This is a genomic window from Ancylothrix sp. D3o (assembly GCF_025370775.1).
In the GTDB taxonomy this organism is placed as follows: domain Bacteria; phylum Cyanobacteriota; class Cyanobacteriia; order Cyanobacteriales; family Oscillatoriaceae; genus Ancylothrix.
Window position 1 is genome coordinate 1 of sequence record NZ_JAMXEX010000025.1, and the last position, 40550, is coordinate 40550.

18 protein-coding genes and 4 pseudogenes are annotated in these 40550 nt (G+C 39.4%); 7 read left to right on the top strand and 15 right to left on the bottom strand.

Features of this window, described 5'->3' with window-relative positions:
• Positions 1-90: 90 nt before the first annotated feature.
• A pseudogene (locus tag NG798_RS28250) lies at positions 91-324 on the top strand (LysE family transporter); the annotation flags it as partial.
• A gap of 780 nt (positions 325-1104) precedes the next feature.
• On the opposite strand, the gene NG798_RS23485 reads toward NG798_RS28250, so the two are convergent.
• Positions 1105-1799, bottom strand: a protein-coding gene (locus NG798_RS23485; RefSeq protein ID WP_261226146.1) for an IS1 family transposase whose coding sequence is annotated in 2 segments (ribosomal slippage) — positions 1105-1559 and positions 1559-1799 — 696 coding nt in all. Because the reading frame shifts where the segments join, the coding sequence is not laid out codon by codon here.
• Positions 1800-1981: 182 nt separating this feature from the next.
• On the opposite strand from NG798_RS23485, the pseudogene NG798_RS28255 reads away from it, so the two are divergent.
• The 6 genes and pseudogenes from NG798_RS28255 to NG798_RS23510 all read left to right on the top strand — a co-directional run.
• Positions 1982-2107: pseudogene (locus NG798_RS28255) on the top strand (transposase family protein); the annotation flags it as partial.
• 709 nt (positions 2108-2816) lie between these two features.
• The gene (locus NG798_RS23490) at positions 2817-3422 is read left to right on the top strand and encodes a hypothetical protein (protein ID WP_261226147.1); all 606 of its coding nucleotides are present in this window, start codon (positions 2817-2819) and stop codon (positions 3420-3422) included.
• A 99-nt stretch (positions 3423-3521) separates the two neighbouring features.
• A pseudogene (locus NG798_RS23495) lies at positions 3522-4800 on the top strand (IS701 family transposase).
• A 457-nt stretch (positions 4801-5257) separates the two neighbouring features.
• Positions 5258-6391, top strand: a complete 1134-nt coding sequence (locus NG798_RS23500) for a calcium-binding protein (RefSeq protein ID WP_261226148.1) — start codon at positions 5258-5260, stop codon at positions 6389-6391.
• 220 nt (positions 6392-6611) lie between these two features.
• Entirely contained in the window at positions 6612-12842 is a 6231-nt protein-coding gene (locus NG798_RS23505; RefSeq protein WP_261226149.1) for a tetratricopeptide repeat protein, read from the top strand.
• 32 nt (positions 12843-12874) lie between these two features.
• A complete protein-coding gene (locus tag NG798_RS23510) occupies positions 12875-15202 on the top strand; it encodes a tetratricopeptide repeat protein (RefSeq protein ID WP_261226150.1) in 2328 nt (775 codons plus the stop codon).
• Between the two features lie 112 nt (positions 15203-15314).
• On the opposite strand, the gene NG798_RS23515 is transcribed toward NG798_RS23510, so the two are convergent.
• From NG798_RS23515 to NG798_RS23575, 14 genes and pseudogenes are all read right to left on the bottom strand, one after another.
• Positions 15315-17312 (bottom strand): glycosyltransferase, encoded by a 1998-nt coding sequence (locus tag NG798_RS23515; RefSeq protein WP_261226151.1) that lies wholly within the window; start codon positions 17310-17312, stop codon positions 15315-15317.
• 57 nt (positions 17313-17369) lie between these two features.
• Complete coding sequence (locus NG798_RS23520) at positions 17370-19313, bottom strand: glycosyltransferase (RefSeq protein WP_261226152.1); 1944 nt, start codon at positions 19311-19313, stop codon at positions 17370-17372.
• A 148-nt stretch (positions 19314-19461) separates the two neighbouring features.
• A complete protein-coding gene (locus NG798_RS23525) occupies positions 19462-20532 on the bottom strand; it encodes a sulfotransferase family protein (protein ID WP_261226153.1) in 1071 nt (356 codons plus the stop codon).
• A gap of 210 nt (positions 20533-20742) precedes the next feature.
• Positions 20743-21651, bottom strand: coding sequence for a DUF6270 domain-containing protein (locus tag NG798_RS23530; protein ID WP_261226154.1), 909 nt, complete (start codon positions 21649-21651; stop codon positions 20743-20745).
• A gap of 182 nt (positions 21652-21833) precedes the next feature.
• Positions 21834-26291, bottom strand: a complete 4458-nt coding sequence (locus NG798_RS23535; protein ID WP_261226155.1) for an amino acid adenylation domain-containing protein — start codon at positions 26289-26291, stop codon at positions 21834-21836.
• Positions 26292-26452: 161 nt separating this feature from the next.
• A complete protein-coding gene (locus NG798_RS23540) occupies positions 26453-28366 on the bottom strand; it encodes an AMP-binding protein (RefSeq protein WP_261226156.1) in 1914 nt (637 codons plus the stop codon).
• 43 nt (positions 28367-28409) lie between these two features.
• Complete coding sequence (locus NG798_RS23545) at positions 28410-31256, bottom strand: glycosyltransferase family 25 protein (RefSeq protein ID WP_261226157.1); 2847 nt, start codon at positions 31254-31256, stop codon at positions 28410-28412.
• Positions 31257-31473: 217 nt separating this feature from the next.
• Positions 31474-34317, bottom strand: a complete 2844-nt coding sequence (locus NG798_RS23550; protein WP_261226158.1) for an AMP-binding protein — start codon at positions 34315-34317, stop codon at positions 31474-31476.
• Positions 34310-35773: an acyl-CoA-binding protein gene (locus tag NG798_RS23555; protein WP_261226159.1), complete on the bottom strand. Its 1464-nt coding sequence runs from the start codon at positions 35771-35773 to the stop codon at positions 34310-34312. The genes NG798_RS23550 and NG798_RS23555 overlap by 8 nt, the downstream gene beginning before the upstream one ends.
• A gap of 27 nt (positions 35774-35800) precedes the next feature.
• Positions 35801-37570, bottom strand: a complete 1770-nt coding sequence (locus NG798_RS23560) for a fatty acyl-AMP ligase (protein ID WP_261226160.1) — start codon at positions 37568-37570, stop codon at positions 35801-35803.
• A gap of 20 nt (positions 37571-37590) precedes the next feature.
• Entirely contained in the window at positions 37591-38661 is a 1071-nt protein-coding gene (locus tag NG798_RS23565; protein ID WP_261226161.1) for an endo-1,4-beta-xylanase, read from the bottom strand.
• 47 nt (positions 38662-38708) lie between these two features.
• Entirely contained in the window at positions 38709-39713 is a 1005-nt protein-coding gene (locus NG798_RS23570) for a glycosyltransferase family 2 protein (RefSeq protein WP_261226162.1), read from the bottom strand.
• A 449-nt stretch (positions 39714-40162) separates the two neighbouring features.
• Entirely contained in the window at positions 40163-40354 is a 192-nt protein-coding gene (locus tag NG798_RS28260; protein WP_375338997.1) for a tyrosine-type recombinase/integrase, read from the bottom strand.
• Positions 40263-40550: pseudogene (locus NG798_RS23575) on the bottom strand (hypothetical protein); the annotation flags it as partial. The gene NG798_RS28260 and the pseudogene NG798_RS23575, both read right to left, overlap by 92 nt.

Sequence of the window (40550 nt, forward strand, 5' to 3'; positions counted from 1 at the left end):
CTACCTAATTATCAACAAGGAATAAGAGCTATGAGGCTTATTCTATCAGCGTTATAAGCGACTTGTCACCCCGACAGTCAAAAAGCTACTTTATTTTATCTGGGGTTTCTTCCAGCTTTTGTAGATATTAATCAAATATCTTATTTAGATATTGTTATTATTATAATAATTACTATCTTGACCGTAGGCGGTGTAAAACTTTGTTATGCGTTTATGGCTGATAGAGCTAGGTTTTCTATTAGTTCCAAAATAACAAAAAGAATAAATTTGGCGGTTGGCTGTGTAATGATTTCTGTTGGTTTTTTTTTATTAACACAACTTTAATCAGATGACCCGCGTTGAGTATAGCTAATAAATTACTGTACCGGAACACTGCAATATGAGAGAGAGGTCGGTAGTTGGATGTCCACATCGGGCTTGAGGGTCGGTGGAGGATGGCATTTTATTGGGGAGTTAATTGGGGGGCTGGTGGTGTGCGGCCTGAACTGGTCGTTTGGTAAGTAGGGCCGGCCAAACGCCGGGGAGTCACACCACGAGCCCTCACGGAAAGTACCAGAAATGGTATGGCCACGCCCAAGTAGGTAACGCTCACAGGCGGAATGCAGGCCCCAAACGTAGCCGTTAGCGTAAGCGTCGCGTAGCGATAGCCAGCAGCCTAAGTTGGTTAGGAGCAACAGGGATTCTTGAGGGCGGTGAACACGAGTGAACTGTCGTTTAAACTGCGTAATAACGCAACGGGCCAAATAAGGCTGACAGGCCCGAACCAACAAAGTAGGTGGGTGGTTTTGTTTATCAACTATCAGCAAAGCGTGTGAACGAACTCCCTCCGCAGAATAGACAGCACAAAGCCGAGAAAACGGACAACCAAACGATACAACAGGGTAAATCCTACAGAGTCTATGGGAAGGTCGAATCCTGTAGTAGGCAGACCGTAAGGAAAGCAGAACTCTAGCTTTGGGTAGAGGATGAGGCAAAAAGCGAAAGCCTTCCTGTAACGGGGAGGATAGGGGTTCAAAATTTGCCCCTGACAGAAAGGGATAGCAGACTTGCCTTGGGTCATACCAGAAAGGGTAGTGCTGCATAGTCAGGATATTACGACTGGTATCAACAACTTAAGGATGCGTTGTAATGATGAATAAAATACCAGATAGCGCCAATATGATTAGATAATTTTTTAGAAAACGAGAGAACTTTTCTCCCTAAACGGGCTATTCTTTGTCGCATCGTATTATTAAACCTTTCTATGTAATTTGTTAAGCCACTGTTTTTTGCTACTGCTTTGTGTCTTTTGGTCGGAAAAATGGTCGAATAGGCTTGCCAAAAATCTGTGTAAAGACGTTCGGCCCTAACGTCTCTACGAGCACATTGACGATAAACAGGTGGTAAAGAATCCCATAATCCTTTAGCTCCCAATAAATCTCTGCTGCCAATAAACACTCCAACAATTTCTTTGGTTCTAGTATCTATGGCCAGCCGACATATCCACTGTTTATTACCTTTCGAGCCTACAAATGACCACATCTCATCACATTGAAGTGTTAGTTTACCCTTTTTTTTGAAGTGACATTCACAACTCTAAGAACTAATGCTAATTTTTTATTGACGTAATACTGTAACCACCTCGGAGACACCCCGGTTGCTCGGACTATTCCAGCTAATGATATCTTTTCTAATAAAAGTTTATCTATAATTTTTTTCTCTTGGGATTGGGGTTGATGTCTGGGAACAAGTACAAATTGTCTACCACACTCCTTGCATTTAAAGTTTTGCTTCCCACTAGAAGTCCGGCCATTTTTCATAACATTTTTAGAAGCGCATCGGGGACAATTCCTAGGAAAGCAAGTTATTGTTGTACTAAATAATTATATCCTATTTTCCTGACTATGCACCACTACCCAAGAACAGGAAAAATCTAAAAAAAAAGTGGCCGACCTTCCAAATGTAGAGACGAACTGCGGCGAACGGCTGTACTTTAGAAAACAAACTTTTAATGAGGCTAGAATATTTGAGAGAATACCGGACTCCGTTTCATATAGGGCAAGGTTGGGGGTTAAATGAATCCAATGTTTATCGTATAATCACGCCTGGTAGAAAAATGTTTAATTGAAGCTAGATTGTTTATAATGTCTGAAAAAAAACGCCCTGTTAAATCAAGAGTTAGAGTGGGAAGTCGTAGTAGTTGATGTCACCGAAACTCCCATTGAACGTCCAAAAAAACAAAATTTTACAGCGGCAAGAAAAAGAAGCATACATTAAAATCTCTAAGAGTAGTAAAGCAAAAAACCAAGTTAATTGTCTTACTGTGCCAAGGGAAAAGAACATAATTTTAAAATTTCTTAAATCACCAAAATAAGATAACCAAAAATATAAAATGTCTAGCCTATAAAGTATATTAAGAAAATATAAAATTTCATATAAAAAGTTAAACTTCTCACAAAAAGAAAACAGTCAACATTTATCTGAAGAGCAAAAAATAGGAAAATAAAATTTTTTATTAAGAATTGTTATTGAACACGTTAATCCTGATCTGAAGATTTTTAAAATAATTTCATCTCGCTATAAAAATAGAAAATTTTTTTTGGTGCGCTTAAAATTGATAGCAGGTATTTATAATTATGAGCTTTGTTTGCCTAAGATTTGTTAATGATGGGGACTTTCGCTCATAGGTCTAATATGCTCCATCCATTCAAAGTTTTTGGGGAGAGCCTGCTAGTTGATGTTACAATTTATGATGAAAGCAATCAGCTTTATCGTGCCTCATTGGTGCTAAAAAATCTTCTGGCCACGACACAGAGCGTCATACTGGTTCAAACCCCATGTCATATAGCGATTTTAATACCATCGGAAAAGTAAAACAAGCATTTGGATTAACCACTGTTGAAAATGTCCGCTTTTTCCCTTCTATTGACCCAATTGTTCCCAGTGATACGCTAATAGCTTTTTTACAAGAAAGTGTGCCGCTTGCTACTGCTACTGGTAGTGAGAAGGCTCGCTCTGAATTGATTATTAGCCCTATTCTCCTAGAGGTTCGTAAATATAAGAACCGGAAAATCAGCCTTTTTTCTGGCGAAGAGTTTTCGGTAGATCCGAGTGTCGGTTTGAATGGCGTTTGTGATTTTTTGATTAGTCGTTCGCCTGAATTACTGGAAATTGAAGCGCCGGTGGTTGTAATTCTGGAAGCAAAAAAAGCTGACTTGAAGATTGGTATAGGTCAATGTATTGCAGAAATGGTAGCTGCCCAGAAATTTAATGAGTTAAAAGGCAATCAAATTTCTGCTATTTATGGCTGTATTAGTAGTGGGACTCAGTGGCGATTCTTAAAGCTAAAAGGCCAAACTGTGACCATTGATTTGAATGATTATTCACTTTTTCCTGTAGAACAAATACTGGCATTTTTGGTATGGATGGTCGAACAAAGTTGATAGACTAGCAAAACTAATTAGCGGGACTTCAACAAAAAAAAACGAGCTAAATAAGCTATAATGCTTGAATAGCAGAGAAATAACTTTAAATCAGAAACGATGAAAGAGACCCCCCCTGCTGCGATGCCCCCCTGTTTTGAGAGATGGTGTCAAAGATTTGACGATATCTTTGGTCATAATGCCCAAAAAAGGGAGTGAATGAACTATTTAGGCGGATTATTGGGCGAAAGTGAGCGAAAAAGCCTTTCCCAAATGGCGGCAAACAGCCTAGGAGTGACTTACCACAAGTTACATCATTTTTTAACGGAGGCACCAAGGTGAGCAATGGAACTGAATCAACGCCGTCTTTTGGTAATGAATCAGTGTAGGCAAACCAAAATTAATCGAGGCTTTAGCCTAATTATTGATGATTCTGGACACCGAAAAGGTGGTAATTTTACAGAGGTAGTAGGACGGCAATACATAGGATAAATTGGAAAAACAGACAACGGGGTAGTTGCAGTTACTAGCCATCTATATGATGGCATCAAAAGTTCACCCTTAGATATAGAATTATATCAAAAAGCCGACTCATTACCCAAAGGAAACGCCGACCCAGAATTTAAAAAGAAACCCGAACTAGCCCTATACTTAATAAACAAAAGTTTAGCTAGAGGATATCAACCAGGAATAGTCTTAATTGATGGGGGGTATGGAAATAATACCAGTTTTTTACAATAATTAGAGAAAAGAAACTTAAAATACATGGTCGCAATTGCCAAAAACCGTAAAGTAATAATTGAAAAAGCCGAGGGTGAAAAAGAGGAAATCAGAGTCTCAGAGTTGGCTTCATCGTTGCCTGACGAAGCTTTCACGAAGATTCAACTATCAAGATAAAAATCGAGAACCGTGTGGGTAGCAACAAGAGAAATTGAGTTATCAAAGTATCAAGGCAAGAAAGTAATCGCTATTGTTATGAATGCAGAGACTTTCGAGAAAGCTACTGAAATTGATTATTTAATCACCAATATAGGTTCATCAATCGCCACAGAGGAGTGGATAGGAAAAAGCTATTCACAAAGAAATTGGGTGGAAGTTTTCTACCCTTGAATCCAAGGGATGGTTAGGGCTAAAATAATATCAAGTCCGAGATAAACGCAGCCTAAAAAGGCATTTAATTTTGGTGTTTTGTGCTTACATTTTCATCCTCTGGCATACCTTAACGGGGGGATTAAGACGTAGATGGGCTTGGAAATCTTTAAACACTTTTACAGAAGCTCTTGAAGCATTTCGTCCAGCCGTATCATTTCGGTTTGTCTTATGGTTGAACGAAAACTGGAAAGTATTTGCCGCTTATAAAGCTAGTTCGATGCTCTGTTTGGGCTTAAAATTTGTTTAAGTCCCCATAAATGTAGTTGTGGGTTGGTGCTGTGTCGAGATACGAATGCCGCACTTAATTTTTTTACAAAAGCATTAAGTACGTTAGGGCATACCAGAGCTTAGGGGCGAGACGCTCTAAACGCGCAGGCGTGAGTTGTCGCTTATCTAAACTCTGCAATGACTTTAGGCAAGGACTTTTATACTGCAATAAGAATCCCTCTATTTCTAATCGGGGGATGGTCAATTCGCTAATCTGTGAATTTGCTATATTTGTCCCTGCGAGTGAAAAAAATTGACATCCTCTCCCTCTTTAGATATACTTATAAAAGTAGAGAAACTTAAAACAGTAAGCTGGCTACAAGCAAACTCATCAGGGCATTACGTTAACAATTCCCTCAACCCTTAAAAACTTTAAGTCAGAAGTAATTACTCCCACAGCGCCACCCATAACAGCAGTTGATGATTGCGGTTGTGGGATGGATATCCAAGGTCTTGACACACTGGCACCAATATCTGAGGAGCCGCAAACCCCTAACCCGGTTTCTGCAAATATCAGCCTTGCACAGCTTCAAGAGTTGACAAGGCGTTTTAATGCGGCGAATTTTTCCCTAGGTCAAGCCATTACTGAGACCCTAACCGGCACCCCAACCAACGATATCATCGCTGCGAACGCAGGTGATGATGTAGTCATTGCCTACGAAGGTGATGATGTTGTAGTCGGTGGAGATGGCAACGACAACATTTTTGGCAACAGCGGCAATGATTTATTATTTGGCAATTCTGGAGCCGATACAATAAATGGCGGCGTTGGCAACGATACCGCTTTTGGCGGTAGAGGCAATGACTTGATGCTTGGAGGTGCCGATGCCGATATTCTGTTGGGTGACAGCGGCAGTGACACTTTAAACGGCGGCGATGGTGACGATAAAGTATTTGGCGGCAAAGGAAATGACTCTGTTTCCGGTGATGCTGGTAACGATACCCTTCACGGTGGCCAAGGAAATGATGTAATGCGCGGCGGTGTCGGCAATGATATTGTTTCGGGTGATATCGGCAACGATACCATCTGCGGTGATGAAGGTGACGATAAAGCTTATGGTGGCACAGGAAACGATTGCGTCGGCGGCGATGCCGGTAACGATACGCTTTTTGGCGGCCAAGGAAATGATGTAGTCAGTGGCGGTGCCGGCAATGATTATATTTCTGGTGATCTGGGTAACGATACATTAACAGGTGGTGAGGGAGCAGATACCTTCGGCTTCCGCTATTTTGCTCACGCAGGCCAATCAACACCGAATGCCAGCGTCCCTAACGGTAATGTTTTCGGCTTAGATACCTTGACCGATTTTACTCCTGGTCAAGATAAAATTCAATTGGATAACAGCGTCCTAACTCAATTGCCAGAGGGTACTTTAGCAACAAACCTTTTTGCTGTAACTACTAACTTTATGCCTAATACTGATGGTGTGGGTACAGCTAAGGTTGTTTATGACAAAACAAGCGGTCTGGTTTACTATAACCCTAATGTTGCTGTAGGCGATGAATTACCATTAATGCAGCTACAAGCTAATTTCAATAATCTCACTTCTAGTGATTTTGAAATTATCTAAATCGGTACTGAGGCAAAAGCCGATTTTTTATTTACAAAGCTTTCTAAACTTTGCTAGTAAAAAAAATCGGTTTTTTCCCATAAATTAAATTCCCTCTACAGAACTTAGGTAAAAGTGCCAAGTTGTAGGAGTTTGTAGGGGCGGCTTCAGGAGTACGGCCTTTATTTAGTAGGAGTGTCTACTTTCTACTTCTGTTAAATTTCCAACTTTTTACTCAAAGATGCCTTCTCAACTCAATGATGCTATTTCTTATTATAACCTCGCAGTTATTTTTGACCAAAAGGGATTACTAAAAGAAGCTGAAACCAGCTACCGTCGCGCTATTTCTCTTAAACCGGATTATCTTAAAGCTTATAGTAACTTGGGTTGTATTCTCGTCAAGCTTGATAAACTTGAAGAAGCAGTTAAAGTGTACCAAACAGCCCTCGCCATCAGTCCAAACTGGGCAACTTTACACAATAATTTAGGTCAAGCTTTACAGGCACAAGGAAAAGCTGGTGATGCTTTATCGGCTTATTTAACTGCCATTGCTTTGCAGCCAAATATGGTTTTAGCTCATTATAACGCGGGTAAAGTTTGGCAACTCGAAGGTGAGCATTTGCAGGCAGGCCGGTGTTTTCAGCGCGTAATTGAACTGGCACCAGATAATGTTTCAGCTTACAGTGATTGGGGCTATTCTCTGATGGCTTCTGGCAAACTAGATGCCGCAATGGAGTGTTTTCAAAAAGCAATTTCTCATCAACCGGCTTTTGTTGAAGCGTATTGCCAACAGTTTCTTCAACCAGAAGAACAAAAAAAACAAGAAATTGACGAACTACAGCAAGCAAAAATTGCCTGTGCGAGATTTTTGGATGCCTTGCAAAAGCCATTTATCTCTACCGAAATTTATGCCTATCTCTGGCAAACTTATGTACATTTAGGAAATGTTTTATTTGAGTATGGCAGCTATCGACAGGCGGAGAATTATTATCACCAAGCTTTACAAATTGAACCAAAAAATCCAGAAATTTATTTGAAATTGAGTCAATGTTTGGGGAAACAAAAACGGCAAAATGCAGCCTTACTGGTGAGCTTTTTGGCAAAAATGAGTCCCTCAGCAGCAAGGTTTGCAAAAAATAACCAGTCGTCATTAACTACTTCTCCCCAAGGTGTTTATTTATCAGCGAAAGAATGGGTTACTGCTACTGAATTAAAAGGCGCGGAATATGTGGAAGTTTGTTTAGAAGATGAAAAAGGCAGTCAAGAAAGCGGGTTTGTTTACGAAGATACTAAATTTGAGCAGCAAACACGGGAAAAAGACCCTTTTCGACCGATATCTGAGGAGAATTTAACTTTGAATAAATTGCCTGATTCTGAAACTTTAGAAAAAGAATGTGGAGGGTTAAATTGTGCGCCATGTCTGAAGCGAATTTATCAACAACTTTCACCTATTTACGAAGAAAGCGGTATTCAAGTTTTTGATAATAATCGTTCACAGCTTTGTTTTAATTCTCCCAACACTTTTGTAACAGTAATTCCAGAGGGACGCGCTTGGGTTGTACCTCAAAAAAATTACTGGATGATTTGTAATGCTATTGGTATTATTAGCCCTGATAATTATTTGTTAGCAGATATGTCGCGGGAGTATCCGGGTTCTTTGCCAGGATGTCACCGGCATGATCCTAATAAACACCGCATTTTTAATATAGAAGAATTGCCGCCGATAGAGAAAATAGACGCTTCGGTGGCTGTCTTATCTGGACTTTCGGGAAATGTCTATTTTCATTGGATGGTAGATATTCTTCCCAGACTCAATATTTTGCGGCAAAGTAAAATAGAATTCTCAAAAATAGATAAGTTTTTAATTAATAGTATTACTCAACCTTTCCAAAGAGAAACGCTGTCGCTGTTGGGAATTCCTAGTTCAAAAATTATTGAGAGTGATCTTCACCCTCACATTCAAGCAAAAAAGCTCATCGTTCCTTCTTTTGCGGGACATTTGGGGTGGGTAGAACCGGCCTCTCTTAAGTTTCTCCGTCAGGAGCTTTTGAAACAAATTTCTTTACAAAATTTAACTTATCCAGAGCGGATTTATATTAGTCGAGGAAAGGCAAGATACCGGCGCGTTTTGAATGAAGAAGAACTCATCAATTACTTGGAAAAGTTCGGTTTTCAAAGTGTGACATTAGAAGAAATAGCGGTTGCCGAACAAATTACCCTGTTTTATCATGCTAAAATAATTGTGGCTCCACACGGCAGTGGGTTAACTAATATTATCTTTTGCCAGACGGGGACAAAAATTATTGAATTAACTTCACCGCATTATGTTAGACATTATTATCCGGTCATCAGTCAACTTTTAGGGTTACAACATTACTACTTAATAGGGGAGGCATTTGCTTGTTATCCTCTACGAGAGTTGATGTATCAAAATCCTCTAACAGAAGATATTAAACTAACTAAAAGCCAATTAGAAGCTATGATAAAAATTATAGGTTTAAATAATTACCCCACATCTGAAAACACAGCAAATTCTATGGAAACTATTGTCAATTCTCAATTGAACGCCGTTAAGTTAAATGAGCAAGCTGAAGCTTACTTGAAACAAGGCAAATTAAAGGAAGCAGAAACAATTTGTCGGCAAGTTTTAGCAGTTCAACCGCAGTCTGCACCGGCTTTCAAAACCCTGGGCAATGTTTTGCAGGCTACGGGAAAAATAGAAGAGGCAAAAGAGTGTTATAAAAAATCTTTGATTATTGAGCCAAATTATGCAGCAGTTTATGCCAATTTAGGCAGTTTGGCGGCGCAGCAGAAAGAATGGGAAGCGGCGATATCTTATTATCAAAAAGCGATTCAGTTAGATCCGAAATTGGGTGCGGCTTATCGGAATTTGGCGAAGGTTTGGACGCAATTAAATAAGCCGGTGGAAGCGGCAGAGTGTTGGTATGGTGCTTTTAGTTTAGAACCCGATAAATTTACTGTTCAAGAATGCGTTAATTTAGGTAATACTTTGGTAAGTCAGGAGAAGATAGAGGAGGGAATTTTATGTTACCGGCACGCTTTGAAGTTTAATCCTAATTTACTTGGTGTATATCAAAATTTGGGAGAAGCCCTGAAGCGACAAGGTAAGCTAGAAGAAGCAAAAGTTTATTATAGAAAGGCTGAAGAAGTGGAAAGAAAAGCAGGCAATAAGTTGGAGTTAACAAAGGCTAATAATGGGGCAATTAGCAGCCAAAAATCTATAAATTCAGTGGGATTAGCGGATGCTGAGGCGTGTATTGCTTTAGCAGAATTTTACAGTAAAAAGGGCAAATGGTTAGAAGCTATTGCGGCTTGTCAGCAAGCAATTTCACTTCAACCGGCATCTGCTGACGCTTACAAAATATTGGGTAAAGGGCTACAATTTAGTGGTCAGTTGGAGACGGCGAAACAATGTTATTTAAAAGCTTTAGAAATTCAGCCGAATTTAGCAGAAGTTTATGCTAATTTGGGGAGTTTGGCGGCACAGCAAGAAAGCTGGCAAGAAGCAATTTTATATTCTCAAAAAGCGCTGCAAATAAATCCTCAATTAGTGCCGGTTTATCGGAATTTGGCGAAAGTTTTTGATCGCATGGGGTTGCCGGCAGAATCGGCACTTTGGAGTTATAATGCACAGAGGTTAGAACAGAGCCTAGAACCGGCTTCGGGAACGGCAGAGAAATATTTACTTTTGGGAAATAAACAGTTGTTAGAGGGAAACGTTGATGAAGCGGTTAAATGTTACCAGCAGGCTATTACATTAAATTCTAATATGTCGCCGGCTTATCATAATCTTGGGGAAATTTTAAGTACAAAACAGCAATGGGATGAAGCAATTAAAGCTTACCGAGAAGCGATTAAGGTAAAGCCAGATAATGCCGGTTCTCATTATGGTTTGGCAAAAGCATTGTCTGCACAAAAAAACTGGCAAGAAGCGGTGGTAGCCTACCGGCAGGCAATTAGTTTTAACCCAAATTCAGCGGCAATTTATCATCAATTGGGAGATGCACTGAGTCAACTGCAACAGTGGGAAGAAGCTGTCAAGGCTTATTATCAAGCTATTGAGTTAAATCAGGATAATTCGTGGTCGTATAATAATTTAGGAGACGCGCTGATTAAACTGGAAAGGTGGGAGGAAGCCGTCACTGTTTATCGCCGCGCCATTGAGTTAAACCCAGATTTCTTTTGGTCACATCAGAATTTAGGAGATACGCTGATAAAATTGCAACGGTGGGATGAGGCTGTTGCAGCATATCGAAAGGCAATTACCTTAAACTCTGAGTCGGCTCAAACTTATTACAGCTTAGCAGATGCGTTAGTAAAACTGGGTGAGTGCGATGAAGCGGTGGCTTGTTATGAAAAAATCCTCCAACTGCAACCAGAAACAGCAGGAATTCAGCAAAAAATACACGAAATTAAGCATCAAATAGACAAGCAAATAAACACACAGGAAAAAACAGAAGCAACTTCGGGTTTTACACAATATCCCCACTCAATAGTTTTAACAGGTTCCGAAAAGCCGTTCAGTTTAGAGCGCAAAGATAGCAAAACTATTAAAATTGCCGAGCAAGACATTTTATGTTTTATGGTAGTCAGAAATGAATCGCTGCGCTTGCCTTATTGTCTCTCCTATTATCGGCAACAAGGAGTAGCGAAGTTTTTTGTAGTTGATAATGATTCCACTGATGAGACTCTTTCCTATTTACTGAAACAGCGAGATGTCTATGTTTGGCATACCAAAGATGCTTTCAGTCAATCCAGATGTGGTACAAACTGGACTGAACTCTTACTCAAAACTTATGGCGAAAAACACTGGTGTTTAATTGTCGATCCCGATGAAATTCTTTATTACCAAAACTGCGAAGACAGAAGCCTTTCGGAGTTGTGTGAAGAATTAGATCGGCAAGGAAAGAAAGGACTCACGGCAATTTTGCTGGATATGTACTCAGATAAGCCGATTAAAGAAACTCATTACAGTGCCGGTCAAGATCCGCTAGAGATTTGTCCATTTTTCGACCGAAAGTTTTATCACTATAAGACAGACAATTTTTACGGACGCACGCATCAGACTAGCTACTTTGGAGGAGTTAGACAAAGAGTTTTTGGAAATGAATCCATAGATGGGCAGGAAAATATTTTTTATTGCCTCAATAAAGTCCCGCTCATTAAATACGATTCTAGCATTGAAATCGAGCCAAACTTTCACTGGACAAGCTGTATAGAATTAGCCGAAGAAACGGGATGTTTACTACATTTTAAATATTTTTCCAATTTTGCCCAATATGTGCAGGAAGAAGAACAAAGAAAAGAACATTGGAACGAAGGAATTCAGTATGCCCAATATGCCAAATCCCTTCGACAAAATGAACAGATAAACCTTTACGATCCCAAGCATTCAGTGAGATTCCGAAATAGTCAACAATTAATAAATTTAGGCATCATGCAAGGAGTAAGCAGCTTAAATGAAGATTCTGCCATAGGTTCTGAAGAAAACTATAATTTAGGTCAAGAAAAAGAAAAAAATCAAGAATGGGAAGAAGCTATTTTTTATTATGAAAAAGTCCTCAGTCACAACCCCCAACACCCCTGGGCGCATAACAACTTAGGTTTGTGCTTGCTGCGGCTAAAACGGTGGGAAGAAGCAATTAGTGCCTACCGCTGTGCCATCAATATTAAGCCTGATTTTGCTTGGTCTCATTATAATTTAGCATCCGCTTTCAAGGAGTTAGGACAGTGGCAAGAAGCGGTGGATCATTATCGTCAAGCATTACAGCTAAACCAAGATTTACCATACATTTACCAGCAATTGGGAGAGGCTTTGCAAAAAGTAGCTAAATCCTATTTAAATGAAGCAATGGAGTGCTTCCGTCAGGGGATAAAAGCTCAACCAGATAACGTAGAAATTTACCACAAAGCATTAGAAATTCAGCCCAATGAGTCTCAACTTTATGTAGAGTTAGCAAATGCGTTAGTAAGAAAAAATGAATTTAATCAAGCGATTGGATTTTATCATGTTGCCCTTCAAATTAACCCGAATTTGGCTGAAGCGCATTGTCAGTTAGGCAAAGTCGCTGAAAAACAAGGAGACGTCAAACGAGCAATTGCTTCCTACCGGCAAGCTATTGATTGCAACTCCAATGCAGGACGCTACTATTTTTATTTGGGGAAAGTTTTGCAAAAACAAGGAAAAAGCGAAGAAGCGATTATCTATTATCAAAAAGCTACTCAGTTCGATTTAGATTCGGATATTGCTTATGAAGAGTTAGCAAAGTTTTGGATACAGAACCAAAACTGGGAAGCCTCACTGGCGGCTGTTCGCAAATCAATCCAACTCAATCCAAATTCCGCTATTTGTCACAAAAATTTAGGAGATATTCTGGCAAAACAACGTAAAATTCAAGAAGCGAGTGCGGCTTATAGTAAGGCCATTCAACTTGGGTTTTCACCTTATTAGTTAGCGATGAAAAAAAAGTAGGAGTTATAAACATGAAGGCTGAAACAGATATGACCTATTTTCAAAAGGGCAAACAACTGGAGGCGGAAGGCAAGCTGAATGAGGCGCTCAGTGCCTACAGTCAGGCAATTAAGTTGAATCCTAACAATGCTCTATTTTATCAATGGATGGGAAATGCTTTAACTTTAAACAATCAGCTTGAAGAAGCACTTGCTTCCCATCGGAAAGTTAGCCAAATGAGAGGGTGGGATCAGCACGCCTTAAGAGGTTATGAATTTCCTAAAGATTTTTTTACAAACCATATTTCCAACTGGAAGAAATATCTGAACTTATTTGCAGAAAAACCCGGCATTAAGGCTTTAGAAATTGGCAGCTTTCAGGGAATGTCTAGTTGTTGGCTGCTGGACAATATTTTGACTCATCCTTCAGCGACAATTACCTGTATTGATCCATTTTGGCCATCATACGAGCATTGTTTTGATGCTAACATTGCTAAAACAAATGCCTCATCAAAAGTTATTAAGCTGAAAGGTATATCGGAAAACGTTTTAAGTTCATTGCAACCCAATTTTTATGATTTTATTTATATTGATGGCAATTATGCAAGTGATGCAGCGTTATACGATGCTGTTTTCTCATGGAAATTATTAAAAGTAGGTGGGATAATTATTTTTGATGATTATCTGCTTTCTGAGAAGATAGATAACACTAAAACGGGAATAGATTTATTTCTATCATGGTATGAATCGACACTTGAAGTTATTTATAAAGATTATCAAGTTTTTGTTAAGAAAAGACTAGATGAAAATTTAGATGTAAACTTTAATAGCTTTTTCAAAAAAGCAAATGAATTATATCGGCAAGGTCAACTAGAAGAGGCTACTGTTGCCTACAAATTTTATCAGAAGTTAAACCCCAACTTTTATGCCATTTACCATAACTTAGGAGAAGTCCTAGCCGAACAAGGACGTTTAGATGAAGCTGTGACAGCATACCGACGTGCTGTTGAACTGAACCCTAACTCCGCTTGGTCGCATCATAACTTAAAAGAAGTTTTGACTAAACAAGGAGACTCGCAAGCAGCAGTCATTTCCTATCCTCCTCCAATTGAACAGAAGTCCTATTTGTCTGATGTATCCGAAAACCCAGAAAAAACAGTTGCCAAAATAAATCAACAAAATCCCGTTATTGAAATAGATGTTCGCTCTTATGAAGAATACATCGATTTGGCAAAAGAGTTAAAAAAACAAGGAAAGCTTGAGGAAGCGCTCAACTGCTACTTTAAAGCCATTCTACTGAAACCTGACTTTTGGAAGGCACACAACAATCTATATTTTAATATAATAGAGTTGACAGACAAACCGTCATTTTTTAATGGGGTAATATCTCATAAAGGTGATTTAGAAAAGTTGTGGGAAAAAATCAGACAATTTTATGTGGAGAGCATCGATAGGTTCCCGCGAATTCATCATCTAGCCTACCTAAATTTAGGTGATGTATTAACTTTGCAAGGAAACCCAGATGAGACTATCGAGATTTATCTGAAAGGAAATTATCAGCAAATTTTATTTTTAAAACCGGATTATATCAAAAAACACTGGAATCTTGCCAACTCAAAAAAACCACAATTCTTAATGATTGGATGTACTAAATGTGGAACCACTTCTTTATATAATTACTTAATTCAACATCCGAAAATTTTGCCATCTCTAGTCAAAGAAATTCAATATTTTTATCCAGATAGTAGATATGATTTGGGCGATAAGTGGTACTTGGCTCATTTCCCTCCTGTGGAAACTAGCCAAGGGTTTATGACAGGTGAAGCTACTATTTATTATATTTATTGCTTAAAAACTATTCAAAGAATTTATGATTTTTGTCCTACGTTGAAATTGATTGTGATGCTGAGAAATCCAACCGCAAGAGCGATTTCCAATTTTTATATGAATGTCGCATTAGGATCGGAAAAAAGAGGGGATATAGAAGCAGTAATGATGTCCGAGCTAGAAATTCTTACAGGAAAGACAACAATAACCGAGGAAACCCTCAAACAATTGCCCAGCCGTTATCTGGCAGAGGGAGTATATGTCGATTTCCTAAAACATTGGATGAATGTTTTTCCTAAACAGCAGTTTTTAATTTTGCAAACAGAAGAGTTGGCCAAAAATCCAGAAGGTACAATGAAGCAGGTGTTTAATTTCTTAGGAGTTTCTGAGTATCGTCTTCCCAGTTATGAAAGACTTAATGAAGGCTCTTACTCCCAAAGGAGTGATTCACTTCGTCAAAAGTTAGCTGAGTTTTTCAAGCCCCACAATCAACGGCTTGAGGAGTTTCTAGGAAGAAAATTTAACTGGGATTGACTTTCTATCAAAGCTGACACAGGAGAGTTCAAAAATCTGGTTTCCAAGGAAGTAATAAGGAAGCAATCCACGATTTTTAAGAAAAATTAAATTTGTTGCCTAAATCCTATTTCTATTGACAGTTTGTTGGGGGAACTGCCATCATCGCTCTAAGTTGTGGTGGCATTTTAAAAACAACAGAGCGTACCAACTGCTTCCATTCTGGCAAATTACAAAGAGAAGCGGTATTAATATTGTAGATACCGCGTTCCTCATAAAAATTAGTGAAGTCGTTCATCCAACTCGCCATCGTTTCTGTTGTCGAGCAAGAAGAATATTGCAATGATTTTTTTAAAAATTCAGCCATGAGAGCAAAATTGCCGGTGTCATACAAATTCCACGCTTGCCATACAAACGTAGAATAACGCACTTGTTTTTCTAATTGAGTAACACTAGGCGGTAAATTGGGTGACGCAAAGAAATTTTCCAAAATTTCGTTAATTAATAAAGCTTTTTTTTCAGATTTAATAGAAGCGCTTGCCTCATGCTGACGATAGGCTACTGTAACTTTTTTTAGCCAGTAAGATTGGCAGCCTATGCTCGTTAATCGCAGCACTAAATCGACATCTTCTGAGTGAGAAAAGCGAGTGTTAAATCCTCCGGCTCGGTGCAACCATTCTCGACGAAACATCATGGCACTGGGAAGGACGGGTTGCCACATTAACCAAGTTTCTAAGTCTAAGTTCGGCGCTTTTTTCCACATTTCGACATCGGCAATCTTTTCACCGGCAAAATTAACTTTTCGCCAACCGCTATGAACAATTCCTAAAGAAGAATCTCTCTCAAAACAAGCAACTTGTTCTTCAAGTTTAGTGGGTAAAAAGAAAAAGTCATCGGCATCCAAAAATGCAATAAATTCGCCACTTGCTTCTTGAATTCCCCGATTACGAGCGCTTGATACTCCTTCATTGTTTTGGTAAATATAGCGTATCCGATTAAAAAACGGCTCTAATACCGAGCGCGTGTTGTCTTTTGAGCCATCGTCAATTACAATTATTTCACAGTTTTTGTAAGTTTGGTTGAAAACGCTTTCGAGAGCTTCTTGGATAAAGCGAGCACCGTTATAAACCGGCATTACTACGCTTACTCGTGGAGAGTTTACAGTTTTAAATTCCTGAACACTTTTCAGATAGGGTTCTAATTCATTTTCTGTCTCCTTTAGTTTGGGCTGGATTTTATTTGGGAAATTTGCAGCTTTTAGGTGATGGTGATAATGCTCAAAAAGCGACTTGAGATCAGGCCGGTTTTCAAATGTGAAATCCGTATTATGTTTTGTAATAAAATCTGGGCGTTCTGTAGAATATCCGCTAAAATGAAAAAAATTCAAGGGCATCCCATTGACTTTATACCGCCCATTTTCGTGTTCAATATAGCGCTGATGCAAATTCCAAAAGCCCACATTTAAACCTGGATGTCGATTAATGCAAACATTTAAACCAAAGCTGGGTACAAAATCTAGCCACGCTTGATCACAATTCATTCCCTCTTCTAATTTGTAGTATCCAAAATTGACCAGCCGACTTTTCCACCAATGCAAAAATTTTTGAGCATCGGGATGTCGGGACACTCCCATAAAGCCACCATTATAAATTCCTCGTTGTCTAATAGCTAACTCAACCCAATATAGTTTGTCTCCTGTAAGCAAACTGTTTTCTGGCAGTTCGTGCTCGTGAGGAGTTAAGACAATTGCAAACTCATCCAGTTTGTCCCAAACTTCTTGATTTAACGAGTCATAAATATAGATATCACCATCAAAATAGCAGAGTTTTTCATAGTCATAAGTTTTCCACAAATATTCCAGCAAAAATGGTTTGAGAGCGTTACATAGTTCAAATAAGTTGTAGCGAGCAACCATTGAGTTAATCTCTGGCTCTCCAAGTGCTTCTAACTCAATAGTCGTGAACCCCTCTTTTTGCAACATTAATTCTAGTCCGACTTCTGGCTTATCAATCAACAAAAGGAAGACTTTTCCCTCTGGATGATGTTTTAAAAACGAATCTTTTAAACACCGAACTTGAGGTAAATAAAGAGTATTAGCAATGGTGCAAATAACGGGAGTAGTGATAGACATTTTGCTTAGATTATCTTCGTATATGATTGCGCTGAAAATTTACGATGGCTCTCAAAACTAACTATGAGCCTGTTGTGCTACCTGCATCCAAGCTTGCACTTGAGACTCTAGGCAAGATTTGTTTTCTTGCAATTGAGCCTGTGTTTTCAGTGCCGTCTCCATCCATGCCTGAGATTGTGCTTCTAGCCAGTCTCGTTCCTCTTGTACTTGCTTTAGCTTTAAAGCTAATTGTACTAATTCTTCCTGACCCTGATAGAGGTGAGAATTGAACTGCTGCACCTCCTTTTGACTTTGCTGTAGTTGATTTCGAGACTCTTCTAGCTCGGCATTCTTTTGGTGTAATTGTACCTGAGATTGCTCTAGTTCCTCCTGAGTTTGATGTAGTTGCGATTGATACTTTTGGGCCTTGTTTTGACTTTGCTTTAGCTGCTCGACCGATTCTTCTAAAACTTTTTCGGTTTCGTGCAACTGAGACTGCGATTGTTCTAAAACTTCTTCAGTTTGATGTAGCAAAGACCGGCACTCTTCTAATTCTGCATTTTTTTGGCGCAATTGAGATTGAGATTTTTCCAACTCTGCCTGAGTTTGATGTAGTTGCGACTGGAACTGTTCCGCTTTTTCTCGATTTTCGTGCAGTTGAGATTGAGACTGTTGTAATACTTTCTCCGTCTCATGTAACTGAGACTGAGATTGTTCTAAAACTTCCTTAGTTTCATGTAGTAAAGACCAGCACTCTTCTACTTCTGCATTCTTTTGGCGCAGTTCTTCTTGAGTTTGCTCTAAATTTTGTGTTTGCTGATCTAATTGCAACTGGCATTTCTGCAACTCTTCTTGTGCTGTGTGGTATTGCTCTTGATATTGCTTAACCTCTGCCTGATTTTGGCATAACTGAGCTTGAGTTTCTTGAAGTTCGCCTTGCACTTTTTCCAACTCTTGCTGAGTTTGGTTTAATTGTCCCTGAGATTTTTCTAATTCAGCCATTGTTTGATAAAGATGACGCATATAATAAGAATCTGCCATTTCATTATTTCCTTCTAAAGTTTCCAGCATTTTCAGGATTTCTTGAGTTTGCGCTCTTGCCGTAGTTATATCGCCTTCCATTAGTTTTTCCCTAGCAGTATATAACGCATGATTTGCATAAGTTTCCAGGGCCATACTAGATGATTTAGCCGAAACTTTATCTGGAAACTCCTCACGAGACTTTTGAATCGAACGTTGCTGATCGGCTAAATTAGCACCAAATTTCATAATTTTAGAACTCATCGAACCTAAATGCCAACGATACCATGCTAAACATTGCGGTTCATACCAAATTGGATATCGTGCTGCAATTCGCTTCCACATATCCCAATCGCTACAATAGGGATATTGCCAATCAAAACCTCCAATTTCTTCATACACTTTTCTTCGCACTAAAATACTTGCAAACTGAATTCGATTTTCTGCTGCCTCCAGTTCAACAAAATTCCTAACAATCCCTGCCGTTTCTCTCTCTAAAGGCGACATCCATAAAGGTTTTCCCCATTCATTAACACACACATGGCGAGAATAGGCAGCACCGATTTCTAAATTTTGCTGACAAGGTGCGCGTAGACTGTTGTAAAACCCCGGTAATACTTTATCATCTTGATGTAATATTTGCACCCATTGTCCGGTTGCTCTTTCAATACAAGTATTCCAGTTTGCCACCATTCCCACATTTTGTGGTTGTTGGAAAAATTCTATGCGGCCTTTTCCAACTTCTGCAACAATTGCTTTTACTTCTATTTCTGTTGAACCATCATCTACAACCTGAATTTGCATTTCTTCTGGCCCGGCATCTTGGTCTAGGACACTTTGAAGCGCCTCAATTAAATAGTTTTTTGCCCCATTATATGTCGGAATCATAACCGACCACAAGGGTCTGTTTACCCCCTCAGCCACCGGCACGATTTTGGGTAGTTTTTTTGGTAGGTATTCTTGCCTTTTTTTTGGGCTCTCCGTCGGGTAGGCATCAGACATGAATAATTTTAACTCCAGATGAGTTCACCATGATTTTAAAATTTGGCTCTATTGTACTAGAGATAGGTGAAAATTGCTAGATTTTTTTATTTTTTTCTTCAAACTTTCATCAAAAATTAATTTTTCAAAAACTCTCAATTTTTCTTTTCTACGGGGACAAGCGGCTTTTTGCAGCTAATAAAGCTTGAATATTGGCCAGTCTTTGCCTCGAAGCATCTAAATCGATGTTAATTTTATGTAGTTTTGGATAATTAGATAAGGGCAAAATTTCTTTGTTTGAGGAAGGTTTTTGCTGAGCTTCTAATTGTTCGGTAATTTGAGGAATATTAAATTGATACTCTTTTAACTGTGCTTTAAGCTGTTGGTTTTCTTTTTCCAGCCGGCGCACAGTCATCCAATCTTGAAACCCCCCTATTTTAAAATCAGATGCAGGCGGTAGACTTTTGGACAAAATAGGCGTTTCCAGAAAATGCCACGCCCTAGATTCCAATTCTTGGTAGGTAGAAATAGCTTGCGGAAAGCACTCTTCAATTAAAGCACGTCGATGATAATATTCGGCTTCAGTCTTTAAACCAGAGGGATCGTAAAGCTTTAAGTCGGGTGAGGAGAATTCTACTTTGAATTTTTTGGTAATTGCTGCGATATAATCTTTGGGAGATTGGATTATTTCTTGAATGTTGGCGAATAGGCAGCGCTTGGGAAAGCAAGCAGCAAAATTCAAAATAATTTGGTTATAATGTAGCCAAAATTTTATAGCTAACTCTGGTTGACGTTGAAAAATATTGTCCCCACGCCGATATAACGAATCTACCACTTCCCAAGGACAGCGATAAACAAATAAAAAATTAGCCTGTGGCAGAAAATCTGCCCAAAACGATAAAAATAAAGTTGTGCGTGGCTCTTTCCATCCCCAAACCGAACCCAGAGCATTCTGAGCTACAATTTGATGAGCAAGTTGTTTCTCATGTTCTTGTAAATTAATTGTACTCTCAAATGTCCACCCATCTTTATCAAGTTGGTGAGCGTTGAGAATTCTGCGATGAAATTCAAAAAAATCTAAATTTTCAAAATAGCCTTTCGGATTTCCATCATTAGGTGATAGCAAACGATTTCCTATATGCAAACCGGCACTCTGAAGCAACGAAGCTGTTAAAGAAGTTCCAGACCGGTGCATTCCGGTGATAATTAGAATTGAAGGCTCTGTCTGGGATTTGTCCATCACTAACTCCTAGAATCATATTTATTTTAGAGATTATTGTTCACTGCGGTTCCTAGCTTCATTTGAGCCTAATAACCCCAGAACACCCGGCGCCCCCAGCCAAAAGAGAAAAAAAGTCCTCAATAAAGCGGATTGGGAATAACTACGTTAATTTGTCGGAACTTAATTGCTGCCACCGGCACTTTTCTAAAATTTATGTATTGAATTTTACTATAAAGACTCCTTAGTTTGAGAAAGCCGCGAACGCGAGATATCTAAACGTTTTTTAATCACATCTAGCTTCAAGCGTAATTGCGTTATACTTGTGCTAATGTTCTCCTCCCGAGTAATTAATTCAATGGGGGGAGTCTCTGGCTCGCATTTTCCATTTTTTTTGCTTCGGCAAAAATCTTCTATTTGATGCCAACATTCTTCATAATAAGTGTCCGTATAATGATAGCGGCCCTTGCCCCATACATGATAAGGATTAGCTATTATTTTTGATTTTTCTAATTCTATAACATAGCCTGGTTGAACAATATCTTGAAAATAATTATAGCAGAAACTTAAATAATCGTTGTCACTAATTATGAGTTCTTTATTCTCTGTATAAGGATAAATACGATTGTCTTTTTCAAGAATATATTGGGCTTTAAATGCTTTATGAAGTATGCAATTGTCTCTATTTTTTTTTGGAATAATTGAGCGAAATTCTTTGCAAGCTTCAATCCAAAGTTCTAAACGTTTTTCATTTCTGATGCCGATAGTCTCATCTATATATAAATGTTTTTTGAAAGAAGCTTTATTGAAAAGATAGCTACCGGTTATATAAGTAGAGCCAATTTTTAATACAGGATACATTTCAGCTACCAAATCTATAATAATTATGCTCTCTAACATTTTCTTTAAATCGATTCCTGTTTTCTCAAAATCTATTTTTATCGATTTTTTTTCAAAATTGGTAAAATTTGGCGATAAAAGAGAATCATACTTCCATTCTAGCGGAGGATATGAAAGTTGGCTGATTAAGGAAGAATGATATATATAGGAATTAACCATTTCGTTTTTTTGGGCAATTCTAAAAATGTCCCTACTAACGCAAGAGCCAAGAATGTAAAATTTTTGATTGAAGTTAATCATGTTACTCCTAGATTACTCGTTTAATCTTAATGTTTGATTTATTCGGTAAAATTTTGTTGAAGAATTAGATCAAGGGGAAAGGGCTTATTTTTTAACAGAAAATGACTGTGAATAGCCCTCGCTTCAGGGGGTGTGTTTAATACATCATGGCAATTGAATAGATGCGTAAAAAGTTTTGATTTCTACAAATCAGCTTTTATTTGGGAAAGAAGGGAACGAGAACGCGCCAAATCCGCTTTTACTTTTTCCAATCGAGAAACTGAAAGACTGGAAACTGGTTGATTGGACACTTTAACATTAATCCGTGTTGTTTTGGAACCTTTTTTGTGAAACCAAATCACCCCTTCCTCCACCAAATCCAACTCCAAAATATAGTCACCCACTGCCTCTGGCACCTTGACTGATAACGACAACACTACCTCTGCATTTGGTGGCAAATCTTCGGGTAAAGCAACTCTACCATCAGACCGACAAACTACATTTCCTTTATTATCCAACCAATGGTTTCCCAGAGCAATCCCACTTTGCTTTGAATCAGGCCAAACAACGGGGCTAATATTCTTCACTGTCACCTTAACATCCATCACTTCACCTGGTTGAGCAAACAGGGAATTGGGAGCAATAAGTTGGGCAAAATAGGCCGCATCAGGCAATAAAGCATAAGTAATTTGATGTGGTAAAACCGGCCCAGGAGTTGGAAGAGTTTGTGCTGCTTGAATACGAGTTTGTAACTTTTCTGCCACTATCTCAGCGTATGCTTCACTCCTAAAATAAAAGTGATCCCCCGGAATCAAATCCAAAGAAAATCCACCTGGGTAGAACTTGCGCCAACCCCACTCAGGCCACCGAAAATCTTGATAGGGGTTTAAGTGACTATCACACCCAAAAAACAGGGCAACGCGACCAGGATAGGGCTTCGGTTTAGGGCGTAGTGCTGGGGTCTCTAACAGCGCCAGCAGAGTAATAACTTTTCCGCAGTGGTGTAGCTGCTGGGCAATTTCAACAGCAATCCGACTTCCCGCACAGTAGCCGCCGATCAAGTAGGGGCCTTTGGGTTGGACGGTGAGAATTTCTTGGGCATGGTGACAGGCTAAAGCCGTAATATTTTCTTGGGTGAATTCCATCACTTTATAACCGGATGGCATACCATATAAGGGTTGGTTGATACCCAAATATTTAGCTAGTTGTTGTATTTCGCCAAAGCCATTGACGCACCAAAACAGAGGTTGAGATAAACCCTCAGTATTTAAACCAACCATTAAGGAATTAGGAGCAATTCTTTTGCCTTGCCAGCCGGCGGTATAAGCTAAAAGTTGATGATAAATTTCTGGGTCTAGGGATGGAGGCGGAAGCAACGGGATAGATATTTCCTGAACTGCATTTTCTGTAGTTTTCTCGGCTTCCAAAAGAGTAGCTAGTTCGGCAATGGTGCTGAGTTGAAATAAGGCAGCAATCGGGAGTTTTTGATGGAAAACTTTTTCGATTTCGGCGACGAGACGCACCGAAAGCAGAGAATGACCGCCCAAGTCAAAGAAATTGTCATGGATGCCGATTTTATGATCTAGCCTAAGCACTTTTTCCCAAATTTCAGCTAGTTTTTTTTCAACGGCAGTTTGAGGGGCAACGTTGGTATTTTCTGAGCTTTGTTCCAGTTGATTTGGTGTTGGCAAGGCGTGGCGATCAATTTTTCCATTAGGGGTAAGGGGAAACGATTCTAAGATTACAAAAGATGCCGGCATCATGTAGTTCGGCAGTTTTTGCTTTAGGAAATGACGCAGTATTTCAAGGGTTGGAATTTTCTCTTGAGTGGGGACTATATAGGCGACTAAACGTTTGTCTCCTGAAATGTCTTTATCGGCTAAAACAAGGCTTTCTAAGATATTGGGATGTTGATTGAGTACAGCTTCAATTTCTCCGAGTTCGATGCGGAAACCGCGTATTTTTACTTGGTTATCTATGCGACCAATATATTCGATGTTACCATCTGGTAAATAACGGGCAAGATCGCCGGTTTTGTACAGAATATCTCCGGGCTTATGGCTAAAGGGATTAGGAATAAATTTTTGCGCTGTTAAATGGGGGTTTCGCCAATAACCGCGAGCCAGTCCAATACCAGCAATATAAATTTCACCTATTACGTTAATGGGAACTGGCTGTTGATAAGCATCCAAAATATAAATCTTAGTGTTAGAAACCGGTTTACCAATATGAATTTTAGGATCTCCAGCATGATAGTAACCACAGGTACTTAAAGAGCTCACCTCCGTTGCCCCATAACTGCAAATGAGATGTTTTCTATCTTGGCTCCAACGCTCCAAAATATTTTTAGAGTTTAGTTCTCCAAAAATTGTAATTCCTTGTAAGGCAGGAAAATCTGTACTGGGGATTGCAGCTAGAGCGGAGGGGGTAATTTTTATATTGGTAATTTCATAGTTTTTCAAAATACCAACAAGTTGTGAACCAGGCAGTAAATCTTTTGCGTCTGCTAAATAGACTTTTGCTCCCACAAGCAATGGCATAAACAATTCGGCAACTGTCCCACTAAAACTTAATGAGCCAAACAGTAAATGTCGCCCCTCTGGGACAACCTGATATGCCTGACGACGAGCTTTGGTGGCAAAATTCAGAAGACTTTTCTGTTCTATAGCGACTCCTTTGGGTTCACCTGTAGACCCTGATGTGTAAATAATGTAAGCTAGGTTATGTGGCTTAACTTTACTGCAAGGATTACTTTTAGGTTGAGTTTTGATTGCTGTCGAATTGGCGTCAATAAGGGTCACTTCGTATTGGCAATAAGTAACCTGTTTTAAGAAGTCGTTAGGAGCGACTATCCATTGAGCTTGGCTATCTTTTAGTAAATACTGCAAGCGTTCTAATGGGAGATTGGGATCGAAGGGAGTATAAGCTCCTCCTGCTTTGAGGATGCCTAAAATCCCAATCACCCCATCAAAGGAACGGTCAGTATAGATGGCCACTACGGTCTCTGGCCCTACTCCTAATTTTTGCAAATAATGTGCCAATTGATTAGCTCGATTATTTAACTGGCGATAGGTCAATTGTTTATCTCCAAACACCAGTGCTACTGCATCGGGTGTTCGTTCTACTTGCTCTTCAAATAACTGATGAATACACTTAGCATCTGGATAATCGGCAGCCGTGTCGTTCCATTCAACTAATAACTGATGCCGTTCACGTTCTGTTAATAAAGGCAATTGGGAAACCGGCTGTTGGGGATTAGCTACTATGGCTTCTAACAACACTAGAAAATGGCCGCACATTCGTTCAATGGTTGCGGCTTCAAATAAATCGCTATTGTATTCAAAGGAACAAACAAGTCCTTTAGATGTCTCGGCAATATCTAGCATTAAATCAAGCGCCGCAATTCCTCGCTCAAATTTGCATTCTTCAAAGGTGACACCGACTGCTGTGAGGGTTGGGTTGGGAAGATTTCTTAATTGAAATAAAACCTGAAATATTGGGTTGTGACTGAGATTTCTCTCTGGGTGTAATGCTTGGACTAATTTCTCAAATGGTAATTCTTGATGGGAAAATGCTTCTAATGCCACTTGACGCACTTGAGTTAAAAATTCTGCAAAAGTTGGATTGCTATTAAACCGGCACCGGATCACTAAAGTATTAATGAAAACACCAATTAAGTTTTCTGTTTCTAAGAGATTACGTCCTGCTATTGGCGTTCCAACAATAATATCTTCCTGGCCGGTGTAGCGATAAAGCAATATTTGGAAAGCTGCCAACAAGGTCATAAATAGCGTGACTTCTTCTCTCAAACTCAGTTCTTTGAGGGAGTCACTGAGGTTTTTTGGCAATAATAAATTTTGCTTCCCGCCTGAGAATGTCTGCACCGGCTTTCGTGGTCTATCTGTGGGCAAATTCAATACAGGCAAACTACCGCCTAATTGTTTTTGACCGTAGGCAAGTTGAGGCTCTAATTTTTCCTTTTGTAGTCGCTGTCTTTGCCATATTGCAAAGTCGGCATATTGAATTGGGAGTGGTGGAAGTATTAAGGATTTTCTGTTGACAAAAGCTTCATAATGTGATGCAATTTCTTTGAGTAAAACGGCTACTGACCACCCATCAAAAATAATGTGGTGCATTGTCAGCAACAGGATATTTTCTGTTTTAGAAAGATGTAGCAATTTCGCTTTTATGAGGGGCAATTGAGATAAGTTAAATTTCTCTTGCGCTGCTTTAAGTGCGATGCGTTCGACTTCTTTTGTTTGTTGTTTTATTGATAAATGAGTTAAGTTTATTCTCGGCAAATTTACGGTTAGGCTTGTAGCGATGATCTGGATAGGTTGTTCATCTACTGTCGGAAAACTGGTGCGTAAAACTTCGTGACGCTCCACAATTTGGTTAATTGCTTTTTCTAGGGCTTCTACATTCAATGAACCTGTAATGCGTAGGTTGATCGGACGATTGTAAGCAGGATTTCCGGGTTCTATTTTATCTAATATCCACAGCCGCTCTTGAGAAAATGAGAGGGGTGCGGACTGGGATTTTTCTCGTGGTGTAATTGTGGGTTGGTGGTTGGCATTTTTGACTTTTTGCTGGAGTTTCTGTTCTAGCAATTTCCGTTTTGCCGGTGATAATTGGGCTATTCTTTGGTTGATTTCTTTCATTTTTTGATTTATATAGGGGTTTTTTCGTGTTAGACGATGTTACTACCTCCAAGTGCAGGCAGGATGCCTGCTCCACCAGTGGGGCGGGCATCCTGCCCGCCTTTTTAAAATAGGAGTTAAATCATTTTAATCGGCCTAAATTTATATTTCCATAGAGTAAATTACTCTTGATTAGATAAGATATCTTCGGCTTCTTCATCGGAAAGGTTTTCTAGTTCGTCTAACATTGCGGCTATCTCTTCATCTTCTACAAATAAAGCTTGGTTTTGGGTAATTAAATCTGCCATTTTTGCTACAGTGGCTTCTTGAAAAAAGAAGAGAAAGGATAACTCAATATTGGTGATTTCTCGAACCTGATTGACGATTCTGGTGGCTAAAATAGAATCTCCTCCTAATTGAAAAAAGTTGTCATAGATGCCTATTTGATCAATGCCTAAAATTTCTGACCAAATTTTTACTAATTCTACTTGGAGTGGGGTTTGGGCTGGTATATAATCGGCTCTTGGAATTGTTGGGTCAGAAGCTGTTAAACCTAATTTTTGGGCTAGTCCGATGCGCTGTAGTTTGCCGGTGGGGCCTTTTGGGATTTCATCAAGAAACATTACGAGACGCGGTACTTTAAAATCAGCTAATTTCGCTGCGGCAAATTGTTTTATTTCTTGCTCGGTTATCGAACATCCTTCTCGCAATACTACGGCAACGGCGATTTCTTCTCCTAAGAGTTTATGGGGGGCGGCAAAAGTGACTGCTTGAGCGATTGCTGGATGATCTAAAAGGACTTCATCTATTTCTCGCGGGGATATTTTTTCGCCGCCACGATTGATAATTTCTTTGATTCGGCTTTTGAGGAAAAGATAGTTATCTTTATCTAAATATCCTAAGTCGCCGGTGCGAAACCAATTGTTTGTAAAAGCGTTTTTATTGGCGTCGGGATTGTTTTCATAGCCAGAGGTGATGTTTGCACCTCGGATGACGATTTCTCCTTCTTCACCGGCTGGTAATAAGTTGCCTGTCTGATCCATAATTGCGACTTTTGGGCCGGCGGGAATTCCGACTGAACCGGCTTTGCGGGTTTTGGGCGGTAGGGGATTGCTAGTAATCTGATGGGAGGCTTCGGTCATGCCATAGGATTCGATTACGGGGGCGTTAAATTCTGCTTCTAAGGAGGTCATAGTTTGGGCCGGCAAAGGTGCGGAAGAGGAGCGGATAAAGCGAAGGGGATATTGATTAATTATATACCGATTCTGTGGTGCGCGTGCAAGAATTGCTTGGTGCATGGTGGGAACGGCTGAGTACCAGGTGGGGCGAAATTCTGCTAACCAGTCGAAGAATTTGGGTGCTTGAAAACCGGCTGTGCAAATAATGCTGGCACCGGCATTTATGGATGAAAGTAATGCTCCGATGAGTCCGTGTATGTGGAATAAGGGCATTATGTTTAGACAGCGATCTGTCTCGACTAAATTTAAGGTGAGGCGAATATTTTGGGCTGAGGCGCAAAGGTTGTTTCCTGTCAGCGGTACTATTTTAGGACGGGAAGTGGTTCCTGATGTATGCAGGACTAAGGCTATATCTTCGCTTTGAGATATTCCTGCTTGTGTGGGATTTTTTGATTGTCCTCCTGTTAGCAGAAAAAGGCCGGCTGCTGATTGTTTGACTGGAGATAGTTCAATTAGAGAAATGCCTTTTTTTTGAGCAATTTTGACGGCGTTGGGCGCAATTTCTGGCTGATAAATTAGGGCTTTGGCGTTGAGGTCTGATAGGTAAAATTCATATTCTGATTCTGTATAATTTGGATTGAGGGGGGCTATTGTGGCACAGGAGGCAATTGCTAAAAATGCGACTGCCATTTCCGGGCCGGTGGGTAGGGTGACTGCTACTCGGTCGTTGCGTCCTATTCCAATTTGGTTGAGTTTGGCGATGATTTGGTTTATCTGCTGATATAAATCTTGGTATGTTAGTGGTGTACGTTCTGGAGCAGTGATGGCTATCGACTGAGGTTGCCGGTGTGCCCAGGCTGTAATGCAATCGTAAATAGATTGGTTGTGATTTTCTGGGAGGTTGATTTTTTCGATCATAATGCCGTAAATTTTAGTTTTTACTTCCTTAAAATTTCTGGAATTAATTATACTTTAATAACGCCTTAATTTGGGAGAGTTTAGCACGCGATCGTTCTAAATCAGCCTTAATTTTGTGTAAGTTAGAAACAGGCAAAATTTTGCTCTCAACTGCCTCTGATTTTCCTTCGTCAGAATAGCTAAAAATTTCATGCTTAACCCAAGGTTCTGATTTATCCCAATCCCACTGGGAAAAATTATCTATTTTCTTGAGGCGCTCTCTTTCAGAAAATTTGATGTTTTCTGCCGAAAACTTTTTTCTGTCTCCATGCCATCCTTTCGCTAGTTCAGCCTCAGTAAACACTCTATTTCCATATTTAGCTATAGCATGGTGTTGGCTTAAAACAATATAATGTCGCAAGATAAACGATACCGGAAATATTTTCTGTCCAGCGAATTCTACTCGATGTCCTCCACTACTGTGTAGGTCTATATTAGGTGTTTTCTTCCAAGCTTTTACCTCGCGTAACGGGTACGGCTCAAAAAAGTAGTAATATTGCATTTCTTTCACAAAATCTTTGCCTTCAAAATCTTCCTCGTCGCTAGTAGGTATGAATACAAATTCATCAAAATTAATAGCATTGTATCCTTGCCGATCTGCATCTTGAATGCCTTCCAAGAGACTAATATAAGGTTTTGGTGCCTCCCGAATTTCATCGGCATCTAAATGGATAAACCAATCTGCATTTATCTCTGATGCTAATTTCTCTTCATTTAAAAGAATTTTTTCCAATTCAAAATAGCCTTGAAAAGGCAAATGTTCTATTCTGAAGACACCTCGCTCCAAAAAGCTCTCAGCAATCTCTAAGGTGCGATCTGTGGAACCATTGTCAATCAGGCAGGTTTCGATTCCCTGTGAATGTAGATGTTCTAAACAACTTGCTAGATATCGTTCTTCATTTCTGACTGTTAATAGAGCAACAACTCGTAACTTGGGATGATAAACTCGTGGCTCATAGTTGTTAAGTTCCCAGCGAGATATTTGTACGACTTTTTCCATCATATTCGGCTCTGGATGTCTTAGCGTACTGATGTTATAATCACCGATGAAAAGATTTGGCGTACAAGCAAACGTTTGCTGAGAAAACTTATTTTCTACTTCCTTGAGCGGCCCGTCATCATAAGCCCAGTCTAATGCTGAAATTTCTTCTAAAACAAAATCAAATATGGAGGCATGGAGAGCATAAGCAAATGAGCCATGAACTTTCGGCAAATCACTCGGTTCTATGTTAATACTAGGATGATATAAATTGGGAGAAAATTGCTTAACTGCACTCCAATTTACCTGAACACAACCAAAATAAATTAGTTTCCAACTTAAAGGAAATTGTTGCACTGTCGTCGAAAATAAGGAGAAAAAATCTTGATGAATCATAATGTCATCTTCAAGGATCAAGATTTTTTCTAAACCTTCTTGCTTCGCGTTCTCAATAACCTTTTTATGGGACAGCAAACATCCCCAAGCACCGGGGGACTCAATAAGTTTCCTTTTTCGGGTTTGCTCGTGCTGATGGTTTAAGCCTTTACTGGCGTAATCTTTCCAGGAGCGCACATTTTCTTCATCATAACCATTCACTGCTTCAACCCGCTCGAACTTTATCCCATAGCGAGATAGCATCTCAGATGTAACTGCCCATTTCTGTACATTTTGACTCAAATTGATGACGAAAATCTTATCGAAATAATCATTAACTGTGCGAGGGATGAGATTGTATTTAGACTGTGAGCGCATTAAAGCTGTAGCAATATCATTCTCATCTAATTCTTCACTTTTTAGATAATCTTTTTCTAAAACTTGAGTCAATGGCCCTGTTTTTTTCTCAGTTAAGTTTATAGTTTTTTCATCGTTTTTTATAGATTCAGCAATATTCCCATACGACATACCTTCAGTAAGATTTTCTTTGTGTTCTATGATTTTACAACCATTCAGTTTTAATGATCCACCCATTATATCTTCGAGCTTTTCCATTATTTTTATTACTACCCGCTCTCTAAGATCCAGTTGGTGGACTTTATCATAAATTTTATTGACTGTGTGAATACAGCGATGCAAACGTTCATTGAATTCATCTATGGTCATTGCTTCTATATATTCAAACAATTCATGGGGATTTCTAAAGTCTGTGTAGTCTAAAAAACTATTTGTTTCAAAATCTTCATAAATGGTGCTATTTTTACCCCCATAATAAATAGGAAGACAACCACACCCGATAGAATCCCAAATTTTTTCCGTACAGTAATAGTCGGCAATAGTATTTTCAAAGCAGAGATTAAAATGATATTTTGGCAATATCTCTAGTTTTCTGCCGTGCCAGTCACCAGCCCTAGAATTTTCTATTGCTATATTCTCTGGCCATTTTTTGCCATAAATATCAACCCTACCTAGCTCATATCCCTGTAATGCAATTTCTCTTCTTAAGCGGCTCAAATCAAGCTCGCGTCCATCACGAATTAAAGATGTATTCCAGACCCGATTTGTGATTAAAGTTGCAATCTTTTTATAATTTTCTCTCTCAAAGTTATCATAATATGTTAGGGGCTGTTTTCCCAGATGAAAAAAATAATAATTATCCCACAAAGTATCACCAGTATAGACATTCATAATATGTACATCTACTCCTTTAAAAAATACCTTTTTCTCAAAATGGGTGTCATACCTTGGCTCATTCGTCCAAACCAGATATTTTTTTGATGACCCGTATTTTATAATAAAAGGTTTTAATTTATCAAAAAATATGCTTACAAATACATCACAATCTTCTTCTTGTTGCGTAAATAATATTTCGTGTTTAGCAAAGTTATTATTTTGAAAAATATTTTTATGCTCTTCACTAAAAGGAGTCCAATCCATGTTATCTACCTTGAATATTTTGACCATTTTTGCCACCTATTTTCCTGGGCGATTTTTTCTGAGAGTCGTTGTTTTTAACTTTTGGGTCTTTATTTTTTATTTTTCGCACTAGCACGAAAACTTTCTAATTCTTGCCTTCAAGTCAAGGGGGATATTTTGCTGTCAGCTTTTGCCACTCAGTTTTCATATTTTATAGCCTTTATGAGAGCATTTTTTTCTATTTTTCTAGGTAAGCTTGAAAATGCTGGAGTTTCAAACGAGATCGCGCTAAATCACCCTGAATTTGTTGGAGTCGAGATTGTTTTAGTAAAAATACTTTACTATTGGCTTTTTCTGCTGCTCTTTCCAAATGAAAATTTAGCCTTTCCGCTAAAATTTTAACATTAGGTTCCAAGTGCATACTAAGATGAGCCCCTGGGACTGTTTCTATCTCAAAATCTCCGTTTGTGAATTCAGCCCACCCCAGTTGACGCATTGGGTTAAATCTGCTTTCATGCTGGCTCTGTTCAGATGAAAAGTAAACGACATCACCGACATAAAGTTTGGGCATATAATTAAGAATTGCCTGTCTCTCTGCTTTCCAAATTTTGATAATAATTTCAACTTGCCCTAAATTCCATCCCTGTTCTATCAAGTTATTTCTGATTTCTATTTCTCGTTTGATAAACTCTTCATTATTATTAACAGTTTTAGCTGCTAAATTGAAAGGATTAACCCCTTCTACCATGACCAATTGTAAGACAATTTGCTCTTGTTTTACTAGCTGTTGAGCCATTTCAAAAGCTACCATTGCTCCCATACAATATCCTCCCAATAGGTAGGGACTTTGAGGCTGGATAGTTTGAATTTCTTTGATGTAATGTGAAGCCATTTCCTCAATGGTTGCGTGGGGAAATTTATCTCCATTTAAGCCTACTGGGTGCAGTACATAAAATGGGCGTTCTGGGTCTAAATAACGTTCTAAATTTGTATAATTTACTATATTAGCACCCAGTCCATCCACATAGAAAAAAGGCCGCTTACTTCCCTGCGAACGAATGGCTACAAGAGAATTATAATTTCGTTTTCGGTTAAGTTGTTGGAGACAAGCGGCTAGTTTTTCAATTGTTGGCGCTTCCATCACAGTTGCTAGGGGTATTTTTATCCGCAATCTCTCCTCAACTAGCACCACTAAATTAGCTGCTTTCAGCGAATCTCCTCCCAATTGAAAAAAATTATCTTTGATGCTAATTGGTGCTATGCCTAAAATTTTTTGCCAAATCTGGAGTAACTGTAACTCTAATTCGGTGCGAGGTTCTATCTCTTCTCGGATAGATTCAGAATTTAACCTCCAAGCATCAATACTATCTAAACTACCATTAAGGAATGCCGCCCGACAAGCTTGGCGCTGAATTTTACCGCTTGAAGTTTTGGGAATACTCCCCCTTTTCAACAGCACTATTGCATAAACCGGCAATTCCAGTTCTTCGGCTATGGCTTTACGAATCGCTGCAATAACTTCTTCTGAATTCAGAGTTTTTCCAGCACTACGTTCTACTTCTTGAACAATTACTATCTGCTCTGTTCCCTCAATTTCTACTGAAAAAGCTGCTCCCGCTGCGGAACGTAAAGCTGGGTGACTTTTTTCGACTATCCATTCAATATCTTGAGGATAATAATTTTCGCCTCGTCTTATTATTAAATCCTTTAACCGGCCAGAAACAAATAATTCTCCATCTTTAATAAATCCTAAATCGCCGGTTCGCAAAAACGGCCCTTCTTTTGTGTCTGTAATGTAAGCGTGAAACGTCTGGTTGGTGACATCGGGCCGGTTCCAGTACCCTTTTGCTATGCTAGAACCGGCTACCCAAATTTCTCCTATTTCATCTACCGCACACCGCGTGAAAGTGTGGGTATTTACTATTGCGATTTTGGTATTGCCAATAAAAGAACCGCATCCAACAATTACCGGTTCTCCTATTTGCGAGGTTTCTAAAACTTGATTTTTTTTCAGTGCTTCTGCGGAAACTCTTAAAAATAAAGGTCTATTATTCAAGGATTTTGCTGTGAGAGTTAGGGTTGATTCTGCTAACCCATACCCCGGACAAAATGTACTAGGCTCAAAACCGTAGGGTTTGAAGGTTTCTACAAAGGAATTAAGAGTTTCATGGCGGATGGGTTCGGCTCCAACACCGGCTACTTGCCAACTACTGAGGTTTAAATTTTGGCACAGTTCGGGTTTGGCATGACTAACACAATAATCGTAGATAAAATTGGTTCCAATACTGTGAGTGACTCGGTAGTTTGAAATAATTTCTAACCAGCGAATCGGTTGTTTCATTAATGCTAAAGGTGACATAACATAGCAGGAGATACCAGCATATAAAGGCCGCAATAATCCACCTACTAATCCTGCATCGTGAAAATGAGGCATCCAATTAGCAACGATGCTGTTTGAATTGTATCCTAATGCTGCAATGGCATCGCCTAAGTTAGCCATTAAGCATTTATGGGTTATTTCTACCCCTTTTGGGGTGGAGGTGGAACCAGATGTGTATTGTAAGTAAGCAATATCATCTGTGAAAACTGCCGGTTTTAATAATTGGTAGTTTTGTTCTACCGGCAATGTTTCGGTTGTTAATATTTTAGGTTGGCAATTACTAAATATCTGCTCTTTTAGCTTATCGAGTTGGGCATAAGTTTCGCTTGTTGTTAGTAAAAAATCCGGTTTTGCATCGTCAATAATTGCCTTGAGACGCGCTACAATTCGCTGTTTTCCAAACATTTCGGGTGCCGGTGCGGGAATGGCTATCATGTCGGCATAAAGACACCCGAAAAATGCAGCTAAAAATTCTAGTCCCGCCGGATAAATCAGTAAAACTCGACTTTTTGATTTTATTTGCGATTCAAGTGTAGCAGCAATTGCTATTGCACGTTGATTTAGCTGTGAATATGTCCAGCTATCTTTGATTGTTTTTCCTTCTCGCAAAAAGGCATAAGCCATTTTTTCTGGTTGTTTTGATGCCTGTTCGCGCAAGATATCAACAATGGTAGAATTTGAGTTTATTGAGTGCTTAAACATACACTGTCCGAGGTTTGACTTTAACTTCTTGCGCTAGGTATTTTGCCAAGGCTTCTATGCTAGAATATTCTGACAAAAGACTTGATTCTATTTCACATCCTAGCCACTGTTCTAAGTTGCCGAGTAGATTAATTAAGGTGACAGAATCTAATCCATAACTATCTACATCTGCTGTAATATCTATTTCCACCGGCTCAATTTCTAGCAAATCGGCAGTATAGGCAACTAACCAAGCGGTAATTTCTGTCTGTGCTTGCATTTGTTGTTCCGCAGGGCCGGCATTTTTTGGCGTTTTCTTTCTCGGCAAGCTTGCCACAATTTCAGTGTAGCGTTTCATTGCTTCTTGCCGACTCATTCCTTGATAGCGCTTCCATGCTTGCCATTGAATGTATTGGCGGGGATGTAAAATTGCATCGGGTTCTTCTTCATTACAATCTCCTTTTATTGCCTGCTTTTCTAGCCCATAAATTTCTATTTGCTGTTTATTTGGCGGTAGTTCAACATGATAAAAGCGGACTATATTGCTGGCTTTTTGAAATTCAGTTTCTATGGGGCTTAAATCATGCTTATCTCGTACAACATTGAGGTTATATTCATCTTTGCCAGACACTAAAATAGAAAAGTGCCGCTGAATATCATGGTTGTTCTGGTCAATAAAATCTCCTTTTAATCGATGAGAATAAATTGCTACACTAGGATGAATGTAAGCTGCCGAAATTGATAGGCGCTGACTATTACTAATATTAGGAAGAGAACTGTGCATGACGCTTTCAGTAAAAATAATAATTTGACCGGCTTTTGCCGGCACTATTTCCACTTCCCAGTCTGCCGGTTGAAACTCAAATGTTCCTGCTTTGATTCTGTCACCTTTATAAACTGATTTATGATTTCGATAGTTAGCAAAAGTTGAGTCTTCTGCATCTACAGAATTTGTGAGTATTTTAAACGGCTTTTTGTGCGTTCCGTTGGCAAATTGCAAACATCCTTTCTCGATAGGGACATCTTCCAAAGCAACCCATACTGTAAAGTTAATTGCGTTCGGATTCTTAGAAAAATCTAATTGAGGTTTTTCATAGTCAATATCAAACATCCAGTAATATTCTTTATATTGATGCCAACCCGTAGCGCCTTGATTGGGCAACAAATAAAAAATATCTGTTCTCCAAAGCAGCAAATCAGAAGTTTCTATCTGATTTAAACGCTGTACAATTTTTTGGCTGCTTACTAAACTTTTAATCGGTTCATGGAATAAATGATGGTCTCGGCTCGTACAATCAATATTGTACACATTGTTGTATAACTTCAGCGCCTTTTTTCCATTCAGTTCTGTAATCACTTCACTATGGCTTTCAATACATTGCTTAACCGGCTCAATTTCTTCGGTTGAAAAAGTATCTAGGGGGCCAACCCATCCTTTTTCGTGAAAATGAGCAATTTGCTGTTCTGTTAGTTTCATCTTTGCTACTCCTATTTTAGAGATAAGTTATTTTTTTCTAATATCTACAAATATTGCTTCCAGTTTGCCTTCTTGAAATTGAACTTTACAAGCATGGCGCATAATTTTGCCGCTGGAAGTTTTAGGGATGCTTCCTTGTTTGATTAAAACTACAGCATAAAGCTGTATTTCATGGAAAGCAGAAACTGCTTGACGAATTGTGCTGGTGATTTGTTTGCTATCTATCTGATTTTGCTCTGAACGATTCACCTCTTGAACTATAATAACACGCTCTTGACCTTCAGTTTCTACTGCAAAAGCTGCACCACAACCAAATCTAAGTGCGGGATGGCTTTGTTGGACGCTCAATTCGATATCTTGGGGATAATGATTGCAGCCTGAAATAATAATGACATCTTTTAATCTTCCTGTAACAAATAATTCATTATTTTTAATAAATCCTAAATCGCCGGTTCGCAAGAATGGACCTTCTTTTGTATCTGTAATGTAAGCTTGAAACGTCTTCTCGGTTAAATCCAAATGCTGCCAATATCCTTTTGCTACACTAGAACCGGCTACCCAAATTTCTCCGACTTCATCCACTCCACACCGCCTCAGAGTTTCGGGATTTACAATTGCAATTTTATTATCTCCTGCGGTTATCCCGCAACTTGTTAAGCTGACAAAATTTTCCGTTTCATTTTTTCCATAGACTACTACCCTACCTTGTGACAAGCTTTGTCGGGAAACTGTGCATATTTTGGGAATTTCATCAAGCTTCTTTGTTGTTACCATTAGTGTCGCTTCTGCTAATCCGTAACTAGGATAAAAAGCAGAAAAATTGAAGCCATAAGGTTTGAATTTCTCAGCAAATAATTCTAAAATTTCGCGGCGGATGGTTTCGGCGCCGGTGTGTGCAACACGCCAAGAAGTTAAGTTTAATTTTTGACACTCATCGGGTTTGATTTTTTCTAGGCAATATTGGTACGCAAAACAGGGAGATCCTGTGTGGGTAACATGATATTTTGAGATAGCTGAAAGCCAACGAATCGGATGTTTAATAAACGTCACCGGCGACATAATAAAGCAGGGAATGCCGGCATACAACGGTTGAAGCATTCCGTTTACTAATCCGTAATCGTGAAAGTAGGGAATCCAGCTTGCACAAATGCTTTCTGAGGTGTACCCATGTGCTTGCGTAATAGCGGCTATATTTGCTATGAGATTTTGATGAGTAATCGCTACCCCTTTTGGTGTAGAAGTTGAGCCAGATGTGTATTGCAGATAAGCTAAACTATCGCTTTTGATAGGGGTTTCTTTCCAGTCTTTCCCTGAGTTTTGATTAATTGTATTTGTCGCTATGTAAGACAGGGTTTTTAAGCTTTTGTAATCTGTTATAAAAGGTTCTAACTGAGACAAAATTTTGGATGTACTTAAGATAAAAGAGCATTCAGCATCTTGAATAATCGATTCTAACCTCGGACGAATTCGCTTCAGTCTTGATGCTTCAGGTGCCGGTGTGGGAATGGCAATAACACCGGCATAAAGACACCCGAAAAATGCCGCTATAAATTCTAATCCTTGCGGATAAATGAGTAGCGCTCTATCTCCAGGGGAAATGCAAGATTGCAAATGAGCAGCGATTGCTTTTGCTTTGCAATCTAACTGTTGATATGTCAACCTGTCTTCTGGCGTTTCCCCGTTGGCTAGATAAGTATAGGCTACTTGCGCCGGCTCAGAAGAAGCTCGCTGTTGTAAAATTTCCACCAAGGTAGAAAATTGATTTTTTTGATTTCCCAGCGTATCGAATAAAAGCATTTTTTCTCCCATACTCTTCACTACCTTACCTCCACAGGTTGTCTCAACAGTTCTACTAACGCATAAAAAGCCGGTTTAGGCTGATAATTTTCATCAAAAATTAACGCCGCATCGGGACGATTTGTAAATTGAGGAATCCACGAGTGCGCGTCTGTAAACCCCCACATTACAAAAGCTTTACAGTTACTTGCTTTTAAACAAACTTGCAGCATTTGCCGGTAAATATTAGCCTGAGCAACTAATCTTTCTTTTCTTGTTCCATATCCGTCCTGAATTTTCACATCCATTTCAGTGATATGTACCTCTAATCCCAACTCAGACAAACGCAGCATATTATTCGCTATTTCTTGCGGCCTGGGTGTATAATTCAAACCAACGTGCATTTGCAATCCCACCCCATCAATGGGAACTTTTTTTAACAGCAATTGCTCGACTAAACGATAGATAGCATCAGACTTCCTCCCTCTTCCTTCGCCGCCATAGTCATTATAAAATAGTTTAGCATCGGGGTCAGCTTCGTGTGCCCAACGAAACGCCATTTCTATGTATTCGGGGCCAATAGTTTGCAGCCAAATTGTGTTTCTTAATCTGCCATCATCAGCCATAGCCTCATTCACCACATCCCAGGCCATGATTTGTCCTCGATAGTGACCCACAACTTTATAAATATGATCTCGCAAAATGCTGATTGCTTCATCACGAGATAATTTTTTTTCTTTCAACCATTTTGGTAATTGATTGTGCCAAACGAGGACGTGACCACGCAAATTCATTTTATTTCTTGAAGCAAAAGCTACCATTTCATCTGCTTTTTCAAAATTATAACTGTCGGGAGTGGGACGCAAAGGTTCAAATTTCATCACGTTTTCTGGCGTGATAATATTAAATTGTTCCGCCAAGGTTTTTTGATAATTTGGCTCATTTTTTAACGGCAAATCTCTCACCGCTGTGCCGATTTTAATGCCTCGCTCAGCGGCAAGCGTTCGCAAAGATGGGGTTGTTGTCTGAGCAATTTTTATGGTAATTTGGTTTGCAGTAACGTTACCCGGATTTAAAGCAAAAAAGGGCTGAGCTTGTATTATCAGTCCCATTAACCCGCTCACGACAAACAAAATTAATGTTTTTACCCGCTTTTTCCTCATTTTTTACTGTTCAGTCCTACCGTCAGTGTCCAGTGCATTAACTTTTGCCAGTATCGCTTTTTTAGGAATTTTTGAGCATCCATTTCTTCCCCCCTTTCTTGATAAAATTGTGCGAAACTCTCCACCCAGTTAATCACGGTTTCCACCGGCCTATAAGGCGAATAGTCCCAAGATTTTTGTAAAAATTCTACCATTTCTTTAGGATGGCCGGTTGAATGCAAATACCATCCTATCCATACTAAAGTATTGTACCGCACCCGTTTCTCTATTAATCGAATTGAAACCGGCACATCAGGCAAAGAGAAAAAATTATCCATTACTGCCGCAAGTGATCTGGCTTGGGGCAACCCTTTATACATGGCACTCCCCGGATGTTGACGATAACAAACAGTTACTTCAAGCAACCAGCAAGCTTCGCACCCCATCAGTGCTAAACGTAACACTAGATCAGTATCTTCTGCCGGTGGAAACCTCTTATCAAAACCACCAACTTTGATTAACCATTCTCGCTTAAACATCATAGCGCTGGGTAACACTGGCTTCCATCTTAACCAAGATTCCAAATTTAATTGGGGTACTTTTTCCCAAGGCGTGACATCCATAAGCGGGGTGCCATGCCGGTCTACACGCCGCCAACCGCTGTGAACAATTCCTAACGAAGGCTGTGTAGAAAATAAAGCAACTTGGGCAGCTAATTTATCTGGTAAAAAATAGTCATCAGCATCAAGAAAAGCTACTATTTCTCCTTTAGCTACTTCTATACCACGATTGCGAGCCACTGCGACACCTTGATTAGATTGATAGATGTAATAAATATGATTTAGATAAGGTTTTAAACGCTCAACCGTATCATCTGTAGAGCCATCATCAACCACAATGATTTCATAATTCTGGTAAGTTTGCTGCCAAACACTTTCAACTGCTTGAACGATATATTGCGAGGCATTGTAAGTAGGAATAATTACACTCACAAGAAAAGGGTTTATTGTTAGCACTGGCATCTCCTATCAGGAGCGGATGGGAAATAGAAGGCAAAAATAAGTACCCTGAACAACCTCAGACTGAGCCTCCAGAGTTCCACCATGTTTTTTACCACAATTTGATGGGCAATTGCCAAACCTAAAACAAATCCTTTGCCTGTTTCTTTACTTACTGTTGGCTCATTTGAAATTGACATACTCACGCCTGCTAAAGTCACAGTGAATATGTCCAATACCAGCCCGATGTGCTGTGCTTTGAGACATTAAACCTCAAACGAATGCAGCGGCTATCGGGCCTCAAGGTGAGCGACTTAGCTCTGGGGGAGTTTCTGTAAATCCTAGAATGGGTTACCAAAAAAAAGCAGAAGTTGGTAGTCAGGAAAGTGCGGTTTTGAAGCCGAGCATGGGGGCGACCTCCTTGCTTAGGTTAACGGAGATGTCAAGAAAGCCTACTAAGTTTTGGGCAAATATCAGGATGAACTATCATCCGGTCTGGCGTGTAGATAGCGCTCTGTTGTGGAAATACTGGAATGTCCCAAAGTTGCCTGTACCAGATGTAGAGGAGCACCCCTATCTAATGAATGGGAAGCATAAGCTTTCAGGCAACCAATGGGGTGATACTTTCTGTTCAAGACCGGCCCTTTTAGCCGCTGCTCTGACAATTCTCACAACATTACTTGCGGCATAATGCCGGCCTGATTTGGTAGGAAAAACCGGCATTGTTGAACCGGCCTTTTTGCGTGTGGTTTGTAAATCTTTCCACAATTGTTCAGAAATAAGAATGTGGCGAAGTTTAGAACCTTTCCCTAAAATATCGACTTGCCCGCCTGGGATTCGTTTTTTTAAATCCTTCCACTT

Excerpts from the sequence above, each read along its gene's own strand:
- NG798_RS23490 (WP_261226147.1), top strand. The coding sequence starts at position 2,817 with ATGTCATATAGCGATTTTAATACCATCGGAAAAGTAAAACAAGCATTT.
- NG798_RS23500 (WP_261226148.1), top strand. The coding sequence starts at position 5,258 with ATGGATATCCAAGGTCTTGACACACTGGCACCAATATCTGAGGAGCCG.
- NG798_RS23505 (WP_261226149.1), top strand. The coding sequence starts at position 6,612 with ATGCCTTCTCAACTCAATGATGCTATTTCTTATTATAACCTCGCAGTT.
- NG798_RS23510 (WP_261226150.1), top strand. The coding sequence starts at position 12,875 with ATGAAGGCTGAAACAGATATGACCTATTTTCAAAAGGGCAAACAACTG.
- NG798_RS23515 (WP_261226151.1), bottom strand. The coding sequence starts at position 17,312 with ATGTCTATCACTACTCCCGTTATTTGCACCATTGCTAATACTCTTTAT.
- NG798_RS23520 (WP_261226152.1), bottom strand. The coding sequence starts at position 19,313 with ATGTCTGATGCCTACCCGACGGAGAGCCCAAAAAAAAGGCAAGAATAC.
- NG798_RS23525 (WP_261226153.1), bottom strand. The coding sequence starts at position 20,532 with ATGGACAAATCCCAGACAGAGCCTTCAATTCTAATTATCACCGGAATG.
- NG798_RS23530 (WP_261226154.1), bottom strand. The coding sequence starts at position 21,651 with ATGATTAACTTCAATCAAAAATTTTACATTCTTGGCTCTTGCGTTAGT.
- NG798_RS23535 (WP_261226155.1), bottom strand. The coding sequence starts at position 26,291 with ATGAAAGAAATCAACCAAAGAATAGCCCAATTATCACCGGCAAAACGG.
- NG798_RS23540 (WP_261226156.1), bottom strand. The coding sequence starts at position 28,366 with ATGATCGAAAAAATCAACCTCCCAGAAAATCACAACCAATCTATTTAC.
- NG798_RS23545 (WP_261226157.1), bottom strand. The coding sequence starts at position 31,256 with ATGGATTGGACTCCTTTTAGTGAAGAGCATAAAAATATTTTTCAAAAT.
- NG798_RS23550 (WP_261226158.1), bottom strand. The coding sequence starts at position 34,317 with ATGTTTAAGCACTCAATAAACTCAAATTCTACCATTGTTGATATCTTG.
- NG798_RS23555 (WP_261226159.1), bottom strand. The coding sequence starts at position 35,773 with ATGAAACTAACAGAACAGCAAATTGCTCATTTTCACGAAAAAGGATGG.
- NG798_RS23560 (WP_261226160.1), bottom strand. The coding sequence starts at position 37,570 with ATGCTTTTATTCGATACGCTGGGAAATCAAAAAAATCAATTTTCTACC.
- NG798_RS23565 (WP_261226161.1), bottom strand. The coding sequence starts at position 38,661 with ATGGGACTGATAATACAAGCTCAGCCCTTTTTTGCTTTAAATCCGGGT.
- NG798_RS23570 (WP_261226162.1), bottom strand. The coding sequence starts at position 39,713 with ATGCCAGTGCTAACAATAAACCCTTTTCTTGTGAGTGTAATTATTCCT.